This is a genomic window from Streptomyces sp. NPDC044921 (assembly GCF_056432865.1).
Genome location: NZ_JBWKIF010000005.1, coordinates 171979 through 229461, shown reverse-complemented (window position 1 = coordinate 229461; position 57483 = coordinate 171979). Strand labels below are relative to the sequence as shown.

At 72.8% G+C, this 57483-nt stretch carries 51 protein-coding genes, 1 pseudogene and 1 riboswitch (1 of these 53 only partly in view); of the genes and pseudogenes, 34 read left to right on the top strand and 18 right to left on the bottom strand.

Features of this window, described 5'->3' with window-relative positions; genetic code table 11:
• The first annotated feature begins 189 nt into the window (after positions 1 to 189).
• The 5 genes from AC07DA_RS10380 to AC07DA_RS10360 all read left to right on the top strand — a co-directional run bounded on the left by AC07DA_RS10380 (position 190) and on the right by AC07DA_RS10360 (position 6743).
• On the top strand, positions 190 to 2166 hold the full coding sequence (locus AC07DA_RS10380; RefSeq protein WP_479126448.1) for a hypothetical protein: 1977 nt from the start codon (positions 190 to 192) through the stop codon (positions 2164 to 2166).
• 107 nt (positions 2167 to 2273) lie between these two features.
• Positions 2274 to 3797, top strand: a complete 1524-nt coding sequence (pelF, locus tag AC07DA_RS10375) for a GT4 family glycosyltransferase PelF (RefSeq protein ID WP_479126446.1) — start codon at positions 2274 to 2276, stop codon at positions 3795 to 3797.
• Entirely contained in the window at positions 3794 to 5302 is a 1509-nt protein-coding gene (locus AC07DA_RS10370) for a hypothetical protein (RefSeq protein WP_479126444.1), read from the top strand. The genes pelF and AC07DA_RS10370 overlap by 4 nt, the downstream gene beginning before the upstream one ends.
• Positions 5299 to 5967: a spherulation-specific family 4 protein gene (locus AC07DA_RS10365; RefSeq protein ID WP_479126442.1), complete on the top strand. Its 669-nt coding sequence runs from the start codon at positions 5299 to 5301 to the stop codon at positions 5965 to 5967. Before AC07DA_RS10370 ends, AC07DA_RS10365 begins: the two co-directional genes overlap by 4 nt.
• Positions 5964 to 6743 carry an endo alpha-1,4 polygalactosaminidase gene (locus AC07DA_RS10360; protein WP_479126440.1) on the top strand — a complete coding sequence of 260 codons (780 nt, stop codon included), beginning with the start codon at positions 5964 to 5966 and terminating at the stop codon, positions 6741 to 6743. The genes AC07DA_RS10365 and AC07DA_RS10360 overlap by 4 nt, the downstream gene beginning before the upstream one ends.
• Positions 6744 to 6757: 14 nt before the next feature.
• On the opposite strand, the gene AC07DA_RS10355 is transcribed toward AC07DA_RS10360, so the two are convergent.
• Entirely contained in the window at positions 6758 to 7540 is a 783-nt protein-coding gene (locus AC07DA_RS10355) for an adenosylcobinamide-GDP ribazoletransferase (RefSeq protein ID WP_479126438.1), read from the bottom strand.
• Positions 7541 to 7600: 60 nt separating this feature from the next.
• Between AC07DA_RS10355 and AC07DA_RS10350 the strand changes: the two genes are divergently transcribed.
• Both AC07DA_RS10350 and AC07DA_RS10345 read left to right on the top strand, forming a co-directional pair.
• A complete protein-coding gene (locus tag AC07DA_RS10350) occupies positions 7601 to 8365 on the top strand; it encodes a hypothetical protein (RefSeq protein ID WP_479126436.1) in 765 nt (254 codons plus the stop codon).
• A gap of 91 nt (positions 8366 to 8456) precedes the next feature.
• Positions 8457 to 8609: pseudogene (locus AC07DA_RS10345) on the top strand (IS481 family transposase); the annotation flags it as partial.
• Here AC07DA_RS10345 and cobT read toward each other — a convergent pair.
• The gene (gene cobT, locus AC07DA_RS10340) at positions 8606 to 9730 is read right to left on the bottom strand and encodes a nicotinate-nucleotide--dimethylbenzimidazole phosphoribosyltransferase (protein ID WP_479126434.1); all 1125 of its coding nucleotides are present in this window, start codon (positions 9728 to 9730) and stop codon (positions 8606 to 8608) included. The pseudogene AC07DA_RS10345 and the gene cobT overlap by 4 nt on opposite strands.
• A gap of 186 nt (positions 9731 to 9916) precedes the next feature.
• Between cobT and AC07DA_RS10335 the strand changes: the two genes are divergently transcribed.
• Entirely contained in the window at positions 9917 to 10963 is a 1047-nt protein-coding gene (locus AC07DA_RS10335; protein WP_479126432.1) for a class I SAM-dependent methyltransferase, read from the top strand.
• Positions 10964 to 10990: 27 nt separating this feature from the next.
• On the opposite strand, the gene AC07DA_RS10330 is transcribed toward AC07DA_RS10335, so the two are convergent.
• Entirely contained in the window at positions 10991 to 12190 is a 1200-nt protein-coding gene (locus AC07DA_RS10330) for a bifunctional adenosylcobinamide kinase/adenosylcobinamide-phosphate guanylyltransferase (RefSeq protein ID WP_479126430.1), read from the bottom strand.
• Between the two features lie 222 nt (positions 12191 to 12412).
• Between AC07DA_RS10330 and AC07DA_RS10325 the strand changes: the two genes are divergently transcribed.
• Complete coding sequence (locus AC07DA_RS10325; protein ID WP_031115848.1) at positions 12413 to 12625, top strand: hypothetical protein; 213 nt, start codon at positions 12413 to 12415, stop codon at positions 12623 to 12625.
• A gap of 61 nt (positions 12626 to 12686) precedes the next feature.
• Here AC07DA_RS10325 and AC07DA_RS10320 read toward each other — a convergent pair whose 3' ends face one another.
• Together AC07DA_RS10320 and AC07DA_RS10315 are read right to left on the bottom strand one after the other, a co-directional pair.
• Positions 12687 to 13388, bottom strand: a complete 702-nt coding sequence (locus AC07DA_RS10320; RefSeq protein WP_479126429.1) for a class I SAM-dependent methyltransferase — start codon at positions 13386 to 13388, stop codon at positions 12687 to 12689.
• An 83-nt stretch (positions 13389 to 13471) separates the two neighbouring features.
• On the bottom strand, positions 13472 to 14017 hold the full coding sequence (locus tag AC07DA_RS10315; RefSeq protein WP_479126427.1) for a DUF3043 domain-containing protein: 546 nt from the start codon (positions 14015 to 14017) through the stop codon (positions 13472 to 13474).
• Positions 14018 to 14388: 371 nt separating this feature from the next.
• Here AC07DA_RS10315 and AC07DA_RS10310 point away from each other — a divergent pair, with 371 nt between their 5' ends.
• The 6 genes from AC07DA_RS10310 (at position 14389) to AC07DA_RS10285 (ending at position 23198) form a co-directional block, all read left to right on the top strand.
• A complete protein-coding gene (locus AC07DA_RS10310; RefSeq protein ID WP_479126425.1) occupies positions 14389 to 15174 on the top strand; it encodes a PspA/IM30 family protein in 786 nt (261 codons plus the stop codon).
• A gap of 23 nt (positions 15175 to 15197) precedes the next feature.
• Positions 15198 to 15476, top strand: coding sequence for a PspA-associated protein PspAA (gene pspAA, locus AC07DA_RS10305; protein ID WP_479126423.1), 279 nt, complete (start codon positions 15198 to 15200; stop codon positions 15474 to 15476).
• Between the two features lie 151 nt (positions 15477 to 15627).
• Positions 15628 to 16848 carry a sensor histidine kinase gene (locus AC07DA_RS10300; protein WP_479126421.1) on the top strand — a complete coding sequence of 407 codons (1221 nt, stop codon included), beginning with the start codon at positions 15628 to 15630 and terminating at the stop codon, positions 16846 to 16848.
• Positions 16845 to 17528 carry a response regulator gene (locus AC07DA_RS10295; RefSeq protein WP_479126419.1) on the top strand — a complete coding sequence of 228 codons (684 nt, stop codon included), beginning with the start codon at positions 16845 to 16847 and terminating at the stop codon, positions 17526 to 17528. The genes AC07DA_RS10300 and AC07DA_RS10295 overlap by 4 nt, the downstream gene beginning before the upstream one ends.
• Before the next feature lie 160 nt (positions 17529 to 17688).
• Positions 17689 to 20820 carry an efflux RND transporter permease subunit gene (locus AC07DA_RS10290; RefSeq protein ID WP_479126417.1) on the top strand — a complete coding sequence of 1044 codons (3132 nt, stop codon included), beginning with the start codon at positions 17689 to 17691 and terminating at the stop codon, positions 20818 to 20820.
• A gap of 143 nt (positions 20821 to 20963) precedes the next feature.
• Positions 20964 to 23198, top strand: coding sequence for a protein kinase domain-containing protein (locus AC07DA_RS10285; protein ID WP_479126415.1), 2235 nt, complete (start codon positions 20964 to 20966; stop codon positions 23196 to 23198).
• A 19-nt stretch (positions 23199 to 23217) separates the two neighbouring features.
• On the opposite strand, the gene nadA is transcribed toward AC07DA_RS10285, so the two are convergent.
• Entirely contained in the window at positions 23218 to 24402 is a 1185-nt protein-coding gene (nadA, locus tag AC07DA_RS10280) for a quinolinate synthase NadA (RefSeq protein ID WP_479126413.1), read from the bottom strand.
• A 283-nt stretch (positions 24403 to 24685) separates the two neighbouring features.
• On the opposite strand from nadA, the gene AC07DA_RS10275 reads away from it, so the two are divergent.
• The gene (locus AC07DA_RS10275; RefSeq protein WP_010037217.1) at positions 24686 to 25042 is read left to right on the top strand and encodes a HesB/IscA family protein; all 357 of its coding nucleotides are present in this window, start codon (positions 24686 to 24688) and stop codon (positions 25040 to 25042) included.
• 114 nt (positions 25043 to 25156) lie between these two features.
• Here the strand turns inward: AC07DA_RS10275 and AC07DA_RS10270 are convergent, their stop codons facing one another.
• Both AC07DA_RS10270 and AC07DA_RS10265 read right to left on the bottom strand, forming a co-directional pair.
• Entirely contained in the window at positions 25157 to 26632 is a 1476-nt protein-coding gene (locus AC07DA_RS10270) for a hypothetical protein (RefSeq protein WP_479126721.1), read from the bottom strand.
• A gap of 810 nt (positions 26633 to 27442) precedes the next feature.
• Entirely contained in the window at positions 27443 to 27652 is a 210-nt protein-coding gene (locus AC07DA_RS10265) for a hypothetical protein (RefSeq protein ID WP_479126410.1), read from the bottom strand.
• A gap of 134 nt (positions 27653 to 27786) precedes the next feature.
• On the opposite strand from AC07DA_RS10265, the gene AC07DA_RS10260 reads away from it, so the two are divergent.
• Complete coding sequence (locus tag AC07DA_RS10260) at positions 27787 to 28761, top strand: carbohydrate kinase family protein (RefSeq protein WP_479126408.1); 975 nt, start codon at positions 27787 to 27789, stop codon at positions 28759 to 28761.
• Between the two features lie 46 nt (positions 28762 to 28807).
• Here the strand turns inward: AC07DA_RS10260 and AC07DA_RS10255 are convergent, their stop codons facing one another.
• Entirely contained in the window at positions 28808 to 30184 is a 1377-nt protein-coding gene (locus AC07DA_RS10255) for an aminotransferase class V-fold PLP-dependent enzyme (RefSeq protein ID WP_479126406.1), read from the bottom strand.
• Between the two features lie 265 nt (positions 30185 to 30449).
• Between AC07DA_RS10255 and ctaC the strand changes: the two genes are divergently transcribed.
• The 4 genes from ctaC to AC07DA_RS10235 all read left to right on the top strand — a co-directional run bounded on the left by ctaC (position 30450) and on the right by AC07DA_RS10235 (position 34946).
• Positions 30450 to 31415 (top strand): aa3-type cytochrome oxidase subunit II, encoded by a 966-nt coding sequence (gene ctaC, locus AC07DA_RS10250; RefSeq protein ID WP_383336613.1) that lies wholly within the window; start codon positions 30450 to 30452, stop codon positions 31413 to 31415.
• On the top strand, positions 31412 to 33148 hold the full coding sequence (gene ctaD, locus AC07DA_RS10245; protein WP_479126404.1) for an aa3-type cytochrome oxidase subunit I: 1737 nt from the start codon (positions 31412 to 31414) through the stop codon (positions 33146 to 33148). The genes ctaC and ctaD overlap by 4 nt, the downstream gene beginning before the upstream one ends.
• Positions 33145 to 33543 (top strand): cytochrome c oxidase subunit 4, encoded by a 399-nt coding sequence (locus AC07DA_RS10240; protein ID WP_479126402.1) that lies wholly within the window; start codon positions 33145 to 33147, stop codon positions 33541 to 33543. The genes ctaD and AC07DA_RS10240 overlap by 4 nt, the downstream gene beginning before the upstream one ends.
• Positions 33544 to 33689: 146 nt before the next feature.
• Entirely contained in the window at positions 33690 to 34946 is a 1257-nt protein-coding gene (locus tag AC07DA_RS10235; RefSeq protein WP_479126400.1) for a L,D-transpeptidase, read from the top strand.
• On the opposite strand, the gene AC07DA_RS10230 is transcribed toward AC07DA_RS10235, so the two are convergent.
• Positions 34943 to 35353 carry a response regulator gene (locus AC07DA_RS10230; RefSeq protein WP_479126398.1) on the bottom strand — a complete coding sequence of 137 codons (411 nt, stop codon included), beginning with the start codon at positions 35351 to 35353 and terminating at the stop codon, positions 34943 to 34945. The genes AC07DA_RS10235 and AC07DA_RS10230 overlap by 4 nt on opposite strands.
• Before the next feature lie 145 nt (positions 35354 to 35498).
• On the opposite strand from AC07DA_RS10230, the gene ctaE reads away from it, so the two are divergent.
• From ctaE to AC07DA_RS10200, 6 genes are all read left to right on the top strand, one after another.
• Positions 35499 to 36119 carry an aa3-type cytochrome oxidase subunit III gene (gene ctaE, locus AC07DA_RS10225; protein WP_309095172.1) on the top strand — a complete coding sequence of 207 codons (621 nt, stop codon included), beginning with the start codon at positions 35499 to 35501 and terminating at the stop codon, positions 36117 to 36119.
• Positions 36120 to 36199: 80 nt separating this feature from the next.
• The gene (qcrC, locus tag AC07DA_RS10220; RefSeq protein WP_479126396.1) at positions 36200 to 37012 is read left to right on the top strand and encodes a cytochrome bc1 complex diheme cytochrome c subunit; all 813 of its coding nucleotides are present in this window, start codon (positions 36200 to 36202) and stop codon (positions 37010 to 37012) included.
• On the top strand, positions 37009 to 38076 hold the full coding sequence (gene qcrA, locus AC07DA_RS10215) for a cytochrome bc1 complex Rieske iron-sulfur subunit (RefSeq protein WP_479126394.1): 1068 nt from the start codon (positions 37009 to 37011) through the stop codon (positions 38074 to 38076). Before qcrC ends, qcrA begins: the two co-directional genes overlap by 4 nt.
• Complete coding sequence (gene qcrB, locus AC07DA_RS10210; protein WP_479126392.1) at positions 38073 to 39695, top strand: cytochrome bc1 complex cytochrome b subunit; 1623 nt, start codon at positions 38073 to 38075, stop codon at positions 39693 to 39695. Before qcrA ends, qcrB begins: the two co-directional genes overlap by 4 nt.
• Before the next feature lie 137 nt (positions 39696 to 39832).
• Complete coding sequence (trpD, locus tag AC07DA_RS10205) at positions 39833 to 40897, top strand: anthranilate phosphoribosyltransferase (protein ID WP_479126390.1); 1065 nt, start codon at positions 39833 to 39835, stop codon at positions 40895 to 40897.
• Positions 40898 to 40974: 77 nt separating this feature from the next.
• Positions 40975 to 41091: riboswitch (SAM riboswitch) on the top strand.
• Positions 41092 to 41250: 159 nt separating this feature from the next.
• On the top strand, positions 41251 to 42618 hold the full coding sequence (locus tag AC07DA_RS10200; protein WP_479126388.1) for an aminotransferase class V-fold PLP-dependent enzyme: 1368 nt from the start codon (positions 41251 to 41253) through the stop codon (positions 42616 to 42618).
• Here AC07DA_RS10200 and AC07DA_RS10195 read toward each other — a convergent pair.
• The 7 genes from AC07DA_RS10195 to AC07DA_RS10165 form a co-directional block, all read right to left on the bottom strand.
• The gene (locus AC07DA_RS10195) at positions 42573 to 43784 is read right to left on the bottom strand and encodes a glycerate kinase (RefSeq protein WP_479126386.1); all 1212 of its coding nucleotides are present in this window, start codon (positions 43782 to 43784) and stop codon (positions 42573 to 42575) included. The genes AC07DA_RS10200 and AC07DA_RS10195 overlap by 46 nt on opposite strands.
• Positions 43785 to 43795: 11 nt before the next feature.
• A complete protein-coding gene (locus tag AC07DA_RS10190) occupies positions 43796 to 45211 on the bottom strand; it encodes an SLC13 family permease (RefSeq protein ID WP_479126719.1) in 1416 nt (471 codons plus the stop codon).
• 81 nt (positions 45212 to 45292) lie between these two features.
• Entirely contained in the window at positions 45293 to 45952 is a 660-nt protein-coding gene (locus AC07DA_RS10185) for a response regulator transcription factor (protein ID WP_062926395.1), read from the bottom strand.
• On the bottom strand, positions 45949 to 47463 hold the full coding sequence (locus tag AC07DA_RS10180; RefSeq protein ID WP_479126717.1) for a sensor histidine kinase: 1515 nt from the start codon (positions 47461 to 47463) through the stop codon (positions 45949 to 45951). The genes AC07DA_RS10185 and AC07DA_RS10180 overlap by 4 nt, the downstream gene beginning before the upstream one ends.
• The gene (locus tag AC07DA_RS10175; protein WP_479126384.1) at positions 47390 to 47719 is read right to left on the bottom strand and encodes a small secreted hydrophilic protein; all 330 of its coding nucleotides are present in this window, start codon (positions 47717 to 47719) and stop codon (positions 47390 to 47392) included. The genes AC07DA_RS10180 and AC07DA_RS10175 overlap by 74 nt, the downstream gene beginning before the upstream one ends.
• Positions 47720 to 47803: 84 nt before the next feature.
• Positions 47804 to 48085, bottom strand: coding sequence for an Lrp/AsnC family transcriptional regulator (locus tag AC07DA_RS10170; RefSeq protein WP_479126382.1), 282 nt, complete (start codon positions 48083 to 48085; stop codon positions 47804 to 47806).
• Complete coding sequence (locus tag AC07DA_RS10165) at positions 48082 to 48834, bottom strand: rhomboid family intramembrane serine protease (RefSeq protein WP_479126380.1); 753 nt, start codon at positions 48832 to 48834, stop codon at positions 48082 to 48084. Before AC07DA_RS10165 ends, AC07DA_RS10170 begins: the two co-directional genes overlap by 4 nt.
• 159 nt (positions 48835 to 48993) lie before the next feature.
• Here AC07DA_RS10165 and AC07DA_RS10160 point away from each other — a divergent pair, with 159 nt between their 5' ends.
• From AC07DA_RS10160 to AC07DA_RS10140, 5 genes are all read left to right on the top strand, one after another.
• Positions 48994 to 49233: a hypothetical protein gene (locus tag AC07DA_RS10160; protein WP_010048941.1), complete on the top strand. Its 240-nt coding sequence runs from the start codon at positions 48994 to 48996 to the stop codon at positions 49231 to 49233.
• A gap of 36 nt (positions 49234 to 49269) precedes the next feature.
• Entirely contained in the window at positions 49270 to 50619 is a 1350-nt protein-coding gene (locus AC07DA_RS10155; protein WP_479126377.1) for an NYN domain-containing protein, read from the top strand.
• Between the two features lie 248 nt (positions 50620 to 50867).
• Positions 50868 to 51908, top strand: a complete 1041-nt coding sequence (locus AC07DA_RS10150) for a C40 family peptidase (protein ID WP_479126375.1) — start codon at positions 50868 to 50870, stop codon at positions 51906 to 51908.
• A gap of 211 nt (positions 51909 to 52119) precedes the next feature.
• A complete protein-coding gene (locus tag AC07DA_RS10145) occupies positions 52120 to 53133 on the top strand; it encodes a C40 family peptidase (RefSeq protein WP_479126373.1) in 1014 nt (337 codons plus the stop codon).
• Between the two features lie 33 nt (positions 53134 to 53166).
• Positions 53167 to 54351: a hypothetical protein gene (locus AC07DA_RS10140; protein WP_479126371.1), complete on the top strand. Its 1185-nt coding sequence runs from the start codon at positions 53167 to 53169 to the stop codon at positions 54349 to 54351.
• A 116-nt stretch (positions 54352 to 54467) separates the two neighbouring features.
• Here AC07DA_RS10140 and AC07DA_RS10135 read toward each other — a convergent pair whose 3' ends face one another.
• The gene (locus AC07DA_RS10135; RefSeq protein WP_479126369.1) at positions 54468 to 55703 is read right to left on the bottom strand and encodes a glycosyltransferase 87 family protein; all 1236 of its coding nucleotides are present in this window, start codon (positions 55701 to 55703) and stop codon (positions 54468 to 54470) included.
• A 117-nt stretch (positions 55704 to 55820) separates the two neighbouring features.
• Here AC07DA_RS10135 and AC07DA_RS10130 point away from each other — a divergent pair, with 117 nt between their 5' ends.
• Positions 55821 to 56963 (top strand): glycosyltransferase family 4 protein, encoded by a 1143-nt coding sequence (locus AC07DA_RS10130; RefSeq protein WP_479126367.1) that lies wholly within the window; start codon positions 55821 to 55823, stop codon positions 56961 to 56963.
• A gap of 123 nt (positions 56964 to 57086) precedes the next feature.
• Positions 57087 to 57483 carry the 5' end (the start) of a GMC oxidoreductase gene (locus AC07DA_RS10125; RefSeq protein ID WP_479126365.1) on the top strand. The gene runs 1241 nt beyond the window's last position, so only the first 397 of its 1638 coding nucleotides appear in the window; it begins with the start codon at positions 57087 to 57089; its stop codon lies off the right edge, out of view.

Below are 57483 nucleotides of genomic sequence, written 5' to 3'. Positions count from 1 at the left end.
GCTTTGCGTGATTCCCGCGATTCCTCCCCGGCCCGGCAACGCGTGCTCGGCCCCGCGTCGGCCGAGCCGGCCGTACGCCCGGCCGCGCGTCCGGCCGTGAGGAGGGCCCGGGAGTTCTCTGGGGGAGGCACCATGGCGCTGCGCGCGCGTAATTGGAGAAACACGGCCGCCGCGGTGACGGCGGCAGGCATGATCACGGCAGCGGCGGTGGCCCCGGGGGCGGCGGCCGCCGAGGACCCGCGCGTCGACCTGAGGGTGCTCGTGGTCGACAACGGCGACAGCTCCGTCCGGGCCGTCGCCGCCCAGCTCAGGAGCACCGGCGTCCCGTACACGACGGTCGACCTGAACGACACCGGCCGGCCCACGATCACCGAGTCGTTCCTGAGCGACACGGTCGACGGCCGGCCCCGCGCCAAGTACCAGGGTGTCGTCCTGCCGAACGAGGCGCCGTTCGGCGCCGGCTCCGCCGAGCAGACCGCCCTGGAGGCCTACGAACGCACCTACGGCATCCCGCAGGTCGACGCCTACACCTGGGCCCACCCGGCGGTCGGGCTCGACTACACGAGCGAGGGCGGCTGGGCCGGCGCCCTCGACGGGCGCGAGGCGTCCGTCACCGCGGCCGGGAAGGCGGGCTGGTTCGGCTACCTCGACGGCGCGTTCCGCTTCGAGGACAACGCGCCCGGCGTGCAGGAGAGCTACGGCTACGTCGCCCGGCCGCGCACCGGGTACACCAGCTACGTCGACATCCCCGTGCCCGGCGGCACCGGCCGCGGCAGCCTCGTCGGCGAGTACGCGCACGACGGCCGCCGCGAACTCGTCGTCACGTTCGCCTACAACAGCGGCCAGCAGCAGTTCCGCCTGCTGGCCCGCGGCATCGTCGAATGGCTCACCCAGGGCGTGCACCTGGGCCGGACGCGCAACTCCTTCGCGGTCCACGTCGACGACGTCCTCGCCCCGGACAGCCGCTGGGACACCGCCCGCAACTGCACCCCGGGCGACTTCGACTGCGCGGACGGCGACGGCGAGGGCACCACGCCGATCCGCATGACCGCGGACGACGCCGCCTACGCCGCGCGGTGGCAGCGCGCGCACGGCTTCACCATGGACATGGTCTTCAACGCCGGCTCCGGCGAGGAGTGGAAGACCCAGCACGGCGGCACCGACGCCCTCACCGACCGGCTGCTCGCCGACAAGGCGCAGTACCGCTGGATCAACCACACCTACACGCACCCCTTCCTCGGCTGCGTCCAGGACACCTCCACCGTGCCCTGGAGCTGCGCCAAGAACGCCGACGGCTCGACGAAGTACATGAGCCGCGCCGAGATCGCCGCGCAGATCCGCGACAACCACGAGTGGGCCGTGAACAAGGGGCTCCCCGTCGACCGCACGGAACTGGTCACCGGCGAGCACTCGGGCCTGAAGACGCTGCCCCAGCAGCCGGAGGACAACCCCCACCTGGCCGGCGCCCTCGCCGACACCGGCGTCCGGTGGATCGCCTCGGACAACTCCCGCGAACCCGGGCAGCGGGCCGTCGGCAGGGCGCTGACCGTGCCGCGCCACCCGATGAACGTGTACTACAACGTGGGCACGGCGGCCGAGATGGCCGACGAGTACAACTGGGTCTACACCTCGCGGGCCGACGGCGGCAGCGGCGTCTGCGAGGACAACCCGGCCTCCACCTGCCTCGACGAGCCGCTCGACACCGCCACCGGCTACGCCGAGCACATCGTCCCGCAGGAGGCGCGCACCGCCCTCGGGCACGTCCTCGCGGGCGACCCCCGGCCGCACTACGCGCACCAGTCCAACCTGGCCGAGGACCGGCTGCTCTACCCGGTCATGGAGCGGGTGCTCGACGGCTACCGGGCGCTGTTCGCCGACAACACCCCGCTGGAGAACCCCCGGCACAGCGCCGTCGGCACCGAGCTGCAGCGCCGCGCGGCCTGGCAGGCCGCCCTGGCGGGCAACCGCGTGACGGCGTACCGGATCGGCGGCACCGTCACCGTCACCGCCCCCTCCGGCACCGAGATCCCGGTGACCGCCCCGGAGGGCACGAAGAAGCAACTCGTGCTGGGCACGAGCGCGTTCGGCACCCCGTACGCGGGAGCCCGCTCGGCCTGGACGACCCCGGCCGCACTCCAGTCGGCCATCACCCTGAAGCTGCCGTAAGGCTTCCAGGGGCGCGGGGAACCGCGCGACCAGCCACCACGAGCCCGCACCCGGGATCCGGTCGGCGGTTCCCCGCTCACCATCCGCACCACAGGGGGAAACACCGCATGAGGCGCACAGGCCGTCATGTCACCATGCTCACGGAAGGCACCTACCCGCACGTCCACGGCGGCGTCAGCACCTGGTGCGACCAGCTCGTCAAGGGCATGCCGGAGGTCGACTTCCACCTCGTCTCGCTCACCGGCAGCGGCCGCGAACCCGTCACCTGGGAGCTGCCGCCCAACGTCCGCGCGCACACCCCGGTGCCCACCTGGGGCCCGCGCCCCGGCCGCGGCAGACCACCGTACGGCAGGGCCCGCCGCCGCTTCACCGAGACCTACGAGCGGTTCCTGCTGTCCTTCCTCGACCCCGGCTCGCACGCCGACTTCGGCGAGTCCCTGCACGAACTGGCCGGACCGGCCCGGGACGGCTACCTGCCGGCGGCCCTGCGCACCGAGTCGGCGCTGCGGTCGCTGATGTGGATCTGGACCATGCCGCACCTGCCGACGGCCGCCGCCCGCCCCACCGTGCACGACGCGCTGACCGCGACCGACCTGCTGGAGCACGCCCTGCGTCCGCTCGGCGTCCGCATCCCCGAGGACTGCGTCGCACACGCCGTCAGCAGCGGCCTGGCGACCCTGCCCGCGCTCGCCGCCCGCCATCTGGACGGCGTGCCGTTCCTGCTCACCGAGCACGGCATCTACCTGCGCGAGCGCTACCTCGGCCACCGGAGCGACGGCCGGCGCTGGCCCGTGAAGGCGTTCATGCTCGGCTTCTACCGCGAGCTGAACTCCCACGGGTACCGGGCCGCGGACCTGATCACCCCGTGCAACCAGTACAACCGCCGCTGGGAGGAGCGCGGCGGCGCCGACGCCGGCAGGATCCGCACCGTCTACAACGGCGTCGACCCGGCCGCCTTCCCGCACGCCGGGCCCGAGCCCGAGGTCCCGACCCTGTCCTGGTGCGGCCGGATCGACCCCATCAAGGACCTGGAGACCCTGATCCGCGCCTACGCGATGGTGCGCGCCGAGCTCCCGGCGACCCGGCTCAGGCTCTTCGGCCCGGTCCCGCCCGGCGGCGAGGCCTACCGCACCCGCCTGGAGAAGCTCGCCGCCGAACTGGGCGTCACCGACGGCGTGACGTTCGAGGGCCGCATCAGCGAGGTCTGGCGGGCCTACGCGGCCGGCCACCTCGTCATGCTGTCGTCGATCTCGGAGGGCTTCCCGTTCTCCATCATCGAGGCCATGTCGTGCGGCCGTACGACGGTGTCCACGGACGTCGGCGGCGTGCGCGAGGCCGTCGGCGACACCGGCCTGGTGGTGCCCCCGCGCGAGCCGGAGAAGATGGCCGCCGCCGCGCTGACCCTGCTCAAGGACGACGAACGGCGTCTGGAACTCGGGAGGTTGTCGCGCCAGCGCGTCATCGACCGGTTCACGCTGCGCCGCTCGGTGGACGCCTTCCGCACCATCTACAAGGAACTCGCGGGCGGGGACGAGGTGTACGAGCCGACGCTGGAGACCGTCGCCGACTGGAGGCTGGAGCTGCGCGACCCCTGGTACGCGGCCGTCGCGACGGACGGAGCGGACTGGTGAGCGACGGCGTCCGGCTGCCCGCGGGCTCCCGCCCCGGCGCCCTCACCGGCGTCCCCCGGCAGCGCACCCCCAGCTGGGCCTGCCCCGACCCGGTCGACGAACTCGCCGGCCGCCTGGAGGACTTCATAGCCGCCGCCGTCCACCCGGACGAGGTGGCCGCCCTGCTGGAGTCCGACGGCCTGACCGACGACCAGATACGCGAGCGCTACGGCGTGAAGGACTCCTTCGCACTCGCCGAGACCCTCTGCGCCCGCGTCGAACGCCGCCACCCCGAGCCCGACGGCCCGGCCCCCGACCCCTGGCGGATCGGCCTGCTCGGCTGTCTGCTGCGCGGCGTCGTCTTCGCCCTGCCCGGCCTCGCCTACGTCCTCGGAGCGCCCCTGTTCACCGGCCCGGGCGACCTCGGCCTCCCCGCCGGTACCGTCCCGCTGCTGGCCGGCGCCCTGTGCGGCTGGACGTGGAACCAGGGCCTCGCCCACCGCGCGTACGCCTGGCTGGGCCTGGGCGACCGGACGGCCGCCCGTCGCGCCCTGCTGCTCGGCGCCCCGGCGGGCGCGCTGCTCGGTGCCCTGGTCGCCCTGGTGTGCGCGGGCGGCGCCGCCCCGGCCGTGATCGCCTTCGCCGCCGGGCAGTCCTGCTACCTGGCCGCGGCGACCGTCCTGCTGGTGATGGGCCGCGAGCGGCACCTGCTCGCCGCCCTCGCGCCCATGGCGGCGGGCGCCGTGCTGTCGTGGGCCGTCCCGCTGCCGAGGCCCGCCGGCCTCACCCTGCTGCTGGGCTCCCTGGCCGCGGTCGTGGCGCTCGGCCTGCGCGAGGTGGCACCCGCCCTGAAGGACACGGACGGGTGGACCGCGGGTCTGGTGGCCCTGCTCCCGTTCGGCGCGTTCGGCACCGCCCCCGCACCCGGCCGCCCCGCCGGCCCCCGGCTCACGGGGTCCGTGCCGTACGCCCTGTTCGGCCTCGGCACCGGCGTGCTCGTGCTGCACGCGGCGCTCGGCGACGTCCTCGCCGGCGAGACCGGCAGCGCCGTCGCCGCCCCGGCGGCCGTGGCGCTCACCCTCAGCATGGGCCCCGCCGAGTGGCTGCTGTACCGCTTCCGCAGTGCCGGCCTCGCCGGACTGCGCTCCAGCGGCACCGCGCGGGAGTTCCGGCGCACGGCGGTCCTCTCCCTCGTCACGTGCCTGGCCGCCTACCTCGCCGCGCTCCTCGCCCTGGCCCTCGCGGCCGCCGCCCTGTGGCCGCACGCCCCGCTGCCGGGCGGGCTGCGGACGGCCGGGCTCCTCCTGCTGGGCGTGGTCCTGTGGACGGGACTGCTGCTCCAGTCGTTCGGCGCGGTGACCGGCGCGGCGGCGGTGTGCTGCGCCGCGGCCCTCGCCCAGACCCTGCTCCTGGTCACCCGCACCGGCGATCCGCACGTGGCGGGCGCGGTGGTGTACGGCACGGCGGCCGCCGTCCAGACCACCGTGGTGTGCGCCCTGCTGGGAAGGGCGACCGCCCACCGATGAGCACGCTCCTGGTCCCGTACTACGAGCACCCGTCCGTCCGCCCCGCGGAGTGGGACGCGATCGTCGCCGCCGCGCCCCGCCTCTACGGGGTGGTCCTCAACCCGGCGAGCGGCCCCGGCCAACGCCCCGACCCGGCCTTCGCCGAGGTCGCCGGGCGGCTGCGGGCCGCCGGGGCTCCCTCCTCCGGGGGAGTGCGGCTCCTCGGGTACGCCGACACCGACTACGGCCGCCGCGCCGCCGCCGACGTCGTCCGCGACCTCACCCGGTACCGCGACTGGTACGGCGCCGACGGCGCCTTCCTCGACCAGGTGCCGTCCGGGCCCGGGGAGTTCGGGCACTACCAGCGGCTCGCCGTCGCGGCCTGGGGCGTCGGCTGCCGCACCCTCGTCCTCAACCACGGCACGGCACCGCACCCCTGCTACGCCCGCATCGCCGACGTCCTGGTCACCTTCGAGGGCACCTGGGAGGCGTACCGGGCGCTGCCCCCGCGGCCGTGGCCCGGCGGCCCCGGCGTACGCCTGTGCCACCTGCTCTACGCCGTCCCGCCCGGCGCCGACCCGGCCGGTGCCGCGCGGGCGCGGGGTGCGGCGGTGCACTGCGCGGTGCCCGGAACCGGGGATCATCCTTGGGGCACCCTGCCGTACACCCTGGAGAACACCTCGTGAGACGCCCGCTGCTGCCCGTCGCCCTGCTGCTCCTGCTGCTCGCGGGTTGCACCGCGACCCCCGACGACAAGCCCGGACCCCGCTGGCAGCCCCGGCCCGGCACCGCCTGGCAGTGGCAGCTCAGCGGCCGCCTGGACACCTCCGTCGACGTGCCGGTCTACGACATCGACGGCTTCGACCACTCCGCGGACACGGTCGCCGCACTGCACGACGACGGCCGCAAGGTCATCTGCTACCTGTCGACGGGAGCCTGGGAGGGGTTCCGCCCGGACGCGGGCGAGTTCCCGAAGGAGGTCCTCGGCCGGGGCAACGGCTGGCGGGGCGAGCGCTGGCTCGACATCCGCCGCACCGACGTCCTGGAACCGCTCATGGCGGCCCGCATCGACATGTGCCGCGACAAGGGCTTCGACGCGGTCGAGCCCGACAACATGGACGGCTACCGCAACGACACGGGCTTCCCGCTCACGGCCGCCGACCAGCTCCGCTACAACCGCCTCATCGCCCGCCTCGCCCACGACCGGGGCCTGGCCGTCGGGCTGAAGAACGACCTCGACCAGATCCCGGAACTGGTCGGCGACTTCGACTTCGCGGTCAACGAACAGTGCGCCCAGTACGGCGAGTGCGCTGCCCTCAAACCGTTCGTCGAGGCGGGCAAGGCGGTCTTCCACGTCGAGTACGAGGTGCCCACCGGGCGCTTCTGCGCCGAGTCGCGCCGGCTGGGGCTGAGCTCCCTGCTCAAGAAGTACGAACTGGGCGTCTGGCGGCGGGAGTGCTGAGCCCGGGGCGACCCTCAGCCCAGTGACAGGACGACCAGCGCCGTCGTCGCCGCCGTCTCCGCGAGCCCGCCGAACACGTCCCCGGTGACCCCGCCGAAGCGCCGCGTGCAGTGCCGCAGCAGCGCCTCGGCGGCGGCCAGCGCGAGCAGGACCGCCAGCGCGGTACGCACCACGTCGTACGGCCCCAGGGCGGCACCGGCCGCGGCCGCCACCGCCGTGACGGCGACCGCGGCGCCGAGCGCCGCCCGCGCCGGCACCACACCCGCGACGGCCGCCCCCAGCCCCTCCGGCCGCGCCGCCGGGACCCCGGCCCGGGCCGCGAGCGTCAGGGCCAGCCGGGCGACGGCCGCGGAGACGACGGCGGCGCCCGCGCCCCGGGCCCAGGAGGCCTCGTAGGCCTGGGTGAGGGCGGCGGCCTGCGCGAGCAGGACCAGGACGAGGGTGATGACGCCGAACGGGCCGATGTCCGACTGCTTCATGATCCGCAGCGCGTCCTCGGCGGGCTTCCCGCTGCCCAGCCCGTCGGCGGTGTCCGCCAGCCCGTCCAGATGGAGCCCCCGGGTCAGTGCGGCCGGCACGGCGACGCCGGCCACGGCGGCGAGCGGGGCGCCCGCGCCGAGCAACAGCAGCACCAGCCCGCAGGCGGCGGCCGCGGCGCCGACCGCCAGACCGGCCAGCGGCGCGCACAGCATGCCGCCGCGCGCCGCCTCCCGGTCCCACCGCGTCACCCGGACCGGGAAGACCGTGAGCGTGCCGAAGGCGAAGCGGACACCGTCGAGGGGCGAGGTTCTGGGCACCGGCGCAGGCTACCGGCCGGTCAGGAGAGCCGGTACGGGGGCCGAGGATAAAGTTCACCCATGGGATGGCTGGAGCGGAACATCATCGAACCGGGCAAACTGCCGCTGCTCCTCGCCCTCGTCGCCTTCGTGCTGACCTTCGTGATCACCCGGGTCATCACCCGCCTCATCCGCGCGGGCAAGGGTCCCTTCCGTGACATCAGCGGCAGCGGCGGCGTCCACGTCCACCACGTCGTCCCCGGCGTCATCCTCACGATCATCGGCGGCTTCGGCGCGGTCGCGGGCGGTCGGCACGGCTTCGGCTCCTGCCTGGCCGCGGTGCTCTTCGGCATCGGCGCGGGCCTCGTCCTCGACGAGTTCGCCCTGGTCCTGCACCTCGCGGACGTCTACTGGACCCCGGAGGGCCGCAAGAGCGTGGAGATGGTCGTCCTCACCGCCTCCCTCGTCGGGCTGCTCCTGCTCGGCTTCTCGCCGCTGGGCGTCGACGACCTCTCCGAGGACCAGCAGGAGAACCGCGCCGCCGCCCTCGCCAACATCCTGGTGAACTTCGCCTTCGCCCTCGTCGCCCTGTTCAAGGGCAAGCTCCGCCTCGCGGTCGTGGGCCTGATCGTCCCGCTGGTGGCCCTGGTCGCGGCCGTACGGCTGGCCCGTCCGGCCTCTCCGTGGGCCAAGCGGTTCTACCGCAACCGTCCCAGGGCCCGGGCCAAGTCCGGGCTGCGGGCCTACCACCACGACCGCCGCTGGGTGGGGCCCCGGCGGGCCTTCCAGGACTGGATCGGCGGCGCGCCCGACCCGCGGCCGGCCCGGTCCCTGGAACACCGCTGACGCGGCTCGCCGGCCGCGCACAGCACCACTACGGCCGTGACCGCCGCGAGGCGCTCCGTGCCGGCGAGGTTCCCCTTCCGGTCCCTTCGCATGGGCCTACCTGCGGCCCTACACCAGCAACACCGAACGCACCGCAGCTCTGGCAGACTTCCTGCACACCTACAACCACCACCGCTGCCACACCGCACTCGGCGGTCACCCACCGATCAGCCGCGTGAACAACGCTGCAGGTCAATACATCTAGCCCTCGGCCGCGACCCGGTTCTCGGCCGTCGCCGGTTCCCCGGGCTCCGCCGGGTGTTCCGGTGTCTCCGGCTCCCCGGGCTTCTCCGGCAGGTCCGCCGCCAGGGCGGCGGCCGCCTGGACCAGGGGCAGGGCCAGCAGGCCTCCGGTGGCCTCGCCCACCGTCACCCCGTGGGTGAGCAGCGGCTCCAGGGCCATCCGGTCCAGGGCCTTGGCCTGCCCGGGCTCCCCGCTGTCGTGCGCGGCCAGCCACCAGTCCGGCGCGCGGAACGCGACCCGCTGCCCGACCAGCGCGCACGCGGCCGTCACGACCCCGTCGAGCACCACCGGCAGCTTGCGCACCGCGCACTGCAGCAGGAAGCCGGTCATCGCCGCGAAATCGGCGCCGCCCACCGTCGCCAGCAGCTGCAGCTGGTCGCCGAGCACCGGCCGGGCCCGGCGCAGCGCGTCCCGGATCGCCGCGCACTTGCGCATCCAGGCCAGGTCGTCGACGGCCAGCCCGCCGCGCCCGGTCACGACCGACGCGTCGACCCCGCACAGCGCCGCGACCAGCACGCCCGCCACCGTCGTCCCGCCCACGCTCACATCGCCGAGGACGACGAGGTCCGTACCCGAGTCGGCCTCCTCGTCGGCCACCGCGATCCCGGCCCGGAACGCCGCCTCGGCCTCCTCCAGGGTCAACGCGTCCTCGACGTCGATCCGCCCGCTGCCGCGCCGCACCCGGTGCCGTACGACGTCCCCGGGCAGGGTCTCGGGGTCGCAGTCCAGGGCCATGTCGACGACCCGCACCGGCACGCCCAGCCGTCGCGCCAGCACCGACACCGGCCGGCCGCCCTCCAGCACCTCGCGCACCGACTCCGCGGCGCTGCCCGCGGGCCTGGCCGAGACCCCGAGCTCCGCGACGCCGTGGTCACCGGCGAAGAGCACCACCCGCGGCCGCTCGACCGGCCGCACCGGCACGGCCGACTGCGCCGCCGCCAGCCACTCACCCAGGTCGTCCAGGCGGCCCAGCGATCCGGGCGGCACGGTCTGTCGCTCCCGGCGCGCCTCGGCGTCACGGCGGATCCCGCCGTCCGGACGCTCGATCAGGTCGGTGAAATCGTCGAGATTAAGCGAGCTCATTCGCCGAACAGTACCGCCACCGGTCGAACGGCACGGCGCCACATCACCACACCGCCGGGACGACGTCGTTGCACCCGGGATCCGCATCCCATACGTTCCGTTTTGCAGCGGATTGTCGTGTCGTGCCGGTCGTCCACCGGCCCCGCCGCACGTCCCCGCGTACGCCCTCGCGCCCGGGAGCCGCCCATGCCCGCCCGTCCCGCCCCCTCCGCAGCCCCCACCCCGCAAGCGACCACGCGGGTGCACGAACCGCGCCGCGAGGACTGCCCCTGGTGCGGCTCCGCCCGGCTGCGCAACCGGCTGCGCACCGGTGACCTGCGGCAGTACAAGCCGGGCAGCTTCACCGTCGACGAGTGCCGGGACTGCGGCCACACCTTCCAGAACCCCCGCCTGACCGCCGAGGGCCTCGCCCTCTACCACCGGACCGTGCGCGGGGCGCCCAGGGACCCGGCGAGCGACGGGCTCCTCGCCCTGCGCGGCAGCCGGGCCCGGCACCGCTCGGCCGCCCGTGCGATGCGGCGCTTCGGGGAACCGGAGAGCTGGCTGGACGTGGGCACGGGCCACGCGCGCTTCCCGGCGGCCGCCCGGGAGTTCTTCCCCTACACCGCGTTCGACGGCCTGGACCCCACCCCCCGCGTGGTGCGGGCCCGCTCGGCCGACCGCGTCGAGGAGGCCCACGTCGGCCGCCTGACGGACCCCCGGATCGCGGCGCCGCTGCGCGGCCGCTACGACGTGGTCAGCATGCTCCACCACCTGGAGGGCACGCCGGATCCGCGGGCGGAACTCCAGGCGGCCCTGAGCGTCCTGCGCCCCGGCGGCCACCTCCTGGTCGAGACCCTGAACCCCCGCAGCCTCTTCGCCGCGCTCCTGGGCCGCTGGTGGCTCGCCTACGACCAGCCGCGCCACCTCCACCTGATCCCCCCGCGGAACCTGCGGGGCGAACTGGAGGCGGCCGGCTGCGCCGTCGTCACCGTGGACCACCGCCCCACCCACGTCCCGCACGACCTCTCCGGCGCCCTGGCCCTGTCCCTCTCCCACGCGCTGCCGGCCCCCGACACGCCCTGGCGCGCCATCCCCCCGCCCCCCGTCCACCGCCACGCCCGTGAGGCACTGCTGCGCGCGGGCATGCCCCTGGTGGTCCTGGCAGCGACGGCCGACCGCCTCATCGCCCCGGCGGCCCGCCGCACCCCCTTCGCGAACGCGTACCGACTGATCGCCCGGAAGGCGCCGTGAAGACGGGTGCCCGTGCCCGGCGGCCCGTCAGCCCTTCAGCACCACGGCCTGCCCCGCCACCACCAGCAGCACGTGCTCGCACTCGTCCGCGAACCCCGCGTTCAGCCGCCCGAGTTCGTCCCGGTACCGCCGCCCGGAGGCCGTCGCGGGCACGATCCCCGACCCCACCTCGTTCGAGACGGCGACCACCGTCCGCCGCGTGGCCCGCACCGCCTCCGTCAGCTCCCGCACCCGCTCCCGCAGCACCTTCTCGCCCCGCTCCGCCCACACCGCGTCGTCCCACGCCCCGGCCGCGTCCATCGCGTCCGTCAGCCACAGCGACAGGCAGTCGATGAGCAGCGGCGGCCCCTCGGCCGCCAGCAGCGGCACCAGATCGCAGGTCTCGGCCGTCCGCCACGAACCGGGCCGCCGCTCCCGGTGCGCGGACACCCGCGCCGACCACTCGGTGTCGCCGCCGCGCGACCCGCCCGTCGCCACGTACAGCACGTCCGGGAAGGCCTCGAGGCGCCGTTCGGCCTCCACCGACTTGCCCGACCGCGCCCCGCCCAGCACCAGCGTCCGGCGCGGCACGTCCGGCACGTCCTCGTACGCCCCGACCGCCAGCGTCGCCCCGTCCGGCACGGCCCGCGCCCCGGCCGCCGCGAGCCGCCGCCCGAGTTCGGGGCCCGGCGGCACGTCGTGGTCCAGGTGCACGGCGACCACGTCGGTCGTCGGCCCCACCGCCGCCACCGCCCGCAGCTTCGCCAGCGCGTCCGGCCGCCCCACCACGTCCAGGAGCACCATGTCGTAGGCCTCGGCCGGCTCCTCCAGGCCCGCGGGCGCCCCGCCCGGCGGCAGGTACAGCAGCCGCTGCCCCTCCGGCCCCGTCACCGCGTACCCGGTGCCCGGCGCGTCCAGCGCCACCGCCCGCACCCGGTGCCCGGTCAGCAGCGTCAACTCCCGCCCGTCCGGCACCCGCCCGGGCTGCGGCAGACCGCCCGGCACCTCCACCGCGGGACCGTCGTGCGGGTGCGACAGCAGCACCTGCCGTACACCGGTCAGCGAACGGCCCGCGCGCGCCGCGGCGAACGCCGCCCCGGGCGTCAGGTCCAGCAGCAGCACGCCGTCGAGAAGCAGGGCGGTGGCCGCCCGCGCGTCCGGCCCGAGGGCGGTCGCACAGACCGCGCAGGGACAGTCGGGGCGGGGGAGCCCCGCGGGTGCACCGGTGCCGAGCAGAGTCAGTTCCACGCCCCGATTCTCACCCGTGAGCATGGGACACGCGTGATGAAGACGCCCCGACAGGGGCGCGGGGAACCGCGCGAGCGGCCCCGCACGACCCGCGCCGGCCCACGGCCCGCACTCCCGCAGGGCCTGTAACGCCCAACCGGGCAAAGCACATAGGCTCGGGTGAGGAGCCGGACCGTGATCCGGCTTTTCGCTGTGCAGTGTGCTCACACATGGGAGGCGTACATGGCGGCATGGACGTGGCGGTTCGAGAAGACCGACGGGACGGAGGTCGAGCCCGCGGTGCCGCCGGAGGAGTTCCCCACCCAGGGGGACGCCGAGTCCTGGATCGGGGAGCACTGGAAGGCACTGAAGGAGGGCGGCGCCGACCAGGTGCGGCTGTTCGAGGACGCCACGGAGATCTACGGGCCGATGAGCCTGCACGCGGCCGAGGCGTGAGCCCCGGGGCGGGGGCCGGCGGCCCCCGCCCACCCGGCCCGCGTCCGGTCCGCTCCGGGCGTCAGCCCCGTACGCCGCACAGGTGCAGCAGGGCCGCCACCCCGCGGTAGGGGTCCGTGCGCCCGGCCTTCTCCTCCACCGCGAGGAGCGTCTCGACGTCGGCCGGGACCTCGGCGCCGTCCGCCGCCGTGTCGGTGAACACCCGCACCCCGTACCAGGTCTGCAGCGGCGCCCCGATCCCCGCGAGCGTCGCCGTCAGGTCCTTCAGCCGGTCGGCCCGTACGTCCAGCCCCAGCCGGTTGCGGTAGGAGACCGTGTCGAACGCGGCCAGCGCGCCGGCCCAGTCGCCGGACAGCCCCGGCCGTACCGCGAGCGCGTCCCCGTTGCGCACGAGGAGCGACAGCAGACCGCCTGGTGCCAGCATCCGGGCCAGGCCCGCCAGCAGCGGGTCGGGCTCCTCCACGTACATGAGCACGCCGTGGCAGAGCACCACGTCGAAGCTGCCGGGCAGGAAGTGCACGCCGGTGTCCCGGCCGTCGCCCTCGATGATCCGCATCCGCTCCCGGATGCCCTCCGGTTCCCCGGCGAGCGACTCCCGGGCCGCGGCGATCATCGTCGGGTCCTGCTCCAGACCGGTCACCTCGTGCCCGGCCCGGGCCAGCCGCAGCGCCTGCGTGCCCTGGCCCATCCCGACGTCGAGCACCCGCAGCCGCCGGCCGACCGGGAAACGCCCGACTATCTGCTCGTCCAGCTGGCGGGCCACCAGCTCCTGCCGGACGACATCGCGCAGGCCGCCCAGCCTGTCCAGCCAGGCCTTGGCCGCACCCCCGGAGAACGGCGTCGTGGTCAGGGCCGCTCTCCGCGCTTGACCTGCGGCTTCGGCAGCCGGAGCCGGCGCATCTGGAGCGAGCGCATCAGGGCGTAGGCGACCGCGCCGCGCTTGTTCTCACCCGCGAAGCGCTCGTTCAGCTGCTTCTTCAGGCGGAAGCCCGTGACGAACGAGTCCAGCACGATCAGCACGATCACCACGAGCCACAGCAGCAGCGCGATGTTCTGCAGCGCCGCCACCCGCACCATGCTCAGCACGAGGATGACCACGGCCATCGGCAGGAAGAACTCCGCGATGTTGAACCGCGAGTCGACGAAGTCGCGCGCGAACCGGCGCACCGGCCCCTTGTCCCGCGCGGGCAGATACCGCTCGTCGCCGCTGGCCAGCGCCTGGCGCTGGCGCTCCAGCGCGGCACGGCGCTCCTCGCGCTGGCGCTTGGCGGCCTCCTTGCGCGTCATCGACGTGTTGGCCACGCTGCGGCGCTGGGTCTGGGCCTGGCTGCGCTTGGGCGTGGGGCGGCCCTTGGGGGCCTCGGGGTGACGGGGCTGACTGGAGTCGGTCACCGGCGCCTTGTCGGCTGCCTGGGCCTTCTCATCCTTCGCACGGCTACGGAACACAAAACCCAAGGGTAAGGGGTTCGGGGCATGGACCCCAGCCCCGTGGGGAACGATCCGGCAACACCAGTCGTCTGTAAGGGGACAGAGGGGACGTTGCGTACGCACCCGGTCGTTTCCCCGGGACGTACACCCCGGTGACCCCGGGGGCCACCTACTCCCTAGGCCGGAGCGGGAGCGTACCTAGTCGTCCTTGGGGATGAGCGCATCCGTCCCCGAACAGTGCGGTAATGGATGCAGGGCCCGTACTGTGGGTTCTGTCGCAGGAGCTGGAGCCGGAGTCGGTCAGAAGGGGGCGCGCGAAGCCCATGAGCGGTGTCATGAAGCGTATGGGGATGATCTTCCGCGCGAAGGCGAACAAGGCCCTTGACCGGGCCGAGGACCCGCGCGAGACCCTCGATTACTCGTACCAGAAGCAGCTGGAGCTGCTCCAGAAGGTGCGCCGCGGCGTCGCCGACGTGGCGACCAGCCGCAAGCGCCTGGAGCTCCAGCTGAACCAGCTGCAGTCGCAGTCCACCAAGCTGGAGGACCAGGGCCGCAAGGCGCTCGCGCTGGGCCGTGAGGACCTGGCCCGCGAGGCGCTCTCCCGCCGCGCCGCGCTCCAGCAGCAGGTGACCGACCTGGAGACCCAGCACGCGACGCTCCAGGGCGAGGAGGAGAAGCTCACCCTGGCGGCCCAGCGGCTCCAGGCCAAGGTCGACGCCTTCCGCACGAAGAAGGAGACGATCAAGGCGACGTACACGGCGGCCCAGGCGCAGACCCGCATCGGCGAGGCCTTCTCCGGCATCTCCGAGGAGATGGGCGACGTCGGGCTGGCGATCCAGCGCGCCGAGGACAAGACGGCCCAGCTGCAGGCCCGCGCCGGCGCGATCGACGAACTGCTCGCCTCCGGCGCCCTGGACGACCCGTCCGGCATGCACAAGGACGACATCCAGGCCGAGCTGGACCGGCTCTCCGGTGGTACGGATGTAGAGCTGGAACTGCAGCGCATGAAGGCCGAGCTGGCCGGGGGCCCCAGTGCCGGGCAGCAGGCCATCGAAGGTGGCACGAGCCAGCAGCAGTCCCAGCAGCAGCCGCAGGACACCCCGCGCTTCGACAAGCAGTAGGGGCCCACGCCTAGGAGGGCGACATGATCGTACGGATCATGGGGGAGGGGCAGGTGAGACTGGCCGACGGCCACCTCGCCGAGCTGAACGAGCTGGACGACGAGCTCCTGGCGGAAATGGAGAACGGCGACGGCCCCGGCTTCCGCCGCACCCTCCAGGCCCTGCTGGCCAGGGTCCGCGCCCTGGGCGACCCCCTCCCCGACGACTCCCTGGAACCCTCGGAACTGATCCTGCCGTCCCCGGACGCGACGCTGGAGGAAGTCAGGGAGCTCCTCGGCGACGACGGCCTGATCCCTGGATGACCGGGTCGCGGGCCACCGCCGGGCTGCGGGCCACCGCCGGGCTGCCGGCCGCAGCCGGGTCGCGGGCCCGTCCGGCCCCGGCCACCGCCCGGAGCACCTCGCACCCGGCCCCCGTACCCCCGCACCCCCACCCCGGCTACCGTGAACACCCGTGAGCACCCTCGCGCGGGCCCGGTGCCGGGCCAAGGCGCACCCCCTGGCCATGGACGCCGTCCTCGCCGCAGCCGTCCTGGTCTGCATGGTCGCCGGCTCGTTCGTCGAGCCCCGCCACCGCGACACCGTCAGCTGGGCCCTGCGCACCCCCGACCTGCTCAGCCTCGTGCTGATGGCCCTCGGCGGGGCCGCCCTGGTCTTCCGCCGCCGCGCCCCGCTGACCGTCCTCGCCCTCACCGGCGCCGTCTCCGTCGTCGAGTCCGTCACCGGTGACCCCCGCACCCCCGTCGCGATGTCCGCGGTCATCGCCCTGTACACCGTCGCCTCCACCACCGACCGCCCCACCACCTGGCGGGTCGGCCTGCTCACCATGACCGTGCTGACCGGTACCGCGATGGTCGCCGGCAGCCTCCCCTGGTACGCCCAGGAGAACCTGGCGATCTTCGCCTGGACGGGCATCGGCGCCACCGCCGGTGACGCCGTCCGCAGCCGCCGCGCCTTCGTCCAGGCCATCCGCGAACGCGCCGAACGCGCCGAACGCACCCGCGAGGAGGAGGCCCGCCGCCGGGTCGCCGAGGAGCGCCTGCGCATCGCCCGCGACCTGCACGACGTCGTCGCCCACCACATCGCCCTGGTCAACGTCCAGGCCGGGGTGGCCGCCCACGTCATGGACAAGCGCCCCGACCAGGCCAAGGAGGCCCTCGCGCACGTCCGCGAGGCCAGCCGCTCCGCCCTCAACGAACTGCGCGCCACCGTCGGCCTGCTCCGCCAGTCCGGCGACCCGGAGGCCCCCACCGAGCCCGCCCCGGGCCTGGACCGCCTCGACGAACTCACCGGCACCTTCCGCAACGCGGGCCTGCACGTCGAGGTCGCCCGCGCCGACCAGGGCACCACCCTGCCCGCGGCCGTCGACCTGGCCGCCTACCGGATCATCCAGGAAGCCCTCACCAACGTGCAGAAGCACGCCGGAACGCAGGCCAAGGCGGAGGTCAGCGTGGTACGGGTCGGGCCGAACATCGAGATCACCGTCCTCGACGACGGCGGCGGCGCGGACGAGGCCCCGCACAGCGGCGGCGGGCACGGACTGCTCGGCATGCGCGAGCGCGTCACCGCCCTGAACGGCACCCTCACCACTGGTCCCCGCTACGGCGGCGGCTTCCGCGTCCATGCCATCCTGCCCGTCAAGAGCCGCACATCCACCGGGGAGGACCCCGCATGACCATCCGTGTCCTGCTCGCCGACGACCAGGCGCTGCTGCGCAGCGCCTTCCGGGTGCTCGTCGACTCCGAGCCCGACATGGAGGTGGTGGGCGAGGCCTCCGACGGGGCGGAGGCGGTACGGCTGACGAAGGAGCAGCGCGCCGACGTCGTCCTGATGGACATCCGCATGCCCGGCACCGACGGTCTGGCCGCGACCCGCATGATCAGCGCCGACCCGGCCCTCGCCGATGTCCGGGTGGTCATCCTGACCACGTTCGAGGTGGACGACTACGTCGTGCAGTCGCTGCGCGCCGGCGCCTCCGGCTTCCTCGGCAAGGGCTCCGAGCCGGAGGAACTGCTGAACGCCATCCGGATCGCGGCCGGCGGCCAGGCCCTGCTCTCCCCGGCGGCCACCACGGGCCTGATCGCCCGCTTCCTCGCCCAGGGCGACCCGGCCGACGACAACCGCGACCCGGCCCGCGGCGAGCGGCTCGACTCGCTGACCGTCCGGGAGCGCGAGGTGCTCGTCCAGGTCGCCGGCGGCCACTCCAACGACGAGATCGCCGAGCGGCTGGAGGTCAGCCCGCTGACGGTGAAGACACACGTCAACCGGGCCATGGCCAAGCTGGGCGCCCGTGACCGGGCCCAACTGGTGGTCATCGCGTACGAGTCGGGCCTGGTCCGTCCAAGGGTGGAGTGAACGCGAGCCGGCCGTACTGCGCCGGGAGTATGCACCGCATAAGGAACGGGACCTGCGGCCTACGGAACGGGCCCCGGCCATGGCTCAGGGTGTAGGGGCGGGCGCTCATCTGCGCGCCCGCTGCCGCTTCTGCCGCTAAACAGAAGAGAGACCCTGACCCATGTCCTGGCTGTCGAGATTCAGCCTCGCGCAACGGGCCCTGATAGGGCTGATGTCGATCATCGCGCTCGTCTTCGGGGCGATCGCGATACCCCAGCTCAAGCAGCAGCTGCTGCCCACCATCGAACTGCCCATGGTGTCCGTGCTGGCGCCGTACCAGGGCGCGTCCCCGGACGTGGTCGAGAAGCAGGTCGTCGAACCCATCGAGGACAGTCTCGAAGCCGTCGACGGCATCAGCGGCGTCACCTCCACCGCCAGCGAGGGCAACGCCGTGATCATGGCGTCCTTCGACTACGGCAACGACACCGAGCAGCTGGTCGCCGACGTCCAGCAGGCCGTCAACCGGGCCCGCGTGCAGCTCCCGGACGACGTCGACCCGCAGGTCGTCGCCGGCTCCACGGACGACATCCCGACCGTGGTCCTCGCCGTCACCTCCGACCGCGACCAGCAGGCCCTGGCCGACCAGCTCGACCGGACCGTCGTGCCGGAGCTGAAGGGCATCGACGGCGTCGGCCAGGTCACCGTCGACGGCGTGCGCGACCTCCAGGTCACCGTCACGCCCGACGACGCGAAGCTGGCCAAGGCCGGCCTGACCTCGCAGTCCCTCGCCCAGGCGCTCCAGGCGGGCGGCGCGACCGTCCCGGCCGGCTCCTTCGACGAGGGCGGCGCCAACCGCACCGTCCAGGTCGGCGGCGGCTTCACCTCCCTGCAGCAGATCCAGGACCTGCGGGTCACGGGCGAGCCCGGCAAGGGCGAGCCGGTGCGGCTCGGCGACGTCGCCGCGGTGAAGCAGCAGGAGGCCCCGGCCGACTCCCTCACCCGCACCGACGGCAGGCCCAGCCTCGCCGTCGCCGTCACGATGGACCGCGACGGCAGCGCGGTCGCCATCTCCGACGCCGTCCAGGACAAGCTCCCCGACCTGCGCAAGGACCTCGGCTCCGGGGCGACCCTCACGGTCGTCAGCGACCAGGGCCCGGCCGTGTCCAAGTCCATCAAGGGCCTGACCACCGAAGGCGCGCTGGGTCTGCTCTTCGCGGTCCTGGTGATCCTGGTCTTCCTGGCCTCGGTCCGCTCCACCCTCGTCACGGCGGTGTCCATCCCGCTGTCCGTGGTCCTCGCCCTGATCGTGCTGTGGACCCGCGACCTGTCGCTGAACGTCCTCACCCTGGGCGCGCTGACCATCGCCATCGGCCGGGTCGTCGACGACTCGATCGTGGTCCTGGAGAACATCAAGCGCCACCTCGGCTACGGCGAGGAGCGCCAGTCGGCCATCCTCACCGCGGTGCGCGAGGTCGCGGGCGCGGTGACGTCCTCCACACTCACCACGGTCGCCGTGTTCCTGCCGATCGGCCTGGTCGGCGGCATGGTGGGCGAGCTGTTCGGCTCGTTCAGCCTCACCGTCACGGCCGCGCTGCTGGCGTCCCTGCTGGTCTCCCTGACGGTCGTACCGGTGCTGTCCTACTGGTTCCTGCGGCCCCCCAAGGGCACCCCGGAGGACGCGGACGAGGCACGCCGGATCGCCGAGGAGAAGGAGGCCAGGAGCCGCCTGCAGCGGATCTACGTCCCGGTCCTGCGCTTCGCCACCCGCCGCCGCCTGACCAGCGTGGCCATCGCGGTCGTCGTCCTGGTCGGCACCTTCGGCATGGCGCCGCTGCTGAAGACCAACTTCTTCGACCAGGGCGAGCAGGAGGTCCTCACCGTCAAGCAGGAGCTGAAGCCCGGCACCAGCCTGGCCACGACCGACGCCCAGGCCAAGAAGGTCGAGAAGCTGCTCGCCGGCACCGACGGGGTCAAGGACTACCAGGTCACGATCGGCTCGTCCGGCTTCATGGCGGCCTTCGGAGGCGGCACCGACACCAACCAGGCCTCGTACCAGGTGATGCTGGAGGACTCGGCGTCCTACGAGGACGTCCAGGACCGCATCGAGAAGGGCCTGGCCGGGCTGAAGGGCATCGGCACCACCACCATCACCGCCGGGGACGGCTTCGGCGCCCAGGACCTGAGCGTCGTGGTGAAGGCCGCCGACGCCGGCGTCCTGCGCACGGCGTCCGAGCAGGTCCGCGAGACGGTCGCCGCCCTCGACGACGTCACGGACGTCACCAGCGACCTGGCCACCAGCGTCCCGCGCATCTCGGTCAGGGCCAACGACAAGGCGGCCGCGGCCGGTTTCGACGACCAGACCCTCGGTGCCGCCGTCGCCCAGGCCGTCCGCGGCACCACCGCCGCCAAGGCGGTCCTGGACGACACCGAGCGCGACGTCGTCATCCGCTCGGCGAAGCCCGCGCGGACCCTGAAGGAGCTCCAGGGCCTGCGCCTGGGCGCGGTGAGGCTGGGCGACATCGCGACGGTGAAGGTGGTCGACGGGCCGGTCTCCATGACCCGCATCGACGGCCAGCGCGCCGCCACCATCACCGCCAAGCCGACCGGCGACAACACCGGCGCCGTCAGCACCGAACTCCAGTCGGAGATCAACGCGCTGAAGCTCCCGGACGGCGCCACCGCGTCGATCGGCGGTGTCTCCGAGGACCAGGACGAGGCGTTCGCCAACCTGGGCCTGGCGATGCTCGCGGCCATCGCGATCGTCTTCCTGCTGCTGGTCGGCACCTTCCGGTCCCTGGCCCAGCCGCTGATCCTGCTCGTGTCCATCCCGTTCGCCGCCACCGGCGCGATCGGCCTGCTGGTGGCGACCGGCACCCCGATGGGCGTCCCGGCGATGATCGGCATGCTGATGCTGATCGGCATCGTGGTCACGAACGCGATCGTGCTGATCGACCTCATCAACCAGTACCGCAAGCAGGGTCACGGCATCGTCGAGGCCGTGGTCGAGGGCGGCCGGCACCGTCTGCGGCCCATCCTCATGACGGCCCTGGCGACCATCTTCGCCCTGCTGCCGATGGCCCTCGGCATCACCGGTGAGGGCGGCTTCATCGCCCAGCCGCTGGCCGTGGTGGTGATCGGCGGCCTGGTCACCTCGACGCTGCTCACCCTGCTGCTGGTGCCGACGCTGTACGCGATGCTGGAACTCCGCAAGGAGCGCCGGGCGGAGAAGCGCGCGGCCAAGCGGGCGAAGAAGGCGGGGGACCGGTCCGGGGCGGCGCCGTCCTCGGACGAGCCGGAGCGCGCGTCCGTCTGACCCCGCGCTGGCCGGTGAGCCCGTACGACACGCGGCCCGGAGGCCGGGGCCCGAACCGGAGGGATCGGTTCGGGCCCCGGCCTCCGCCGTGTCGCCGTTACGTATCCTGACCCGGACTGCATGGCGGGGGAGAGGAACCGGGCGTGCCGCTGCAGAAGGACGACCCGAAGTCGGTCGGCGGGTACAAGCTGGTCGGGCGCCTCGGGTCCGGGGGCATGGGGGTCGTCTACCGCGGCCGGGCCCGCTCGGGGCGCGAGGTCGCCGTGAAGGTGGTGCACGCCCAGTACGCGGAGGACGCGGTCTTCCGCGCCCGCTTCCGCCAGGAGATCGAGGCCGTCCGCAAGGTGAGCGGCGCCTTCACCGCACCGGTCCTGGACGCCGACCCGGAGGCGGTCCGGCCCTGGATGGCCACCCAGTACGTGCCCGGACCCTCCCTCGCGGCGCTGATCCGGGAACAGGGCCCGCTGCGCGGCACCGCACTGCGCCGGCTGGCGCTCGGACTGGTGGAGGCGCTGCGGGACATCCACCGGGCGGGGGTGGTGCACCGGGATCTCAAACCGGCGAACGTGCTGATGGCCGAGGACGGCCCGCGCGTCATCGACTTCGGCATCTCGCGCGCGGCCGAGAACCACCACACCCTGACCGAGACCGGCCAGATGATCGGCACCCCGCCGTTCATGTCGCCGGAGCAGCTCACCGACGCCCGCTCGGTGGGCCCGGCCTCCGACGTGTTCTCCGTGGGCGCCCTGCTCGTGTACTCGAGCACCGGCCGCGGCCCCTTCGACGCCGACAGCCCCTATCTGACGGCCTACCGGGTGGTGCACGACGCGCCCGTCCTGGACGGCGTCCCGGAGCCCCTGCACCCGCTGCTGGAGCGCTGCCTCGCCAAGGACCCCGCGGACCGGCCCGGACTGGACCACCTGGCCTCGGAGTTCGTGACCGCGCTGCCGGAGACGAGCCCGGACGACCAGGCCACCGTGGCACTGCGCAGGGACGAGGCGGCCCTGGTCAGCACCCGGCCCGCCGCGGTCGCCGACCCCGGCCCCCCGGCTTCCGGGCAACGCCGGGGCGGTGCCCGGCGGTTGCGGGCCACGGCCGCTGCGGCGACCGCCCTCGCGCTCGGCCTGACGGGCTATCTGCTGCTCGGGCCCGGACGCGGCGAGGACGACTCCCGCACGGGGACGGGCACCACCGGCTCCACGCCCTCCCGCTGGACGACCGTCCCGGCCGGATGGAGCCCTTGGCAGACCACGGTGTACGCCACCGCCGCGCGGGGCGTGAAGGAGGGAGACGGCATCGCCGACGCCGGGACGATGAGCGGCCCGGCGTGCGAGGTGTACGAGGGCGCCGTCTACTGCGCCGGCGACGGGATCCTGCCCGTGCGTCTGGACGCCCTGACGGGAAGGGCCCGCTGGCGCGCCGACGTGCTGCCGCCCGGTACGGGCGAGGGGGCGTACAGCTTCTCCGTACTGGGCCTCACGGACGACGCGCTGCTGGTCGAGCAGATCTACACTCCCCACCGCGGGGACGACGTCAAGGTCACGGTCGCCGCCCTCGACGCCCGGACGGGCAAGCGGCTGTGGCAGCGCACGGTGAACGTCGAGGCGGTACGCCCGTACGTCTCGGGCGACCTCGTGATCGTCCCGGACGACGGCGGCCGCTCGGTGACCGCCCGCTCGCCGCGCACCGGCGACGAGCGCTGGACGGCGCCCCTGCCCGAGGGGCAGTACTGCCGTCCGGCGGCCACCGTCGACAACCGCTACCTGGAGTGCGCCCCCGACTCGGTCGCCTCCGACGAGACGATCCTGCTCGGGCCGGACCCGGCCGACGGCTCCGCACGGCGTCTGACGGTGCCCAGCGGCAGGACCCTGGTCGGCGGCCTCGACGGTCGTCTGCTGTTCCTCGAACCGACCGAGGACGAGCAGGACGAGGCGTTCGCCGGGATCCGGCTGCTGGATCCGGACACCGGCGAGGCACACGTGACGAAGCTGGCGGAGCGGTTCGAGGGCAACGCGACGCTCTCGGACGGCACCCTGTGGTTCGCGACGTCCTCCGGGCAGGTCACCGCGGTGTCGGCCCGCACCGGAGAGCGGCTGTGGCAGACCCGCACGAGCCTCGAACAGCCCAGCGACGTCACCCACGACCCGCGTGCCCGCGTGGTCTACCTGTCCAGCGCCAGCGGCCGGGTCGCCGCCCTGGACACGGCGAAGGGCACGCTGCTGTGGGAGATCCTGCCGCGCGCCCGGCGGGTGACGAACCAGGGCTGGTCGCGCTCGGAAGTGCTCCTGCACGAGGGCGCCCCGGTCGTCGTCACCGCGGACGGCGACGTCTTCACCCTCGACCCGGCCCACCCCGACCGGAAACCCGTCCCGGGGTGAGCCGCACCAGTCGCGAGGGCTACGGCAGGGCCAGCATCCGTTCCAGCGCCAGCTTCGCGAACGCCTCCGTCTCCTTGTCGACCTCGATGCGGTTGACCAGCTTGCCCTCGGCCAGGGACTCCAGGGCCCACACCAGGTGGGGGAGGTCGATGCGGTTCATGGTCGAGCAGAAGCAGACCGTCTTGTCGAGGAAGACGATCTCCTTGCCCTCCGGCGCGAAACGGTTCGCCAGGCGGCGGACCAGGTTCAGCTCCGTGCCGATGGCCCACTTCGAGCCGGCCGGCGCGGCCTCCAGGGCCTTGATGATGTACTCCGTCGAACCGACGTAGTCGGCCGCGGCCACGACCTCGTGCCTGCACTCGGGGTGCACCAGGACGTTCACGCCCGGGATGCGCTCGCGCACGTCGTTGACGGAGTCCAGGCTGAAGCGGCCGTGCACCGAGCAGTGGCCGCGCCACAGGATCATCTTCGCCGCGCGCAGCTCCTCGGCGGTCAGGCCGCCGTTGGGCTTGTGCGGGTTGTAGACGACGCAGTCCTCCAGGGACATGCCCATGTCGCGGACCGCGGTGTTGCGCCCGAGGTGCTGGTCGGGCAGGAACAGCACCTTCTCGCCCTGCTCGAACGCCCAGTCCAGGGCCCGCTTGGCGTTGGACGAGGTGCAGATCGTGCCGCCGTGCTTGCCCGTGAACGCCTTGATGTCGGCGGACGAGTTCATGTACGAGACGGGCACGACCTGCTCGGCTATCCCGGCCTCGGTCAGCACGTCCCAGCACTCGGCGACCTGCTCGGCCGTCGCCATGTCGGCCATCGAGCAGCCGGCGGCGAGGTCGGGCAGCACGACCTTCTGGTCGTCGGACGTCAGGATGTCCGCGGACTCCGCCATGAAGTGCACACCGCAGAACACGATGTACTCGGCCTCCGGGCGCGCCGCCGCGTCCCGGGCCAGCTTGAACGAGTCACCGGTCACGTCGGCGAACTGGATGACCTCGTCGCGCTGGTAGTGGTGGCCGAGCACGAAGACCTTGTTCCCGAGCTTCTCCTTCGCCCGGCGCGCGCGCTCCACCAGGTCCGGGTCGGACGGGGAGGGCAGGTCGCCGGGACACTCCACGCCGCGCTCGCTCCTCGGGTCGGCCTCGCGGCCGAGGAGCAGCAGGGCGAGGGGCGTCGGCTGTACGTCGAGCTCCTGGGTCTGGGCGGTGGTCACGACACGCACCCTTTCTGTTTCCGGCGACTTTTCGTCGATTTGACGCTATCTATCATAACCGCTTCACGTCACTTTGACGATGCCCATAGCGTCTGTGTGACGTGAATCCCGGCGGACCGCCGTTCATTCCCGCGAGGACCGGGAAAGAGGCGTTTTCCGGTTCCCGGCGCGTGTGCGAGCATGAAAAGGAGCCGAGATCGAGCGCCGGGCGCGGAATGAATCCGCGGCCCCGCCGGTTGGAACCGTCGGCAAGCAGTCTCCGTACAACCCGGGAGAGATGTAGATGTCCGTATCGGACGAGACCAGCACCGTCACCGACGGCATCATCCTGACCGACGCCGCCGCGTCCAAGGTCAAGGCGCTGCTCGACCAGGAAGGCCGCGACGACCTCGCGCTGCGCGTCGCCGTCCAGCCCGGCGGCTGCTCCGGCCTGCGCTACCAGCTCTTCTTCGACGAGCGTTCCCTCGACGGAGACGTGGAGAAGGACTTCGGCGGTGTGAAGGTGGTCACCGACCGCATGAGCGCCCCCTACCTGGGCGGTGCCACGATCGACTTCGTGGACACCATCGAGAAGCAGGGCTTCACGATCGACAACCCGAACGCGACGGGTTCCTGCGCCTGCGGCGACTCCTTCAGCTGAGCCGCCCGGCCGCCCCGCGGCGGCAGCGGACACGACGAAGGCGGCGGCCCCCTCCGACGGGGCCGCCGCCTTCGCGCTGCACCGGTGGCGCCCTTCAGCCGGCCGCGCTCCTCCTCACCGGCGCGTCGGGGGCGCCGGAAGCCGCGCGCCCTCCTTGGCCAGCGGGACCGCCTCGCCGTCCGCGTCCACGACCTTCCGGTCGCCGAGCGGCTCGTCGAGCTGCACCGTCTTCTGGAACTGCTTGGCGATCAGGATGCAGACCGCGTCCGGCCAGGCCGTCGACGTCACCGTGACCTTCACCTCGCCGTCCTTCTCCTTTGCCGTCACGTCGTAGTCGGCACACACCCCGCCGGTGAACGTCACGGTCAGCTCCGCGCCCTCGGCCCGGTAGCCGTCCGCCTTCACCTCGCGCGGCCCGTCGGACGTCGGCCGGTCGCCCGGCTCGCCCGGCTTGCTCGGCTCGCTCGGCTCCGGGGAGGCCAGGTACGCCGGGTCGACCGCCGGGTACGTCACGGTGAAAGGATCCTTCGCGCCCGGCGCCGTCACCTCGAACAGCCAGGACGGCACGAGCGCCTGGCGCCCGTCCACGACGTGCGCGGCCAGCCCGAACACCGCGTCCCGGACCGTCACGGTGTCCCGCTGCGGGGTGCCGCTCGCCGACGGCCCGCAGGGGTCCTCCCGGCCCTCCTCCAGCGGCACGGGGCTCGCGCAGCCGCCGATGCCCGCGCGGGGGTCGCTCTTCGGCCGCCCCTCCATCAGTTTCAGCGCCCGCTCCGCGCCGACCACCGGGTAGGTGTCGCCCTTCACCGGAGTCTTGAGCTGACCGCTGCCGCCGACCACCGAACCGTCGGCACCGACGGTGATCCCGGTCGTCCAGCCGTGCGTGGGCAGTCCGCCGACGTCGGGGGCGGCGTTCACCACCCGCTGGGCGCCCATGACCTGGCTCGCGTCGACCTTCGCGTCGTCCTGACCCAAGGCCTTCAGCACCGGCGCCGCGGCCTCCTCCGCCGCGTCCTCGCCCACCGGGGTGCCGCCGCTGCGCGGGGCGGCGCAGGTGTCGGTGCCCTTGCAGTCGTCGGTGCCCGGGGCGTACCGGCTGAACGTCCAGGTACCCGGCGCCTGCCGGTTCACCTGCAGGGTCGGTCCCGAGCCGTCCTGGCCGCCGATCTTCCAGACGTCGCCCTGCGCGACGGGCGTCCCCTCGACGCCGAGGGCCCTGGCCAGCCGGGTCACGTCGGCCGCGGCGACCTCGCCGAGCGCCCGGTACACCGGGGCCTCGCCGGGGCCCTTCGGCAGGGTGCCGCCGACCCGGTAGGTGACGCCGTAGGGGTTGGGCTCACCCGGCGCGACGCCGTTGCCGCCGTCCGTGGAGTCCGTGTACCCGTCGAGCGCGAGCGGAGGGGGAGCGCCGTCCCCGTCCGACGCGCCGGGCGTCGTCCCACCGCCCGAGCCGCCGGACGCGTTGGAGGCGAGCCAGGCCCCGCCACCGCCGATCAGCAGCACGGCGGCGGCGACGGAGGCGATGATCGCGGGCGTACGCGGCCGCCGCCCCCCGCCCTGCCGCACCTGGTCCCCGGCCTCACGGGGCAGGTCGTGGACCGCGCCCGGGCCGGAGCCGGGACGGGCTTCCGCGCTACCGGAAGTGTCCCTTCCGCTCTCGCCCGCAGAGACGGGGCCGCGACCGGCACCGGTCTCCGTGCTGTCCGGTGCGGGACCGGGACCGGGACCGGGACCGGCTTCCGCGCCCCCGGAGCCGTCCGGGCCGGTGTCGCCGGCCGGGGCCGGGCCGGCGCCGGTGTTGTCCGCCGCCGTGGCGCGTTCCGTTGCCGGGGCCGCGCCGTCGTGGCTCTCCGGGGCGCTGTCACCCTCCCGAGCCGCACCGCCCGCGACACCGGGCGACTCGGCCGCCTCGGCGTCTGCGGCCCGCGTGGCCTCGGCATCAGCGACCCGCGCCCCCTCGACGTCAGCGGCCCGCACGGCCGCCGCGTCGGCAACCCGCACGGCCTCCGCGTCAGCGTCGGCCCGCGTACGGGCACCCGGCGTCCCGGCGGCGTCCACGGCGCCGCCGGTCGCTGCGGACTCGCCCACCCCGTCGGTCCCCGCGGACGCGGCAACCCCGTCGGACCCGGTGGACCCGTCGGACCCGGTGGACTCCGGGGCCGCGGGCTCCGCCCCGCCCGGCTCCGGGACGTCCGCGGTACCGGCGGCGCCCGCTTCCCTGGCGTCGTCGTGGTCGGGTCGCTCGGTGTTCACCGCATCGCTCCTTCTGCTGCACAGCTGTCCCATGGGACCCGGCCCGCCCGGAATCAGGGCCGTCGGTGGGTCGTATCCCGCCTCCCCTTTACGGGGGACGGCGATGGGACGCAGCGGGGGAGCTCGCGGTTCCCGGGCGTGCGCCGCTCAGTCCCCGTAATCCGCCATGGCGTCGAGCAGCCGCGCCGACGACGGCGGTACCGTCACACCGTGGATCAGGGCCGGCGAGACCGGCCGGGCGGCCCCCCGGTCGGGCACCGCCCAGTGCGGAGCCATCCGCGCCCCGTATCCCGGCAGCGACGCCAGCTCGCCTTCGAGATCGACCGGAACAGGGGGCTGGACCTTGAGGTTCGTCATACCGGCACCGTATGCACGCCGGGACTCACGGAGAAAGATCTACTATCGGGTAGTTTCGCTGCCTTCAGCGCGGCCCGCCCACCCGATAGCGTGAAGCGTCAAGGCCCGCCTCCCTCTCCAGGAGAATCCTCGCCGTGCGCATCGCAGTCACCGGCTCCATCGCCACCGACCACCTCATGACCTTCCCCGGCCGCTTCGCCGACCAGCTCGTAGCGGACCAGCTGCACACGGTCTCGCTGTCGTTCCTGGTCGACAAGCTCGACGTCCGCCGCGGCGGCGTCGCCGCGAACATCGCCTTCGGGATGGGGCAGCTCGGCACCCGGCCGATCCTGGTCGGCGCCGCCGGCGCGGACTTCGACGAGTACCGGGCCTGGCTGGAGCGGCACGGCGTCGACACCGACTCCGTCCGCATCTCCGACACGCTGCACACCGCCCGCTTCGTGTGCACCACCGACGCCGACCACAACCAGATCGGCTCCTTCTACACGGGCGCCATGAGCGAGGCCCGCCTCATCGAGCTGAAGACCGTCGCCGACCGGGTCGGCGGTCTCGACCTGGTCTCCATCGGCGCGGACGACCCGGAGGCCATGCTCCGGCACACCGAGGAGTGCCGCGCCCGGTCCATCCCGTTCGCCGCCGACTTCTCGCAGCAGATCGCCCGGATGGACGGCGAGGAGATCCGCATCCTGCTGGACGGGGCGACGTACCTCTTCTCCAACGAGTACGAGAAGGGCCTCATCGAGACCAAGACGGGCTGGAGCGACGAGGAGATCCTCTCCCGGGTCGGCCACCGGGTCACCACCCTCGGCGCCCGGGGCGTCCGCATCGAGCGGGCCGGCGACGAACCGATCGAGGTCGGCACGCCGGACGAGGAGCGCAAGGCCGACCCCACCGGCGTCGGCGACGCCTTCCGCGCCGGGTTCCTCTCCGGTCTGGCCTGGGGCGTCTCCCTGGAGCGCGCCGCTCAGGTCGGCTGCATGCTGGCGACCCTCGTCATCGAGACGGTGGGGACGCAGGAGTACCAGCTGCGCCGGGGCCACTTCATGGAGCGCTTCACCAAGGCGTACGGGGACGAGGCGGCCGCGGAGGTCCGGGCACACCTCGGGTGAGGGACCCCGGCCGCGGGCCGGGACGGCCCCGCGCCCCCGAACTGCTTCAGGTAGCCCGGCGGACCACGTACGCGACCCCCCGGTCCGCCGGCTCCTCCCCCACGTACTGCTGGTTCCTCATCTCGCACCACGCCGGGATGTCCAGCCGCGCCGCCTCGTCGTCCGACAGGACCCGGACCAGGCCGCCCACCGGTACGTCGCCGATCACCTTGGCCAGCTCGATGACGGGGATCGGGCAGCGCTTGCCGAGGGAGTCCACGACGAGGACGTCCTCCTCGCGGGCGACCGCCGCGGTGGGGGCACCGAGCTTCTCCCGAACCGCCGCCACCGCGCCGGGCAGCACCTCCAGGAACCTCTCCACGTCCTCCTCGGCCGCCCCCGCCGGCAGCGAAACCCGCACATTTCCCTCACTGAGCACTCCCATCGCCCGCAGCACGTGGCTGGGCGTCAGGGTGCTGCTCGTGCAGGACGATCCGGACGAAACGGAGAAACCCTCCCGGTCCAGCTCGTGCAGCAGCGCCTCCCCGTCGACGTAGAGGCAGGAGAAGGTGACCACGCCGGGCAGCCGGCGCACCGGATCGCCGACCACCTCCACGTCGGGCACCAGCCGCGGCACCCGGGTCCGGATCCGCTCCGTCAGTTCCCGCAGCCGCGCGGCCTCGGCGGCCGCCTCGGCCCGTACGGCCCGCAGGGACGCGGCCGCCGCCACGATCGCCGGGAGGTTCTCGAAGCCGGGCGCCCGCCCCGACTCGCGCTCGTCCACCGGCCCTTGCGCCGAGAACCGCACCCCCTTGCGCACCACGAGCAGCCCGACCCCGGACGGGCCGCCCCACTTGTGCGCGCTGGCGGTCAGCAGCGACCAGTCACCGTCCACCGGCCCCCACCCGAGCGACTGCGCCGCGTCCACCAGCAACGGCACCCCGGCCTCCCGGCACACCCGGGCCACTTCGGCGACCGGCTGCTCGGTCCCCACCTCGTGGTTGGCCGACTGCAGACACGCCAGGGCGGTGTCGGCGCGCAGGGCGTCGGCGTACGCCGCCGGATCCACCGCCCCGCTCCGGTCCACCGCCACCTGCGTGACCGAACCGCCCGCCGCCTCGTGCGCCTCGGCCGAATGAAGCACCGAAGAGTGTTCGACCGCTGACACGATCAGGTGGTGCCCGGTCCGCCGCCGGCCGGCCAACGCGCCCGCGACGCCCGCGTGCACGGCACGGGTCCCGGACGAGGTGAACACCAGCTCGTCCGCCCGGCACCCCACCGCCTCGGCGGCCGCCTCCCGCGCCGCGTCCAGCAGCATCCGGGCCCGCCGCCCCTCCCGGTACAGCCGGGCGGGGTCCGCCCACCCCTCGTCCAGGGAGGCCAGCAGCGCCTGGCGGGCGACGGGATGGAGCGGAGCAGCGGAAGCAGCGTCGAAGTAGGCCACACCGCAACGCTAGAACGTCCGGGCGAGCGGCGGACCCCCAGGGGCGCTGGGAACTGCGCGAACAACCGCAAACACCCCGCAGCCGCCAAACCAGCGAACCACCCACCCCACTAGGCACCCCTCCCCGAGAACCCCCGGAGGGCGTCGGCTAGGGTTTGGTCCGCATAAACATCCAAACCCCTGCCCGACGCAGGGCGGCGACCGACCAGCGAGAAGGCCAGGCCGCAGCCGATCCGCGCGGGCGAGACTCTCGGGAAGGCGCTACGTGAGTCCCAACGGCTCCGACCGCTCGCCGCGGCGCCCGATGCGGCGGAAGCTGCTGCAGGCACTGACCGCGGGCCTGGTCTTGGCGACAGCCACCGGTTGCTCGTACAACTGGGAAGACTTCCCCCGCCTTGGTATGCCCACCCCGACCACGGAAGAGGCTCCGCGGATCCTCTCCCTGTGGCAGGGGTCCTGGGCGGCTGCGCTCGCCGTCGGCGTGCTGGTGTGGGGTCTGATCCTGTGGAGTGCTTTCTTCCACCGGCGCAGCCGCACCAAGGTCGAGGTTCCTCCGCAGACCCGGTACAACATGCCCATCGAGGCGCTGTACACGGTCGTCCCGCTCATCATCGTCTCGGTGCTGTTCTACTTCACCGCCCGCGACGAGTCCGAGCTGCTCAGCCTCAAGAAGAAGCCCGACGTCACGGTCAACGTGGTCGGCTTCCAGTGGAGCTGGTGCTTCAACTACATCGAGCCGGTCGCCGGTTCCACGGGTGACGCCAAGAAGTCCCCGGAGCTGGAGGCGGTGCCGGAACGCTTCAAGAAGGACTTCCCGGCGAACGCCGGCGGTGTCTACAACTGCGGCACGCCGGGTGAGCGCAACCCGCAGACCGGCAACCCCGGCCCCACCCTGTGGCTGCCCGAGGGCAAGACGGTCCGCTTCGTGCTGACCTCGCGTGACGTCATCCACTCCTTCTGGGTGGTGCCGTTCCTGATGAAGCAGGACGTCATCCCGGGCCACCCGAACGCCTTCCAGGTGACTCCCAACAAGCAGGGCACCTTCCTGGGCAAGTGCGCCGAGCTCTGCGGCGTCGACCACGCCCGGATGCTGTTCAACGTGAAGGTTGTCTCCCCGGAGCGTTACGAGCAGCACCTGAAGGAGCTCGCCGAGAAGGGCCAGACCGGTTACGTGCCTTCCGGGATCGAGCAGACGGAACACGAGAGGAACCGGGAGGCGAACATCCTGTGAGCATCCTCAACGAACCCCAGAGTGCCGCGGCAGCAGGGTCCCACTACGAGGACGAGCTGCCGGTCCGGCGCCAGAACCGCGGCAGTGTCGTGGTCAAGTGGCTGACGACGACGGATCACAAGACGATCGGCACGCTGTACCTGGTGACGTCGTTCGCGTTCTTCGTCATCGGTGGCGTGATGGCGCTGTTCATGCGCGCCGAGCTGGCCCGGCCGGGTCTGCAGATCATGTCGAACGAGCAGTTCAACCAGGCGTTCACGATGCACGGCACGATCATGCTGCTGATGTTCGCGACGCCGCTGTTCGCGGGCTTCGCGAACTGGATCATGCCGCTGCAGATCGGCGCGCCGGACGTGGCGTTCCCGCGGCTGAACATGTTCGCCTACTGGCTGTACCTGTTCGGCTCGCTCATCGCGGTGGGCGGTTTCCTCACCCCGCAGGGCGCGGCCGACTTCGGCTGGTTCGCCTACAGCCCGCTGTCGGACGCGGTCCGCTCCCCGGGCATCGGCGCCGACATGTGGATCATGGGTCTGGCCTTCTCCGGCTTCGGCACCATCCTCGGCTCGGTCAACTTCATCACCACGATCATCTGCATGCGCGCACCCGGCATGACGATGTTCCGCATGCCGATCTTCACCTGGAACGTGCTGCTGACCGGTGTGCTGGTGCTGCTGGCCTTCCCGGTGCTGGCCGCGGCCCTGTTCGCGCTGGAGGCGGACCGCAAGTTCGGCGCCCACATCTTCGACTCCGCCAACGGCGGCGCGTTGTTGTGGCAGCACCTGTTCTGGTTCTTCGGCCACCCCGAGGTGTACATCATCGCGCTGCCGTTCTTCGGCATCATCAGTGAGGTCATCCCGGTCTTCTCCCGCAAGCCGATGTTCGGCTACACGGGCCTGATCGGCGCGACGATCGCCATCGCGGGCCTGTCCGTGACGGTGTGGGCGCACCACATGTACGTCACCGGCGGTGTGCTGCTGCCGTTCTTCTCCTTCATGACGTTCCTCATCGCGGTCCCGACCGGTGTGAAGTTCTTCAACTGGATCGGCACCATGTGGAAGGGCTCGCTGTCCTTCGAGACGCCGATGCTCTGGGCCACCGGCTTCCTGATCACCTTCACCTTCGGTGGTCTGACCGGTGTCATCCTGGCCTCGCCACCGATGGACTTCCACGTCTCCGACTCGTACTTCGTGGTGGCCCACTTCCACTACGTCGTCTTCGGCACCGTGGTCTTCGCGATGTTCTCCGGCTTCCACTTCTGGTGGCCGAAGTGGACCGGCAAGATGCTGGACGAGCGCCTCGGCAAGATCACGTTCTGGACGCTGTTCATCGGCTTCCACGGCACGTTCCTGGTGCAGCACTGGCTGGGCGCCGAGGGCATGCCGCGCCGGTACGCCGACTACCTGGCGGCCGACGGCTTCACCGCGCTGAACACGATCTCGACGATCAGCTCCTTCCTGCTCGGCATGTCGATCCTGCCGTTCTTCTACAACGTGTGGAAGACGGCCAAGTACGGCAAGCCGGTCGGCGTCGACGACCCGTGGGGCTACGGCCGCTCCCTGGAGTGGGCCACCTCCTGCCCGCCGCCCCGCCACAACTTCATCACCATGCCGCGGATCCGCAGTGAATCCCCGGCGTTCGACCTGCACCACCCGGAGATCGCCGCCCTCGACCAGCTCGAGAACGTGGGCCACGGCGACAAGGCTCTGGCTGGCGGCAAGGAGGCCGGCAAGTGAAGATCCAGGGCAAGATGTTCATGTGGCTGAGCGTCTTCATCCTCGTCATGGCGATCGTCTATGGCTGGTGGTCGAAGGAGCCGGCCGGCACCACGGCCCTCTTCCTGTCGTTCGGCCTGGCCATCATGATCGGCTTCTACCTCGGCTTCACGGCCAAGCGGGTCGACGTGGGCGCCCAGGACGACAAGGAGGCGGACGTCGCCGACGACGCCGGCGAGGTCGGGTTCTTCAGCCCGCACAGCTGGCAGCCGCTCTCCCTGGCCGTCGGTGGCGCCCTGGCCTTCCTGTCCGTCGCCATCGGCTGGTGGCTGATGTACTTCTCGCTGCCGATCATCCTGATCGGCATCTGGGGCTGGGTCTTCGAGTACTACCGCGGTGAGAACCGCACCCAGTAGCCCGCACCGAGCGCCGCAGGGGCCCGGACACTCCGTGAGGAGCGTCCGGGCCCCTGTTCGTGCGGCTCCTGCTTCCGACGCAATCCATGTCACTCGTACGAGTCAGTCGGCGTGCCACGGTTGACGCGGCTTCCTAGCGTGAGGCCATGAGCCACACAGCGATGCCCCGCCCCCGCACTGCCGTCAGCTGCACGTTGCTGGTCATAGCCCTCTGCGCGGGCGCCACCGCCTGCGGCTCCGACGGCAACCCCCTCTCCGCCCGTCCCTACGACGCGGCCGACCAGATCTCCTTCAACGCCCCGGACGGCGGCCGCGGGAAGGCCGACCCGGACAAGCCCCTGGAGGTCGTCGCCGAGGACTCCGACGGACGCATCACCGACGTCACCGCCCAGGACGCGTCAGGACGCCACGTGGCGGGCGAGCTCGCCGCCGACGGACGCCGCTGGCACAGCACCTCGCCGCTGGCCGCCAACGCCAGCTACACGGTCCGGGTGAGCACCGAGGACGAGGACGGCGCACCCGGCCGCAAGGTCCTCACCTTCGACACCGGCAGGCCGGCCACCAAGAAGCACCTGGACGTCACCTTCGGGCCCAAGCAGGGCACCTACGGCGTCGGCCAGCCCATCACGGCCGAGCTCAGCCGGCCGGTCCGGGACAAGGCCCAGCGGGCCGTCGTCGAACGCGCGCTGAAGGTCTCCTCCACGCCCGCCACGGACGGCGCCTGGCACTGGGTGGACGACAGGAAGCTCCACTACCGCCCGAAGGACTACTGGCCCGCCCGGGCCACCATCCAAATCCGCAGCAACCTGGAGGGCATCAAGATCGGCGACCGCATGTGGGGCGGCAGGGCCAAGCCGCTGACCCTCACCACCGGCGACAAGGTCGTCGCCGTCACGGACGCCGCGGCCCACCAGATGACCGTCTACAGGAACGACGAGGTCGTCCGCCAGATCCCGGTCACCACGGGCATGCCCGGCTACGACACCCGCAACGGCGTCAAGGTCGTCCTCGCCAAGGAGGGCACCGTCCGCATGACCAGCGCCAGCATCGGCGCCTCGGACTTCTACGACCTGATCGTCCACCACTCGGTCCGCGTCACCAACAGCGGCGAGTACGTCCACGCCGCCCCCTGGTCCGTCGGCTCCCAGGGCTACGCCAACGTCAGCCACGGGTGCACCGGCATGAGCACCGAGAACGCCGCCTGGTTCTACGAGAACATCCGCGAGGGCGACATCGTCAAGGTCGTCAACTCCGCCGGCGACACCATGGCCCCCTTCGGCAACGGCTACGGCGACTGGAACCTCGACTGGACGAAGTGGCGCACCGGCAGCGCGCTGGTCGGCGGGACCCCGGAGGGCCCCACCCCGGCGGACAGGGCCCGCCTGCGCCCGCAGAGCGTCTAGACGCCCTGGGTGTCCAGAGCCGTCCGCTCCCGCAGCAGGGAGGCCAGGGCGGAGGCGAACTCCACCGGCTCCACCGGCAACGCCACCGCCGCCTCGGCCCGGCTCCACGTCGCCAGCCAGGCGTCCTGCGGCCGCCCGATCAGCAGCAGCACCGGAGGGCAGTCGAAGATCTCGTCCTTGATCTGCCGGCAGACGCCCATGCCCCCCATGGGCACGGCCTCCCCGTCCAGCACGCAGACGTCGATCCCGCCCCGGTCCAGCTCCTTGATCACCGCCGCCGGGGTCGCGCACTCCACGAACTCCACCACTGGGACGTCCGGAGCCGGGCGGCGGCCGGTCGCGAGCCGCACCTGTTCGCGGGTGTTGGAGTCGTCGCTGTAGACCAGCACCGTGGCGGTCGGCTGCATTGTTCCTCCGTGACGTCAGCGTCGTAAGGACAGGCCCGTTGGGCCGGATGCTACTCCCTTGAACACCACGTCAACACCGGTACGACCGGCTTAGACACTCCGAACGGCACCCCCCGGAGTGAGGGCGGGATAAGCGACCGACATAATGTCGGTCGTGGCGACAGCAACGACAGTAGAAACCGGGCACGCGCACCCGTCGGTCAACCGGCCGAACCTCACCAGCGTCGGGACCATCATCTGGTTGAGTTCCGAGCTGATGTTCTTCGCGGCCCTCTTCGCGATGTACTTCACCCTGCGATCGGTGACCGGTCCTGACTTCTGGCAGGAGAAGGCCGATGCCCTGAACTTCCCGTTCTCGGCGACGAACACCACGATCCTGGTGCTCTCCTCGCTCACCTGCCAGCTCGGCGTCTTCGCCGCCGAGCGCGGTGACGTGAAGAAGCTCCGGATGTGGTTCATCGTCACCTTCATCATGGGTGCGATCTTCATCGGAGGCCAGGTCTTCGAGTACACCGAGCTGGTCAAGCACGAGGGCCTGTCCCTCTCGTCCGACCCGTACGGCTCGGTCTTCTACCTGACCACCGGCTTCCACGGCCTGCACGTGACGGGCGGTCTCATCGCCTTCCTGCTGGTCCTGGGCCGGACCTACGCGGCCCGGAGGTTCACCCACGAGCAGGCGACCGCCGCGATCGTCGTGTCCTACTACTGGCACTTCGTCGATGTCGTCTGGATCGGCCTCTTCGCCACGATCTACATGATCAAGTAGCAGGGCCCGCATCCGCCGCGCCCGACGAGGCGCGCATCCCAGAAGCATCGACGCAGAAGATCCTGACACCGGGGTAATCCGTGAAAAAGCTCTCCGCACGACGACGCCACCCGATGGCAGCGCTCGTCGTCCTACTCCTCGCGCTGGCATGCACCGGGGGGCTGTACGCCGCGTTCGCACCCGCGAGCAAGGCGCAGGCCGACGAATCCGCCCAGTCCCTCACCATCGAGGAGGGCAAGAAGCTCTACGCCGTCGGCTGCGCCAGTTGCCACGGCACCGGCGGTCAGGGCACCTCCGACGGCCCGAGCCTGGTGGGTGTGGGCGCCGCGTCCGTCGACTTCCAGGTGGGCACGGGCCGTATGCCGGCCGCCACCTCCCAGGGTCCGCAGGTCCCGAAGAAGAAGAACATCTACACCCAGGCCGAGATCGACCAGCTCGCGGCGTACATCGCCTCGCTGGGCGCCGGTCCGGCCGTCCCGACCGAGGACCAGTACAGTCCCGAGGGCGCGGACATCGCCAAGGGCGGTGAGCTGTTCCGCACCAACTGCGCGCAGTGCCACAACTTCACCGGCAAGGGCGGTGCGCTCACGCACGGCAAGTACGCGCCGAGCCTCGAGGGCGTCTCCCCGAAGCACATCTACGAGGCCATGCAGACCGGCCCGCAGAACATGCCGTCCTTCCCCGACACCACGCTGTCGGTGAAGAACAAGCAGGACATCATCGCGTACCTCGACGCGGTCAACAGCGAGAAGACCGAGAACCCCGGTGGCCTCGAACTGGGCGGTCTCGGACCGGTCAGCGAGGGCCTCTTCGGCTGGATCTTCGGTCTCGGCGGGCTGATCGCCGTCGCCGTGTGGGTCGCCGCCCGGACCGCAAAGGCCAAGAAGTCATGAGTAGCCAAGACATTCCAGAAGAGAACCTGCCCGCCGCGCAGTCCGCAGGACACGACGAGCACGGCGTGGTCAGCGTCGCGGACGAGAAGCACCCGTTCGCCGACCCGGGCCTGCCGCCCCACGAGCACCGGATCCAGGACATCGACGAGCGGGCCGCCAAGCGGTCCGAGCGCTCGGTCGCCCTGATGTTCACGGTGTCGATGCTGGCCACCATCGCCTTCATCGCCGCGTTCGTGGCGATCCCGGTCGACAAGTCGGTCTACATCTTCCCGCTCGGCCACATCAGCGCCCTGAACTTCGCGCTGGGCCTCACGCTCGGCATCGCGCTGTTCTGCATCGGCGCGGGCGCCGTCCACTGGGCGCGCACCCTGATGTCGGACGTGGAGATCGCCGACGAGCGGCACCCGATCGAGGCCACCCCCGAGGTCCGCGAGAAGGTCTTCGCGGACTTCAAGCAGGGTGCCAAGGAGTCCGCGCTCGGCCGCCGCAAGCTGATCCGCAACACCATGCTCGGCGCGCTCACGCTCGTGCCGCTCTCCGGTGTCGTGCTGCTGCGCGACCTCGGCCCGCTGCCCGGCGAGAAGCTCCGCCACACGCTGTGGTCCAAGGGCAAGCTGCTCGTGAACATGAACACGAACCAGCCGCTGCGTCCCTCGGACGTCGCCGTCGGTTCGCTCACCTTCGCCAAGCCCGAGGGCCTGGAGGAGCACGACCACGGGTTCCAGAACGAGATCGCCAAGGCCGCCCTGATGATCGTCCGGATCCAGCCGGAGAACATCAAGGACAAGCGCGAGCTCGAGTGGTCGCACGAGGGCATCGTCGCGTACTCGAAGATCTGCACCCACGTCGGCTGCCCGATCTCCCTGTACGAGCAGCAGACGCACCACGTGCTCTGCCCCTGCCACCAGTCCACCTTCGACCTCTCCGACGGTGCCCGAGTGATCTTCGGCCCCGCCGGTCACGCCCTGCCGCAGCTCCGCATCGGCGTGAACGACGAGGGCTACCTCGAGGCGCTCGGCGACTTCGAAGAGCCCGTCGGCCCTGCTTTCTGGGAGCGCGGATGAGCACTGCACAGACACGCCGCAAGGCGCCCGCCGGAGAGCGGGTCGCCGACTGGGCCGACGGCCGCCTGGGGATCTACTCCCTGGCCAAGGCCAACATGCGCAAGATCTTCCCGGACCACTGGTCCTTCATGCTGGGTGAGATCTGCCTCTACAGCTTCATCATCATCATCCTGACGGGTGTGTACCTGACGCTGTTCTTCCACCCGTCGATGAACGAGGTGGAGTACCACGGCAGTTACGTCCCGATGCAGGGCGTGCTGATGAGTGAGGCGTACGCCTCCACGCTGGACATCAGCTTCGACGTCCGCGGCGGTCTGCTCATCCGGCAGATCCACCACTGGGCGGCGATCATCTTCCTCGCCGGCATGTTCGTGCACATGATGCGCGTCTTCTTCACCGGCGCGTTCCGCAAGCCGCGCGAGATCAACTGGCTGTTCGGCTTCCTGCTGTTCGTCCTCGGCATGTTCACCGGGTTCACCGGCTACTCGCTCCCGGACGACCTGCTCTCCGGCACCGGTGTCCGCTTCACGCAGGGCGCGATCCTGTCCATGCCGATCGTCGGCACGTACATCTCGATGTTCCTGTTCGGCGGGGAGTTCCCGGGCACGGACTTCGTCGCCCGGTTCTACTCGATCCACATCCTGCTGCTGCCGGGCATCATGCTCGGGCTCGTGGTCGGCCACCTGATCCTGGTCTTCTACCACAAGCACACGCAGTTCGCGGGTCCCGGACGGACCAACAAGAACGTCGTCGGCATGCCGCTGCTGCCGGTCTACATGGCCAAGGCCGGAGGCTTCTTCTTCCTGGTCTTCGGTGTCATCGCGGCCATCGCCGGTCTCTTCACCGTCAACCCGATCTGGGCCCTGGGCCCCTACCGGGCCGACCAGGTGTCGACGGGCGCCCAGCCCGACTGGTACATGGGCTTCGCCGAGGGTCTGGTCCGCGCCATGCCGGGCTGGGAGATCAACTTCTGGGGCCACACGCTCGTCCTGGGCGTGTTCATCCCACTGGTCCTGTTCGGGCTGTTCCTCGCGATCATCGCCCTGTACCCGTTCATCGAGTCGTGGATCACCGGGGACAAGCGCGAGCACCACATCCTCGACCGGCCGCGCAACGCTCCGACCCGCACCGCCTTCGGTGTCGCCTGGATCACGGCGTACATGATCATGCTGATCGGCGGTGGCAACGACATCGTCGCCACGCACTTCCACCTGTCGATCAACGCGGTCACCTGGTTCGTCCGGATCGGGTTCTTCGCCGGACCGGTCATCGCGTTCGTCATCACCAAGCGGATCTGCCTCGGCCTGCAGCGCCGGGACAAGGACAAGGTGCTGCACGGCCGCGAGTCGGGCATCATCAAGCGCCTGCCGCACGGCGAGTTCATCGAGGTGCACGAGCCGCTCAGCCAGGAGCAGATGTACACGCTCACGGCGCACGAGCAGTACAAGCCGGTCGAGCTCGGCCCGACGGTCGACGAGAACGGTGTCGAGCGCAAGGTGAAGGGCTCCGAGAAGCTGCGCGCCAAGCTGAGCGACGCCTACTACGGCGAGGGCGCCCAGATCCCGAAGCCCACCGTCGAGGAGTACCGGGAGATCACGAGCGGCCACGGCCACCACTGATCGCTGCTTCGCCACGCCACAGGAGGGCCCCGTCCGGTGTTCGGACGGGGCCCTTCGCGGTGCCCGGGGGCTGGATAGGGTGGACCTCGTTGAGACCCTCGTCCCGCAGTGCGGGACGCCTGACCCTGGAGCGGCTGATGAGCGCTGTGACCCCCGCTGGAGGCGACACCGCGGCGGGCCGCTCCTGGCCCCTGCTGTTGAACGGCCTGCTCGAAGGCCGGGACCTGACCGCGGACGACACCGCCTGGGCGATGGACCTGATCATGCGCGGCGAGGCGACGGACGCGCAGATCGCCGGGTTCGTGGTGGCGCTGCGCGCCAAGGGCGAGACGGTCGAGGAGATCGCCGGGTTCGTCCGGGCGATGTACGCGCACGCCAACGTCATCGAGGTGCCGGGCCCGGCGGTCGACATCGTCGGCACCGGCGGCGACGGGGCGAAGACCGTCAACATCTCCACCATGTCGGCGATCGTCGTCGCCGGCACGGGCGCGAAGGTCGTCAAGCACGGCAACCGCGCGGCGTCCTCGGCGTCCGGCGCCTCCGACGTCCTGGAGAAGCTCGGCGTCAACCTGGAGCTGCCGACGCACCGGGTGGCCGCGGTGGCCGAGGAGGCCGGGATCACCTTCTGCTTCGCGGCGAAGTTCCACCCGTCGATGCGGTACGCGGGCGCGGCGCGCGGCCAGTTGGGCATCCGGACGATCTTCAACGTCCTCGGCCCGCTGACCAACCCCGCGAAGGTCCGGGCCCAGGCGGTCGGCGTGGCGGACCCGCGCATGGCGCCGATCGTCGCCGGGGTCTTCGCCGGGCGCGGGCACTCCTCCCTGGTCTTCCGCGGCGACGACGGTCTGGACGAGCTGACCACCACGGCCACCTCCCGGGTCTGGATCGTGCGCGACGGCAAGGTGACCGAGGAGGCCTTCGACCCGCGCGACGTCGGCCTCGAACTGGTGCCGGTGGAGGCCCTGCGCGGCGCGGACGCCTCCTACAACGCCGAGGTCGCCCGGCGCCTGCTGGACGGCGAGCGGGGCCCGGTGCGCGACGCGGTGCTGCTGAACGCGGCGGCGGCGCTGGTGGCGCTGGAGCCGGGCACGGGCACGCTGGCCGAGCAGATCGGCGCGGGCATGGCGAGGGCGGCGGAGTCGATCGACTCCGGGGCCGCCAAGCGGACCCTGGAGCGGTGGGTGGCCGCCAGCAACGCGTAGCCGGGCACGACGTGCGGCGTCCCGCGATCCGGACCCGGGTTGCGGGGCGCCGATCTTTTGGCGTACGTTCCTGGCCAGGTCATGAGTGACAGTCATGAGGCCCCGGCCGACTGTCCGGCAACCCTCCGTCCGTGGCGGGGTGCCCCGGGTGAAGACCGGGCCGCAGGCAGCGAGGTCTGCGGCAAGCGCGGACCCCTCGCGATACCAGGGGTCCTGGTCGTCGAGGAGTTCTTTGTGAGTCAGCGAATGCGATAGGGCCGCAGAGCCCCGCCTCCGCATCCCTTCTTCCTCCACCCCCGCTGGCAGCCCATGGGCTCGCGGGCGGATTCACCTGATCTCACGGGAGTTCACCGATGTCCGTCTCCACCGTTGCCGCAGACCAGTCCGTTTGTGCCCCGCTGCCCGTTCTGGGGCGGGATGTCACCGTGCCTCTGGTGACCGGCGGCGAGGTCACCTACGCCGCGCTCGACTACGCCGCCAGCGCCCCGGCGCTCCAGCGGGTCTGGGACGACGTGGCCGCCTACGCGCCGTACTACGGCAGCGTCCACCGCGGTGCCGGGTACCTGTCGCAGCTGTCGACCGAGCTGTTCGAGAACGCCCGCCGGACCGTCGCCGGGTTCCTCGACTGCCGCGACGGCGACCAGGTGGTGTTCACCCGGTCCACCACCGACTCCCTCAACCTCCTCGCCGCCGCCCTGCCGCGGGACTGCCAGGTCTTCGTCTTCGAGACCGAGCACCACGCCTCCCTGCTGCCCTGGCGCGGCGCCCGCGTGACGTACCTCGACGCCCCGCGGAGCCACCGCGAGGCCGTCCAGACCCTGGAGCGCGCGCTGGCCGACCGGGACCCCCGCGGGCCGGCCCTGGTGTGCGTCACCGGCGCCTCGAACGTCACCGGCGAGCTGTGGCCGGTGCGGGAGCTCGCGGCCGCCGCGCACGCCCACGGCGCCCGGATCGTGCTGGACGCCGCCCAGCTGGCCCCGCACCACCCCGTGTCCGTCACCGGCCTCGACGTCGACTGGGTCGCCTTCTCCGGGCACAAGCTGTACGCGCCCTTCGGCTCCGGCGTCCTGGCCGGGCGGGCCGACTGGCTGCGCGCGGCGGAGCCGTACCTCGCGGGCGGCGGCGCCTCCCGGAAGGTCGCGCGGCGTGCGGACGGGGGCGTGGACGTGGAGTGGCACGAGAGCGCCGCCCGGCACGAGGCGGGCTCCCCGAACGTCATCGGCGCCTACGCGATCGCCTCCGCCTGCAAGGCCCTCACCGAGGCCGGCCTCGACACCCTGGTCGCCCGCGAGCGGTACCTGATCGAGCAGGTGCGCGCGGGGCTCGCCGGGGTGCCCGAGGTGCGGGTCCTGTCCCTCTTCGGGGACGACGCCCCGCGCGTCGGCGTGATCTCCTTCGTCGTCGACGGCTGGAACAGCTCCCACTTCGCCGCCGCCCTCTCCGCCGAGTACGGCATCGGCGTGCGGGACGGGCTGTTCTGCGCCCACCCGCTGGTGCGCACGCTGCTCGGCGGCGACCCGCAGGCGCAGGGCGAGTGCGGGGCGCCGGAGGCCGAGCCGGGGGAGAGGTCGCTCAACGCCATCCGGGTGAGCTTCGGCGCCGGCACGCCCGACGAGCACGTGGAGCGGTTCGTGCGGGCCGTGCGCGAGCTGGTGACGGACGGGGCGAAGTGGAACTACCGCACCGAGGACGGCCGTTGCGTGCCGGACACCTCCGCGTGACCGGCACCGTCGCGGACCAGGGGCAGCCGGGCGCCCAGGACGATCATCCGCAGCGCCCGTTCGGTGGCGTCGGTGAGCAGTTCGCTCGCCCGCAGCAGCGCCTCCGCCAGCTCCATCGGGGCGGGCAGGATGCCGTGGCAGGCGTCCACGCCCGGCACCTCGTGGGCGCCCTCGCCGAGGGTGCCGGCCAGGGCCAGCACCGGGCGTCCGTACAGCTTGGCCCGGCGGGCCACCTCGGCCGGGACCTTGCCGCGCGGTGTCTGGTGGTCCAGGGCGCCCTCGGCGGTGACGACCAGGTCGGCACGGGCCAGCCGGGCGTCCAGGTCGAGGTGGTCCAGCAGCACGTCGAAGCGGGGCAGGAGCCGGGCGCCCAGGGCGGCGAGTCCGGCCCCCAGACCGCCGGAGGCGCCGGTGCCCGGGCCGGAGCGCAGTTCGGTGCCCGGGACGGCGGCGTCCCGGGTGAGGACGAACGCCCAGTTCTCCAGGGCCGCCGACAGCTCCTCCACCTGCGCGGGCGTCGCCCCCTTCTGCGGTCCGAAGACCCGGGCCACGCCCCGCTCGCCGCACAGCACGTTGTACGGGTTGCAGGCGACGAGGAGTTCCACGTCCGTCAACCGGGGATCCAGGCCGGTCGGGTCGACGCGGTGCAGCCGGGTCAGCTCCCGTCCGCCCCGGGGCAGTTCCCGGCCGCCCTCGTCCAGCAACCGGGCCCCGAGGGCCTGCAGCGCCCCCGCGCCGCCGTCGGAGGTGCCCGAGTCGCCGCAGCCGACGAGGATCCGCCGGACGCCCGAGTCCAGGGCGGCGCGGATCAGTTGGCCGACGCCGTACGTGGTGGTCGCGCCCGGGTCGCGCAGGTCGCGCGGGACCAGCGACAGGCCCGCGACGGCCGCCATCTCCACCACGGCCGTGTCCCCGGAACCCAGCAGGGCGAAGTGCGCGGCGACGGTCTCCCCGAGCGGCCCGGTCGCGGGCACGCTCACGGTCCTGCCCCCGGTGGCGGCGGCCAGGGCCAGGGCCGTGCCCTCGCCGCCGTCCACCAGCGGGACGAGGTCGATCGCGGCGCCGGGCAGCACGCGGCGCACACCGGCCGCGATGGCGTCGGCGGCGGCCTCGGCCGACAGGGACTCCTTGAAGCCGCTGGGGGCTACGACGACACGGTTCAGCACGGCAGTACTCCTCAAGGGGTGACGGACACGCCGAGCAGCGGCCACACCGCGACGGCGAACAGCAGGACGAGCACGGCGGTCAGCGGGGCCAGCACGGCGGACAGGCGCAGCAGGTCGCGCGGGGTGTAGGTGGGCGTGCCGGGGAGCTGCGCGAACAGCGTGACCGGCTTGGCCGAGGCGGGCAGCGTGTGGCAGAAGCCCGCCGCGGCGGTGGAGGCGAGGGCGGCGGCGACCGGGTTGACCCCGACGCCGACGGCGGCGGCCACGACCAGCGGCACCAGGACCGACGAGCGGGCCGAACGGGACTGCAGGACCAGATGGGCCGCCGTGCTCACGGCGATCACGACCGCCAGGAACACCACCGGGGCCGCGTCCGTCGGCAGCCCCGACACCAGCCACCGCGCCGCGCCCGAGTCGGCGAGCGCGACGCCCATCGCCATCGTCGCCGCCATGAACAGCAGCAGGGACCAGGGGACGGTCTTCAACGCGTCCTTCAGGCGTACGGTGCCCAGGGCCGGTGAGGAGGCGATGACGGCGCCGATCAGCGCGACCAGGGCCGGCGGCACCCGGTGCAGCGGCTCACCGCACCACAGCAGCACCACGGTGGCCAGCAGCAGGGCGCAGCGCTTCTCGGCCTGGCTCCAGGGGCCGGTCACCGGCTGCTCGCTGTGCTCCTGGATCTGCTCGGGGGAGATGCTGACCGGGCCGCGGCGGTCCGCGCGCCGGGTGGTCGTCACCAGGACGACCTCGGCGGCCAGGTGCGAGGAGACCACGGCCAGCGGCAGGCCCAGCAGCAGCCACTGCGTGAAGCCGATGTGCTGCCCGGTGGTCTCCCACAGCACCGACACGGTGATCAGATGCGCCCCCGCGCCGATCAGGGTCGCCACCGCCGACAGAAGGATCACGGTCGGGAACAGCAACGCCAGCATCACGACCAGTCGCTTGCGGTCGGCGAGGACCTTCGCCAGGGCGAGGAACACCGGCAGCGCGAGCGCGGCCCGGCCGGAGGTGGCGGGCACCGCGAACGCCGTGACGACCAGGGCGGCGGTCGTCAGGTGCACGAGCTGCCGCACGCTGCGCGCCCCGCTGACCAGGAACACCGCGGCCCGCCCGGCGAGCCCGGTCCGGCTCACCGCCGCCGCCAGCACGAAGGCGCAGATCAGCAGCCAGACCGTGGCGTCACCGAGCGTCCCGAACAGGGTGTCGCTGCTGATCACCCCGGTCACGGTCAGCGCGAGCCCGGCGCCCAGCGCGATGTAGGTGTCGTCGATCGACGTGCCGATCCAGGCGCAGGTCGCCAGGACGAACACGACGAGGGTGAGCCGTGCGTCCGCGCCGAGCCCCGGGAAGTTCGTGGGCACGGCGAGCAGTGCGCACAGGGACAGGGCGACGCACAGGGCGGCGGTGGTGCGGAGGTTCAGCGTCACACCGTCGAGGATCTTCCCGGGCGGTGAGCCGTCGATGAGGTCCACATGAAGGAACTTTCAGGTGCCGCGCCTCACCCGGCACTACGGCAGCCGGTACCCCATCCCCCGCACCGTCTCCACCCGCTCCGCCCCCAGCTTCTTCCGCAGCGTCCGCACGTACACGTCCACGATGTTGGACCCCGGATCGAAGTCGTACCCCCACACGTGGGACAGGATCTGCTCCCGCGACAGCACCTGGCCGGGATGGCGCAGGAACAGTTCCAGCAGCACGAACTCACGCGCCGTCAGATCGACCGTCCGCTCCCCGGACCGGGCCCGCCGGGTACGCAGGTCGAGGCTCAGGGAGCCCGACCTGAGCACCGTCACCTCCGGCGCCCGCGCCGCCGTGCGCAGCCGCAGCCGCACCCGCGCCAGCAGCTCCTCGAACCGGAACGGCTTGGTCATCCAGTCGTCGGCGCCGCCCTCCAGACCGGCCACCGTGTCCCGCACGGAGTCCCGCGCGGTCAGCACGATCACCGGCACCGACACCCGTGCCTCGCGCAGCTCGCGCAGGATCGTGAAGCCGTCCCGGCCGGGCAGCCCGATGTCCAGCACCACGAGGTCGAAGCCGCCGGTCAGGGCGTACTCGTAGCCCGCGTCGCCGTCGGTGACGACCGTCGTGGTGAAGCCGTTGGAGCGCAGGCCCTTCTCCACGAAGGAGGCGATGCGCTCCTCGTCCTCGACGATGAGGATGCGGTTCACGGGGGGTCCCCTTCCGGTGTCGGGGGTGCGTGCAGCACCAGGGTGAAGGTGGCGCCGCCGCCGGGCGTCCCGGTGAGCCGCACCCGCCCCCGGTGGCCCTCCGCGATCGCCTTGACGATGGACAGGCCGAGCCCGGCGCCGGAGCCCCGGGCGCCGCGGCGGGCCGTGCCGCGCCGGAAGCGCTCGAAGATCACCTCGGTGTCCTGGGGCTGCACACCGGGCCCGGAATCGGCCACGTACAGCTCCAGGTGCGGGCCGTCGGCGCGGGAGCCGATGCGGATGGTCTGGCCGGTGGTGGTGTGCTGCACGGCGTTCTGCGCGAGCTGCACCATGGCCTGGGTGATCCGCTGCGGGTCCAGCTCGGCCGCCAGGTCGGCGACCGAGTCGAGCCGCCAGTCGCGTTCGCCCAGGGTGCGGGCCTTGACGTAGACGTCGGCGGTCAGTTCGGCGACCTGGACCGGCTCGGGCGTGACGAAGTCGGGGCGTTCGGCCTTGGCGAGCAGCAGCAGGTCCTCGACGATGCGGCTCATCCGGTCCAGCTCGTCGGTGACCAGCCGGACCGTCTCCTCGCGCTCGGCCGGGTCGTCGCCCATGACCTCCAGGTGGCCGCGCACGATGGTGATGGGCGTGCGCAGCTCGTGCCCGGCGTCGTCGACGAACTCGCGCTGCGCGGCGAAGGCCCGCTCCAGCCGGTCCAGCATGCCGTTGAAGGTCTCGGCGAGGGCCGCTATGTCGTCGTGGCCGTGCACCGGGATGCGGCGCGTGAGGTCCTGCTCGGTCAGCTGCGCGGCGGCCGCGCGCACCACCCGCACGGGCCGCAGGATCCGGCCGGCGACCGCCCAGGCGATCCCGGTGGTCAGCAGCAGGGCGACCCCGGAGATGACCAGCAGCGTGCGGAACACGGTGTTCACGCGGGTCTGCTCCCGCTGCGGGTGGAAGGCGACGACGAACGCGGCGTCCGGCTCCCGGCCCGGCCGCGCCACCGTGACCTTGGCCCAGCGGATCTCGCCCTGCGGCCGCAGCAGCACACCGGAGGGCTCGGGGGAGTCGAAGATGCGGCGCCGGGCCTCGGGGTCCCGGTACAGGGGCAGGGCGACGGGCAGGTCGTGCGGCTGGCGGATCTGCCGGAGCCCGCCGCCCGCCCGGCGGACCAGGCCGATGAGCTCCTCGTCCGCGTCCGGGTACTGCCGCTCCAGGAAGACCGTCAGCAGCCGGTCCGCGTCGGTGAACGGCAGCCCGGTCTGCGGGTCGCCGCCGCGCTCCTCGAAGTTGGCGAACTCGCCGGTCTCCTGCGTGAGCAGCCGGTCGACCCGGTTGTCGGCGTCCCGCAGCAGGTAGGAGCGGGTGGTCATGGCCACCGAGGCGAGCGCGACCGCCATCACCAGCAGCAGCCACAGCAGGATCCGGACCCGGGCGGAGATCCGCCGGCGGCCGGGGTCAGCCGTCGGATCCGGGACCGTCGTCGTCGCCCGGTCCGTCGTCTCCGGTGCCCCGGCCGCGGTCGTCGTCATCATCGTCACTCGCTGAGCTGTCGGTCACCGGGGGCCGCGAGACCACCTCGTCGCCCGGGGCGGACCCGGCGGGCGCGGGCGTCGAGGAAGGCCGGAGCGTGGGGGCGGGCGTGGGCGTGCCGCGGTCTAGCTCCACCTGCTGGGAGGGCACCCGGGGCGCCTCGGGGCGGTCCGCCAGGGCGTAGCTGGTGGCGGCGATGCCCAGCGGGATCAGCACGACGGCGGACAGGGCCGCCATACGACGGGAGAAGGCCATGCGCCCGATCCTGCGGACGCGAGCCGGGGAGCGGGATGAAGCCCGGATGAAGAACTCTTCATCCTCCGCGCCCGGGGGCGCCGCTCAGTTGTCGAGGCCGAGCGCGAACGCCGCCTCCAGGTCGTGCTGCGAGTACGTGCGGAAGGCCACGTGCGTGTCCGTGCCCTCCACCCCGGGGATCTTGCTGATCCGGCCGGGGATGACCTCGGCCAGGTCCTCGTGCTCCTTGACCCGGACCATCGCGATCAGGTCGTAGGTGCCGGTGACGGAGAAGACCTCGCTGACGTTGTCCAGCGCCGCGATCGACTCGGCGATCTCGGGGATCCGGTCCACGCTGGTCTTGATCAGGACGATCGCGGTGATCACGGCTGGTTCTCTCCCTCGGGGGCCGGAGCAGGGGCGGCCTTCACTCTAGTAGGGCCGGTCGGACGGCCGTAGCGGACGGAGGCGTAGCCGAAGCCCAGACCGAAACCGATGAGGTGGGCCAGGTAGGCCACCCCCGGCCCGGCCGGGGCCCGCTCCGCCGCCAGCCACTGCAGGGCCGCCCAGAACGGCAGCACGATCCACGCCGGGAAACGCACCGGCAGGAAGAACAGGAACGGCAGGAGACTGGTCACCCGGGCCCGGGGGAACAGGTAGAGGAACGCGCCGAGGACCGCCGAGATCGCTCCCGAGGCACCGACCAGGGACTGCCCGGAGTCCGCGTAGGCGACGGCGTAGCCCAGCAGGGCCAGGTAGCCGCAGCCGACGTAGAAGAGGGTGAACTGCACGCGGCCCATCCGTTCCTCGGTCATCGCGCCGAAGACGTAGAGGAAGAGCATGTTGCCGAGCAGGTGCACCCAGCTGCCGTGGACGAACAGGGCCGTCGCCGGGGTGAGGGGCGAGCCCCCGGAACCGTCGAACAGTTCTGCGGGGATCACGCCCCAGCGCCGGAAGTAGGCCCGCTGCGCCGCGAGCAGCTCGTCGCCCGTGCCGTACGCCGGATTCAGGCCCGAGGCGGGTCCCGCCAGGAAGACCGCGCAGCACAGGGCGATCAGCGCGTACGTCACCGGCGCCGACGACCCCCTGACCGCTCTGCCGCCCCGGACGATCGACGCGCTCCACTTGCTGATCATGGCTACAGAGCATGACGTAACCGGACGCAACCGCACAGACCGCCTCGCCGCCGTGGACACGCGGGCGGCGAGCACCCGCCAGGCCGTAGGGTTACGGACCACACGCACCGGGGACGCCGGTCGCGTCACGGACACTAGAAGGAAAGAGAACAGGTCACGATGACGGTTCCCCTGCCGACCGCCTCGACGCGGTGGCGCTGCACCCTCTGCGGCAACCTCACGAGGTTCGACGTGACCCGCTCGTCCAAGGTCGTCGAGTACGTCCACCTGGACCTGGCCGGAGAGCCCAAGGTCGAGGAGCGCGAGGTGCTCAGTGAGACCATCGAGTCGGTGCGCTGCCGCTGGTGCAACGCGGTGGACCAGGTGGAACTCGTGGACAGGCCGGGTGCCGGCTCCTGACAGGAGCGGGCCCCGCACAGCATTGGGGTGTGACGGATGGCGGAGACCACGGGCGGGGGGCCGGGCGACGGCGCCGCCGAGGTGCTCGACCGTCCGCTGCCCGACGGCGTGCGCCGCAGGGTCGTGCAGATCGTCTCGGACGGCTTCGGCTCGCTGACGGTCGGCGAGCTGCCCGCGCAGCTGCGGCAGTACGCGCGGTTCGCCCCGAACCGCCGGGCCAAGTTCGCCGGCAACGCCATGGCCGCGGCGCTGGAGACCGACCCGCTGTTCCGGCAGCGCATCGGGGAGAAGCTCAGAGAGACCCAGCCGGAACTGACCGGCGCCCTCGACTCCGGCTCCCCGCCCCCGGCCGCGGACCCGCTCGACGTGGCGGCCGCGGCCTACGTGCTCCGGCCGCCGGGCTGGGTGAAGCTGGTGACCGCCGCCGGCGAGGAGGCCCAGCGGGCCGACGCCGAGCGCGCCGACGAGGAGAACCGGGCGGAGCTGGAGCGGCTGCGCGCCGAGCTCGACCGGGCCCGCGACCACACCCGGGCCGAGACCGAGCGGCTGCGCGCGGAGCTGGATTCGGCCAAGAAGGAGACCGAGGCCCTGCACCGCAAGCTCCGCGCCGCCCTCAGTGACGTCAAGCGGGGCGAGGCCGCCCTGCGCAAGGCGCACGGCGAGATCGAGGCCGTCCGCGCCGACGCGCACGCCCAGGTCTCCGCCGCCGAGAGCGAGAGCCGGCGGCTCAAGGCCCGGCTGGGCGAGACCGAGGCCGCCCTGGAGGCCGCCCGGCGCGCCGCCCGGGAGGGGCGCAGCGTCGAGGACATGCGGGTGAGGCTGCTGCTGGACACGCTGCTGGACGCCACCCAGGGGCTGCGCCGCGAACTCGCCCTGCCGCCGGTGTCGGTGCGGCCCGCCGAGACCGTCGACGCCGTCGAGCCGGGCCGCATGACCCCGAAGGACATCGCCGCGCGCGCCCTGTCGGAGAACGACCCGCAGGTCCTCGACCAGCTGCTCGCGCTGCCGCAGGCCCACCTGGTCGTCGACGGCTACAACGTCACCAAGACCGGCTATCCGCAGATGCCGCTGGAGAAGCAGCGCCTGCGGCTGCTCGGGCAGCTCTCCCAACTGGCCGCGCAGAGCGGGGCGGAGGTCACCTGCGTCTTCGACGGCGCCGAACTGGCCGCGCCGGTGCTGCTCGCGCCGCCGCGCGGGGTCCGTGTGCTGTTCTCGAAGCCCGGCGTCACCGCCGACGAGCTCATCCGCCAGCTGGTGCGCGCCGAGCCGCCGGGCCGCCCGGTCATCGTGGCCTCCACCGACCGCGAGGTCGCCGACGGCGTGGCCCGCGCCGGGGCCCGGCCGGTCGCCTCGGCGATGCTGCTGAAGCGGCTTTCGAGGGCTTAGGAGACGTACGTCCCCCGCGTAACCTCCGGCCGTGATGCCCGGATTGACGGGACCGGTGAGCCACGGTGAGTCAAGTGCGTCTCACCACCTGTGAGTCCAGAGGAAAAGATGGCCTACCGTGACGTGATTTTTCATCTGAGGATTTGAACTGATCACAGGAAGGTCACTAGGGTCAGGCCCCGAACCTCCGCTCGGGTGATCACTCATCGGGAGAGACGGCGGAGGGGCCAAGAAGGAGCTTTTCACCCGTGGCGTCCCACCGTCGTCCCAAGCAGCCCAGCCGCGCACGTGTGACCGTGCTGACCACCGCCGCCGCCGCTGCCGTCGCCTTCAGCTCGCAGGCCGCCAACGCTGCCCCCAGCGAGAAGCCGAGCAAGGACGAGGTCAAGGCCAAGGTCGACAAGCTCTACGAGGAGGCCGAGCAGGCCACCGAGAAGTACAACGGGGCCAAGGAGAAGCAGGAGAAGCTCCAGAAGGAGATCTCCACCATCCAGGACAACGTCGCCCGCGGCCAGGAGGAGCTCAACGAGCTGCGCGACAGTCTCGGTCTCGCCGCCGCCTCGCAGTACCGCACCGGCAGCATCGACCCCTCGGTCCAGCTCTTCCTCTCCTCGGACCCGGACGACTACCTCGACAAGGCCTCCACGCTCGACCAGTTGAGCAGCCAGCAGGTCGAGGCGCTGAAGAAGGTCCAGGAGAAGCAGCGCGAACTCGCCCAGGAGCGCGCCGAGGCCTCCGAGAAGCTCAAGGACCTCGCCTCCACCCGCGCCGAGCTGGGCAAGAAGAAGAAGGAGGTCCAGGGCAAGCTCGCCTCCGCGCAGAAGCTGCTCAACAGCCTCTCCGCCGCCGAGAAGGCCAAGCTGGCCGAGCAGGAGGACCGCGCCAGCCGGACCAGCGAGCGCGACGCCCTCACCGCCGACGTCCCGCCCGGCTCCGGCCGCGCCGCCGCCGCCTTCGCCTTCGCCCAGAGCCAGCTCGGCAAGCCCTACGTCTACGGCGCCACCGGCATGAGCTCCTACGACTGCTCCGGCCTCACCTCCCGGGCCTACGCGGCCGCCGGCGTGCAGATCCCGCGCACCTCCGAGGCGCAGACCACGATCGGCACCAAGATCTACTCGGTCAGCCAGCTCAAGGTCGGGGACCTGGTCTTCTTCTTCAACGACCTGCACCACGTCGGCCTCTACGCCGGCAACGGGCAGATCATCCACGCCCCGCGCACCGGCACGGTCGTCCGCTACGAGTCGATGAACACCATCGGCGGCCCCTTCATGTTCGGCGTCCGGGTCTGATCCCGGCCCTCCAACCTCCTCCCCACCGGGACGCCGTGTCCGCCGTTCGGGCGAATCGCGACAGCCCCGGGTGAGCCCCCGCCCCGCCGGTGACCTGCGTCAGCGGCGGGGCGTCCTGCCGCATACCCACGGATGGTCGTTGGCGGCCCCCGGTCACGGGGCTACTGTCTGCCGCGTTCCAAGTCCGCCAGCGGAAGGAGAGCGGCTTCCCGTGGGGTCCCATCGCCGCCTTGCACCGTCCGGGTTCGACCGGGGCGCCACCGTCGCGGTCGGCCTGCTGTCCGTCGCGGCCGCCGCCCTGGGCGCGGTACCGGCCGCGGCCGCACCGCACGACGACACCCGGGCCGCGGTGGACCGGCTCTACGAGCAGGCCGAGAAGGCGACCGAGGCCTACAACGAGGCCGACGAGCGCGCCGACGCGCTGCGCGAGGAGGTCGGCACCGCCCGGGACCGCATCGCCCGGCAGCAGCAGCGCATCAACTCCCTGCGGGAGTCCCTCGGTTCGCTCGCCGGCGCCCAGTACCGCTCGGGCGGCATCGACCCGGCCGTGGCACTGCTGTTCTCCGACGACCCGGACGACTACCTCGACAAGGCGTCCCGGCTCGACCGCGTCACCGCCCACCAGGCCGGCGAACTGAAGGAACTCCAGCACGCCATGCGCGAACTCGCCCAGGACCGCGAGGAGACCGCGGACAAGCTCCGTGAACTGGAGCGGAGCCGCAAGGCCGTCGCCGCCCACAAGAAGACCGTGGAGCGCAAGCTCGCCTCGGCGCGGCGGCTGCTCAACTCCCTGCCCGACGCCGAGCGCGACGCCTACGGCCGGGCCTCCCGCGCCGGCCGCGGCGACCTGCCCGACCCCGGTGGCGCCGGCGCCGCCTCGGGCCGCGGGGCCGCCGCCGTCGCCGCCGCCCGCAGCGCCCTCGGCAAGCCCTACGTGTGGGGCGCCAACGGGCCCACCGGCTTCGACTGTTCGGGCCTCATGCAGTGGTCGTACGCGCAGGCCGGGGTCTCCCTGCCGCGCACCTCACAGGCCCAGCGGTTCGCCGGCCGGCAGGTCCCGCTGTCCGAGGCGCGCCCCGGCGACCTGGTCGTCTACCGGTCCGACGCCAGCCACGTCGGGATGTACATGGGCAACGGCCAGGTCATCCACGCGCCCTACCCCGGCGCGCCCGTGCGCTACGACCCGGTCGGGATGATGCCGGTCTCGTCGGTCACCAGGGTCTGACCGGCGCGGCCCCACGCACGTATCCTCGGGAACGTGGCCGGTCGACGGTGGGGCTCCGGGGTGGTGGCGCTGGTGCTGCTGCTCGCCGCCCTCGTGGGATGCGGCGGGCCGTCCGCGACCGACAGGGCCACGGCCGACGTCCAGCGGCTGCTGGACCGGCGCGCCGCGGCCGTCGTCGACCGGGACGAGCGGGCCTACGCGCGCACGGGCGCCGGGAGCGACTTCGGCCGGCTGCGGGCCGTGCCCGTCGCGGACTGGTCCTACCGCGTGACCGCGCTGCGCCGCAACGGCGACACGGCCACCGCCGACGCCGAACTGCGCTACAGCGTCGCGGGGTACGACAGTGCGCCGGTGACCGCCGGGCGCACCCTGCGGCTGAGCCGGGACGCCGGCGGACGGTGGTCCGTCGTCGACGACCGGCCCGCGAAGAAGTCCGCGCAGCAGTTGTGGGACCAGGGGACGGTGCGGATCGTGCGGGGTGCGCACAGCCTCGTCCTCGGCGTCGGGCAGTCCGAGCGCTCCCTGCGCGGCTTCGCCGACCTGGCCGACCGGGCGGTGCCGGCCGTGTCGGACGCGTGGGGCGCGCAGTGGAGCCGGCGCGTCGTCGTGCTCGTACCGAAGTCGCTGGAGGGGATGGCCGGGCTGCTCGGCTCGCCCGCCTCCTCCTACCGGGGCATCGCGGCCGTCACGACCGGCGAGACCGGGGCCCCGGCCCGGGCGCCGGCGGACCGGATCATCGTCAACCCGGACGCGTTCGCCCTCCTCGGCGGTCTCGGCGAGCAGGTCGTCGTCACCCACGAGACCACCCACGTCGCCACCCGCTCCCGGACCACCGCGGCCACGCCGCTGTGGCTGTCGGAGGGCTTCGCCGACTGGGTCGGCTACCGCTCCGTCGGCCGCACGCCCGCCGAGGCCGCCCCCGAACTGACCCGCGCCGTGGACCGGAACCGCCTCCCGCGGGCGCTCCCCTCCGACCAGGACTTCGGCTTCACCGGCGACGCGAGCCGGCTGGCCCGGGCCTACGAGAGCGGCTGGACGGCGTGCCGCATGATCGCCGACCGCTGGGGCGAGTCACGGCTGCGCGCGTTCTACCGGGCCGTGGGGGAGCACGAGAAGCGCCCCGGCGCGGTGGAGGCCGCCATGCGCGAGGTCCTGGGGACCACGCCGGAGGCCTTCACGGAGCAGTGGCGGGGATACCTGCGCACGCACCTGGACTGAGGCGCGCCGTCCTGCGGGCGGGCCGGTCGGGGCTGTGAGCCGGACGCGAGGAGCGGCCCGGAGGGACGGCGGGAGAGCGGGCGGCAGGCCGTGCCGCTGGTCCGGCGGTCCCCGGTTCAGGAGGAGACGGGGCTCTCGTCGGTGCGGGCCGGGTGAGCGGGCCGGGGGGCCGGGGCCGTGCCGGGGACCGTCGCCCGCCACAGGGCCCGGGCCGCGGTCAGGGCGGCGGCCACCAGCAGGCCGTTGCGCAGGAACAGCAGCGTCAGGCCGAGGCCGTCGCTGGCGACCACACTGCCGAAGTACAGCGGGAACTCCAGCACCGTCACGAAGCACGCCACCAGCACCAGCGCGACCGGCACCCGCATCCGGCTGCCCGGGAAGCACAGGCACACCGCCGCCAGGCCGACCAGCCACACCATGTACTGGGGGCTGATCACGCGGCTGGTGGTGGTGAACATCAGCACCGCCACGAAGGCCGCGTCGGCCAGCGTGTGCTCCTCGAAGCGCCGGGCCAGCAGCCGCCACAGCACCAGCCAGCCGAACGCCGCACCCGTCAGGAACAGCGCGCCCGTGCTCACCTCCGGCACGTACGGCCCGAGGAACTCGATCGAGCCGTAGTTCAGCCTCACCTCGCCCTGCCAGCCGAAGTGCCGGGCCACGTGGAAGACCAGCGCGCCCAGCGACTCCACCTCGGTGCCCCGGTCGCGCTGGGACGTCAGGAAGGCGAAGGCGCCCGGCATGGCCAGCGCGAACCCGCCCGCCACCACGGCCCCGGTCACCGCGGCCGACACCCAGGCGCCGCGGCAGCGGGCGGCCAGCAGCAGCATCGCCGGCCAGACCTTCAGCAGGGCACCGAACGCCACCAGGGCCCCCATCGCCCTCGGATGCCGGGCGCCCGCGAGCAGCGCCGCCACCGCCACCGCCGTGACCATCACGTCGTAGCGGGCGTACACCGTCGGCCCGAGCAGCGGCACACCGATCACCCACACCCAGGCGCCGCGCGGTGACCGGCCCGGGCGGCTCCCCGCGTACGCCAGGAGCGCCAGCACGGCCAGGTCGGTGACGCAGGCGAGGACGAAGAACGCCGTCGCGTAGTCCAGGAAGGGCAGCAGGCCGGGGGAGAGGATCGCCAGCGCGGCGGCCGGCGGGTACTGCCAGGTGACGTCCTGCAGCGGGAACGTTCCGCTGCGCAGGACGCCGTACCAGCCCTGGTAGATCACCTGCACGTCGCTGGTGACGTCCGGGCCGGGGAAGACGTACACCTTCAGTACGAACAGCAGCAGCGTCAGCCTCGTGAGACACCAGACCACCGGCAGCCATGCCAGGGACCGCCGCGTGCCCGTCGTCTCCACCTGATCCCTGCCCGTTCGCCCGCGTGCCGAGAGGGCCATGATGGGCCCGTCAGCTGTGAGCGTGCCATACGTGCCGCCGGGCCGGGCCGCGAGGGGCCGTTCGATAGGGTCGGCGGCGTGCGCAAGACCCTGATCGTGACCAACGACTTCCCGCCCCGGCCCGGCGGCATCCAGGCGTTCCTGCACAACATGGCGCTGCGGCTGGACCCGCGGGAGCTGGTCGTCTACGCCTCGACCTGGAAGCGGAGCCGGGAGGGCGTCGAGGCGACCCGCGCGTTCGACGCCGAGCAGCCCTTCACCGTCGTGCGCGACCGGACGACCATGCTGCTGCCGACGCCGGGCGCCACCCGGCGGGCCGTCGGACTGCTCCGCGAGCACGGCTGCACCGCGGTGTGGTTCGGGGCGGCGGCCCCGCTGGGGCTGATGGCACCGGCCCTGCGCGCCGCGGGCGCCGAGCGGCTGGTGGCCACCACCCACGGCCACGAGGCCGGCTGGGCGCAACTGCCCGCCGCCCGCCGGCTGCTGCGCCGCATCGGGGACGCCACGGACACGATCACCTACCTCGGCGAGTACACGCGCTCGCGGATCGCCACCGCCCTGACGCCCGAGGCGGCCGCACGCATGGTCCAGCTGCCGCCGGGCGTCGACGAGAAGACCTTCCACCCCGGCTCGGGCGGCGCGGAGATCCGGGCCCGCCTCGGCCTCACGGACCGGCCGGTCGTGGTCTGTGTCTCCCGCCTGGTCCGGCGCAAGGGCCAGGACACCCTGATCCAGGCCATGCCCAGGATCCTCGCGGCGGAGCCGGACGCCGTGCTGCTGATCGTCGGCGGCGGCCCGTACGAGAGGGACCTGCGGCGGCTCGCGCACGAGACCGGCGTCGCCGCCTCGGTCCGCTTCACCGGCGCCGTCCCCTGGTCCGAGCTGCCCGCCCACTACGGCGCCGGCGACGTCTTCGCTATGCCCTGCCGCACCCGCCGGGGCGGTCTGGACGTCGAGGGCCTCGGCATCGTCTACCTGGAGGCCTCCGCGACGGGCCTCCCGGTCGTCGCCGGCGACTCGGGCGGCGCCCCGGACGCGGTCCTGGACGGCGAGACCGGCTGGGTGGTGCGCGGCGGCTCCCCGGAGGAGGCGGCCGAGCGCATCACCACCCTCCTCGGCGACGCGGAGCTGCGCCGCAGGATGGGGGAGCGGGGCCGCGCGTGGGTCGAGGAGAAGTGGCGGTGGGACCTCCTCGCCGAGCATCTCAAGGACCTGCTCTAGTACGGCCCGCCCCCGAAGGGGCGCGGGGAACCGCGCGACGAGCCACAGGCCACCCGCACCCGCTCGCAACGATCAGGCGGCACCCCACTAGGCGGAACCCCACATACCGCCGATGCTGCGCCCATGACAGCGAACCTGACGAACCGTCACCTGACAAGACGTCACATCCTCGGCATGGCAGCCCTCCAGACGGCCGCCGCCCTCGGCTTCACCCGCATCGGCCTCGACAGCGCCCGAGCCGCCCAGCCCGACGCCGTCGACACCGCCCCCGCCATCGTCGTCGGCTCCGGCTACGGCGGCGCGGTCGCCGCCCTCCGCCTCGCCCGGGCCGGCATCCGTACCCTCGTCCTGGAGATGGGCCGCCTGTGGAACACTCCCGGCCCCGACGGCAAGGTCTTCTGCTCCACCCGCGCCCCCGACCAGCGCTCCATGTGGTTCCGCACCCGCACCGAGGCCCCCCTCGGCACCTTCCTCTGGCTGGACGTCGTCAACCGCGACATCGGCCGCTACCCGGGCGTCC

Bases quoted from the DNA above. Each gene is read 5' to 3' on its own strand.
- AC07DA_RS10230 (WP_479126398.1), bottom strand. From the start codon at position 35,353: ATGCAGCCGACCGCCACGGTGCTGGTCTACAGCGACGACTCCAACACC.
- AC07DA_RS10155 (WP_479126377.1), top strand. From the start codon at position 49,270: ATGGCGGAGACCACGGGCGGGGGGCCGGGCGACGGCGCCGCCGAGGTG.
- AC07DA_RS10235 (WP_479126400.1), top strand. From the start codon at position 33,690: ATGAGCCACACAGCGATGCCCCGCCCCCGCACTGCCGTCAGCTGCACG.
- AC07DA_RS10290 (WP_479126417.1), top strand. From the start codon at position 17,689: ATGTCCTGGCTGTCGAGATTCAGCCTCGCGCAACGGGCCCTGATAGGG.
- AC07DA_RS10380 (WP_479126448.1), top strand. From the start codon at position 190: ATGATCACGGCAGCGGCGGTGGCCCCGGGGGCGGCGGCCGCCGAGGAC.
- AC07DA_RS10325 (WP_031115848.1), top strand. From the start codon at position 12,413: ATGGCGGCATGGACGTGGCGGTTCGAGAAGACCGACGGGACGGAGGTC.
- pspAA (WP_479126423.1), top strand. From the start codon at position 15,198: ATGATCGTACGGATCATGGGGGAGGGGCAGGTGAGACTGGCCGACGGC.
- qcrB (WP_479126392.1), top strand. From the start codon at position 38,073: ATGAGCACTGCACAGACACGCCGCAAGGCGCCCGCCGGAGAGCGGGTC.
- AC07DA_RS10275 (WP_010037217.1), top strand. From the start codon at position 24,686: ATGTCCGTATCGGACGAGACCAGCACCGTCACCGACGGCATCATCCTG.
- AC07DA_RS10335 (WP_479126432.1), top strand. From the start codon at position 9,917: ATGCCCGCCCGTCCCGCCCCCTCCGCAGCCCCCACCCCGCAAGCGACC.
- AC07DA_RS10175 (WP_479126384.1), bottom strand. From the start codon at position 47,719: ATGGCCTTCTCCCGTCGTATGGCGGCCCTGTCCGCCGTCGTGCTGATC.
- AC07DA_RS10165 (WP_479126380.1), bottom strand. From the start codon at position 48,834: ATGATCAGCAAGTGGAGCGCGTCGATCGTCCGGGGCGGCAGAGCGGTC.
- AC07DA_RS10295 (WP_479126419.1), top strand. From the start codon at position 16,845: ATGACCATCCGTGTCCTGCTCGCCGACGACCAGGCGCTGCTGCGCAGC.
- AC07DA_RS10350 (WP_479126436.1), top strand. From the start codon at position 7,601: ATGGGATGGCTGGAGCGGAACATCATCGAACCGGGCAAACTGCCGCTG.
- AC07DA_RS10265 (WP_479126410.1), bottom strand. From the start codon at position 27,652: ATGACGAACCTCAAGGTCCAGCCCCCTGTTCCGGTCGATCTCGAAGGC.
- qcrA (WP_479126394.1), top strand. From the start codon at position 37,009: ATGAGTAGCCAAGACATTCCAGAAGAGAACCTGCCCGCCGCGCAGTCC.
- AC07DA_RS10310 (WP_479126425.1), top strand. From the start codon at position 14,389: ATGAAGCGTATGGGGATGATCTTCCGCGCGAAGGCGAACAAGGCCCTT.
- pelF (WP_479126446.1), top strand. From the start codon at position 2,274: ATGAGGCGCACAGGCCGTCATGTCACCATGCTCACGGAAGGCACCTAC.
- trpD (WP_479126390.1), top strand. From the start codon at position 39,833: ATGAGCGCTGTGACCCCCGCTGGAGGCGACACCGCGGCGGGCCGCTCC.
- AC07DA_RS10160 (WP_010048941.1), top strand. From the start codon at position 48,994: ATGACGGTTCCCCTGCCGACCGCCTCGACGCGGTGGCGCTGCACCCTC.
- cobT (WP_479126434.1), bottom strand. From the start codon at position 9,730: ATGAGCTCGCTTAATCTCGACGATTTCACCGACCTGATCGAGCGTCCG.
- ctaE (WP_309095172.1), top strand. From the start codon at position 35,499: ATGTCGGTCGTGGCGACAGCAACGACAGTAGAAACCGGGCACGCGCAC.
- AC07DA_RS10180 (WP_479126717.1), bottom strand. From the start codon at position 47,463: ATGACGACGACCGCGGCCGGGGCACCGGAGACGACGGACCGGGCGACG.
- AC07DA_RS10365 (WP_479126442.1), top strand. From the start codon at position 5,299: ATGAGCACGCTCCTGGTCCCGTACTACGAGCACCCGTCCGTCCGCCCC.
- AC07DA_RS10200 (WP_479126388.1), top strand. From the start codon at position 41,251: ATGTCCGTCTCCACCGTTGCCGCAGACCAGTCCGTTTGTGCCCCGCTG.